Annotated in this window: 40 protein-coding genes, 4 tRNA genes and 3 pseudogenes (1 of these 47 only partly in view); 12 read left to right on the top strand and 35 right to left on the bottom strand. The window is 66.8% G+C overall.

Annotated features, from left to right (window positions below; translation table 11 throughout):
- From ACFQWG_RS13795 to ACFQWG_RS13775, 5 genes and pseudogenes are all read right to left on the bottom strand, one after another.
- Positions 1–257: pseudogene (locus ACFQWG_RS13795) on the bottom strand (50S ribosomal protein L1); the annotation flags it as partial.
- A gap of 70 nt (positions 258–327) precedes the next feature.
- Positions 328–759 carry a 50S ribosomal protein L11 gene (gene rplK, locus ACFQWG_RS13790; RefSeq protein ID WP_291499305.1) on the bottom strand — a complete coding sequence of 144 codons (432 nt, stop codon included), beginning with the start codon at positions 757–759 and terminating at the stop codon, positions 328–330.
- Positions 760–900: 141 nt separating this feature from the next.
- Positions 901–1770 (bottom strand): transcription termination/antitermination protein NusG, encoded by an 870-nt coding sequence (nusG, locus tag ACFQWG_RS13785; protein WP_380971086.1) that lies wholly within the window; start codon positions 1768–1770, stop codon positions 901–903.
- 97 nt (positions 1771–1867) lie between these two features.
- Complete coding sequence (gene secE / locus ACFQWG_RS13780) at positions 1868–2218, bottom strand: preprotein translocase subunit SecE (RefSeq protein WP_380971084.1); 351 nt, start codon at positions 2216–2218, stop codon at positions 1868–1870.
- Between the two features lie 38 nt (positions 2219–2256).
- Positions 2257–2332, bottom strand: a tRNA-Trp gene (locus ACFQWG_RS13775).
- 170 nt (positions 2333–2502) lie between these two features.
- Here ACFQWG_RS13775 and ACFQWG_RS13770 point away from each other — a divergent pair.
- A complete protein-coding gene (locus ACFQWG_RS13770; RefSeq protein ID WP_380971083.1) occupies positions 2503–3717 on the top strand; it encodes a pyridoxal phosphate-dependent aminotransferase in 1215 nt (404 codons plus the stop codon).
- Positions 3718–3785: 68 nt separating this feature from the next.
- On the opposite strand, the gene ACFQWG_RS13765 is transcribed toward ACFQWG_RS13770, so the two are convergent.
- From ACFQWG_RS13765 to ACFQWG_RS13735, 7 genes are all read right to left on the bottom strand, one after another.
- Complete coding sequence (locus tag ACFQWG_RS13765) at positions 3786–5195, bottom strand: nuclear transport factor 2 family protein (protein WP_380971081.1); 1410 nt, start codon at positions 5193–5195, stop codon at positions 3786–3788.
- A 19-nt stretch (positions 5196–5214) separates the two neighbouring features.
- Positions 5215–6546 carry an MFS transporter gene (locus ACFQWG_RS13760; protein WP_380971079.1) on the bottom strand — a complete coding sequence of 444 codons (1332 nt, stop codon included), beginning with the start codon at positions 6544–6546 and terminating at the stop codon, positions 5215–5217.
- A gap of 17 nt (positions 6547–6563) precedes the next feature.
- Complete coding sequence (locus tag ACFQWG_RS13755; protein ID WP_380971077.1) at positions 6564–7337, bottom strand: SDR family NAD(P)-dependent oxidoreductase; 774 nt, start codon at positions 7335–7337, stop codon at positions 6564–6566.
- An 80-nt stretch (positions 7338–7417) separates the two neighbouring features.
- Positions 7418–8365, bottom strand: a complete 948-nt coding sequence (locus ACFQWG_RS13750) for a sugar kinase (protein WP_380976139.1) — start codon at positions 8363–8365, stop codon at positions 7418–7420.
- Between the two features lie 53 nt (positions 8366–8418).
- The gene (locus tag ACFQWG_RS13745) at positions 8419–9399 is read right to left on the bottom strand and encodes a C-terminal binding protein (protein ID WP_380971075.1); all 981 of its coding nucleotides are present in this window, start codon (positions 9397–9399) and stop codon (positions 8419–8421) included.
- Positions 9400–9451: 52 nt separating this feature from the next.
- A complete protein-coding gene (gene eda / locus ACFQWG_RS13740) occupies positions 9452–10153 on the bottom strand; it encodes a bifunctional 4-hydroxy-2-oxoglutarate aldolase/2-dehydro-3-deoxy-phosphogluconate aldolase (RefSeq protein WP_380971073.1) in 702 nt (233 codons plus the stop codon).
- Positions 10150–10947: an IclR family transcriptional regulator gene (locus ACFQWG_RS13735; protein WP_380971071.1), complete on the bottom strand. Its 798-nt coding sequence runs from the start codon at positions 10945–10947 to the stop codon at positions 10150–10152. Before ACFQWG_RS13735 ends, eda begins: the two co-directional genes overlap by 4 nt.
- A 303-nt stretch (positions 10948–11250) precedes the next feature.
- On the opposite strand from ACFQWG_RS13735, the gene ACFQWG_RS13730 reads away from it, so the two are divergent.
- The 4 genes from ACFQWG_RS13730 to ACFQWG_RS13715 are packed head-to-tail and all read left to right on the top strand — an operon-like array spanning position 11251 to position 14903.
- A complete protein-coding gene (locus tag ACFQWG_RS13730; RefSeq protein WP_380971070.1) occupies positions 11251–12036 on the top strand; it encodes an alpha/beta hydrolase in 786 nt (261 codons plus the stop codon).
- Entirely contained in the window at positions 12036–13268 is a 1233-nt protein-coding gene (locus ACFQWG_RS13725; RefSeq protein ID WP_380971068.1) for an adenosine deaminase, read from the top strand. Before ACFQWG_RS13730 ends, ACFQWG_RS13725 begins: the two co-directional genes overlap by 1 nt.
- Positions 13255–14097: an esterase/lipase family protein gene (locus ACFQWG_RS13720; protein ID WP_380971067.1), complete on the top strand. Its 843-nt coding sequence runs from the start codon at positions 13255–13257 to the stop codon at positions 14095–14097. Before ACFQWG_RS13725 ends, ACFQWG_RS13720 begins: the two co-directional genes overlap by 14 nt.
- Positions 14094–14903: a Rossmann-like domain-containing protein gene (locus ACFQWG_RS13715; protein ID WP_380971065.1), complete on the top strand. Its 810-nt coding sequence runs from the start codon at positions 14094–14096 to the stop codon at positions 14901–14903. Before ACFQWG_RS13720 ends, ACFQWG_RS13715 begins: the two co-directional genes overlap by 4 nt.
- On the opposite strand, the gene ACFQWG_RS13710 is transcribed toward ACFQWG_RS13715, so the two are convergent.
- From ACFQWG_RS13710 to rpmG, 3 genes are all read right to left on the bottom strand, one after another.
- Positions 14881–16029 (bottom strand): UDP-N-acetylmuramate dehydrogenase, encoded by a 1149-nt coding sequence (locus ACFQWG_RS13710; RefSeq protein ID WP_380971063.1) that lies wholly within the window; start codon positions 16027–16029, stop codon positions 14881–14883. The genes ACFQWG_RS13715 and ACFQWG_RS13710 overlap by 23 nt on opposite strands.
- A gap of 133 nt (positions 16030–16162) precedes the next feature.
- The gene (locus ACFQWG_RS13705) at positions 16163–17701 is read right to left on the bottom strand and encodes an MFS transporter (protein WP_380971061.1); all 1539 of its coding nucleotides are present in this window, start codon (positions 17699–17701) and stop codon (positions 16163–16165) included.
- A gap of 41 nt (positions 17702–17742) precedes the next feature.
- Positions 17743–17913 (bottom strand): 50S ribosomal protein L33, encoded by a 171-nt coding sequence (gene rpmG / locus ACFQWG_RS13700; RefSeq protein WP_366109415.1) that lies wholly within the window; start codon positions 17911–17913, stop codon positions 17743–17745.
- 383 nt (positions 17914–18296) lie between these two features.
- Between rpmG and ACFQWG_RS13695 the strand changes: the two genes are divergently transcribed.
- Positions 18297–18992, top strand: coding sequence for a deoxynucleoside kinase (locus tag ACFQWG_RS13695; RefSeq protein ID WP_380971059.1), 696 nt, complete (start codon positions 18297–18299; stop codon positions 18990–18992).
- Between the two features lie 38 nt (positions 18993–19030).
- Here ACFQWG_RS13695 and ACFQWG_RS13690 read toward each other — a convergent pair whose 3' ends face one another.
- The 4 genes from ACFQWG_RS13690 to ACFQWG_RS13675 are packed head-to-tail and all read right to left on the bottom strand — an operon-like array spanning position 19031 to position 22701.
- Positions 19031–20260: an ADP-dependent glucokinase/phosphofructokinase gene (locus tag ACFQWG_RS13690; protein WP_380971057.1), complete on the bottom strand. Its 1230-nt coding sequence runs from the start codon at positions 20258–20260 to the stop codon at positions 19031–19033.
- Positions 20261–20284: 24 nt separating this feature from the next.
- Positions 20285–21145 (bottom strand): ketose-bisphosphate aldolase, encoded by an 861-nt coding sequence (locus tag ACFQWG_RS13685; protein ID WP_380971055.1) that lies wholly within the window; start codon positions 21143–21145, stop codon positions 20285–20287.
- Between the two features lie 33 nt (positions 21146–21178).
- On the bottom strand, positions 21179–21988 hold the full coding sequence (locus ACFQWG_RS13680; RefSeq protein WP_380971053.1) for a carbohydrate ABC transporter permease: 810 nt from the start codon (positions 21986–21988) through the stop codon (positions 21179–21181).
- A 35-nt stretch (positions 21989–22023) separates the two neighbouring features.
- A complete protein-coding gene (locus ACFQWG_RS13675; RefSeq protein ID WP_380976133.1) occupies positions 22024–22701 on the bottom strand; it encodes a carbohydrate ABC transporter permease in 678 nt (225 codons plus the stop codon).
- 140 nt (positions 22702–22841) lie between these two features.
- On the opposite strand from ACFQWG_RS13675, the gene ACFQWG_RS13670 reads away from it, so the two are divergent.
- The gene (locus tag ACFQWG_RS13670) at positions 22842–24491 is read left to right on the top strand and encodes an IS1634 family transposase (RefSeq protein ID WP_380976131.1); all 1650 of its coding nucleotides are present in this window, start codon (positions 22842–22844) and stop codon (positions 24489–24491) included.
- Here the strand turns inward: ACFQWG_RS13670 and ACFQWG_RS13665 are convergent.
- Both ACFQWG_RS13665 and ACFQWG_RS13660 read right to left on the bottom strand, forming a co-directional pair.
- Positions 24481–24627, bottom strand: coding sequence for a hypothetical protein (locus ACFQWG_RS13665; protein ID WP_380976129.1), 147 nt, complete (start codon positions 24625–24627; stop codon positions 24481–24483). The two genes, ACFQWG_RS13670 and ACFQWG_RS13665, sit on opposite strands and share 11 nt — an antisense overlap.
- A 203-nt stretch (positions 24628–24830) precedes the next feature.
- Positions 24831–26147, bottom strand: a complete 1317-nt coding sequence (locus tag ACFQWG_RS13660; protein WP_380976127.1) for an ABC transporter substrate-binding protein — start codon at positions 26145–26147, stop codon at positions 24831–24833.
- 141 nt (positions 26148–26288) lie between these two features.
- Between ACFQWG_RS13660 and ACFQWG_RS13655 the strand changes: the two genes are divergently transcribed.
- Positions 26289–27104: a DeoR/GlpR family DNA-binding transcription regulator gene (locus tag ACFQWG_RS13655; protein WP_380971048.1), complete on the top strand. Its 816-nt coding sequence runs from the start codon at positions 26289–26291 to the stop codon at positions 27102–27104.
- 66 nt (positions 27105–27170) lie between these two features.
- Positions 27171–28385 carry an AGE family epimerase/isomerase gene (locus tag ACFQWG_RS13650; RefSeq protein ID WP_380971046.1) on the top strand — a complete coding sequence of 405 codons (1215 nt, stop codon included), beginning with the start codon at positions 27171–27173 and terminating at the stop codon, positions 28383–28385.
- Between the two features lie 68 nt (positions 28386–28453).
- On the opposite strand, the gene ACFQWG_RS13645 is transcribed toward ACFQWG_RS13650, so the two are convergent.
- The 7 genes and pseudogenes from ACFQWG_RS13645 to ACFQWG_RS13615 all read right to left on the bottom strand — a co-directional run bounded on the left by ACFQWG_RS13645 (position 28454) and on the right by ACFQWG_RS13615 (position 34703).
- On the bottom strand, positions 28454–29146 hold the full coding sequence (locus ACFQWG_RS13645) for a hypothetical protein (RefSeq protein WP_380971044.1): 693 nt from the start codon (positions 29144–29146) through the stop codon (positions 28454–28456).
- Between the two features lie 174 nt (positions 29147–29320).
- Positions 29321–29713: pseudogene (locus ACFQWG_RS13640) on the bottom strand (NAD(P)H-dependent oxidoreductase); the annotation flags it as partial.
- 157 nt (positions 29714–29870) lie between these two features.
- The gene (locus ACFQWG_RS13635; protein WP_380971042.1) at positions 29871–30827 is read right to left on the bottom strand and encodes a DMT family transporter; all 957 of its coding nucleotides are present in this window, start codon (positions 30825–30827) and stop codon (positions 29871–29873) included.
- Positions 30824–31390 carry a TetR/AcrR family transcriptional regulator gene (locus ACFQWG_RS13630; protein WP_380971040.1) on the bottom strand — a complete coding sequence of 189 codons (567 nt, stop codon included), beginning with the start codon at positions 31388–31390 and terminating at the stop codon, positions 30824–30826. Before ACFQWG_RS13630 ends, ACFQWG_RS13635 begins: the two co-directional genes overlap by 4 nt.
- 207 nt (positions 31391–31597) lie before the next feature.
- Positions 31598–33523: a heavy metal translocating P-type ATPase gene (locus ACFQWG_RS13625; protein WP_380976138.1), complete on the bottom strand. Its 1926-nt coding sequence runs from the start codon at positions 33521–33523 to the stop codon at positions 31598–31600.
- Positions 33524–33540: 17 nt separating this feature from the next.
- A complete protein-coding gene (cmtR, locus tag ACFQWG_RS13620; protein ID WP_380971038.1) occupies positions 33541–33909 on the bottom strand; it encodes a Cd(II)/Pb(II)-sensing metalloregulatory transcriptional regulator CmtR in 369 nt (122 codons plus the stop codon).
- A 344-nt stretch (positions 33910–34253) separates the two neighbouring features.
- A complete protein-coding gene (locus ACFQWG_RS13615) occupies positions 34254–34703 on the bottom strand; it encodes a hypothetical protein (protein WP_380971036.1) in 450 nt (149 codons plus the stop codon).
- 140 nt (positions 34704–34843) lie between these two features.
- Between ACFQWG_RS13615 and ACFQWG_RS13610 the strand changes: the two genes are divergently transcribed.
- Entirely contained in the window at positions 34844–36454 is a 1611-nt protein-coding gene (locus ACFQWG_RS13610; protein WP_380971034.1) for an InlB B-repeat-containing protein, read from the top strand.
- 415 nt (positions 36455–36869) lie between these two features.
- On the opposite strand, the gene ACFQWG_RS13605 is transcribed toward ACFQWG_RS13610, so the two are convergent.
- Positions 36870–38126, bottom strand: a complete 1257-nt coding sequence (locus ACFQWG_RS13605; protein ID WP_380971033.1) for an IS256 family transposase — start codon at positions 38124–38126, stop codon at positions 36870–36872.
- A complete protein-coding gene (locus ACFQWG_RS13600; protein WP_380976137.1) occupies positions 38123–38353 on the bottom strand; it encodes a helix-turn-helix domain-containing protein in 231 nt (76 codons plus the stop codon). Before ACFQWG_RS13600 ends, ACFQWG_RS13605 begins: the two co-directional genes overlap by 4 nt.
- Positions 38354–38448: 95 nt before the next feature.
- Here ACFQWG_RS13600 and ACFQWG_RS13595 point away from each other — a divergent pair.
- Positions 38449–38670 (top strand): annotated as a pseudogene (locus ACFQWG_RS13595) (hypothetical protein); the annotation flags it as partial.
- A 104-nt stretch (positions 38671–38774) separates the two neighbouring features.
- Here ACFQWG_RS13595 and ACFQWG_RS13590 read toward each other — a convergent pair.
- From ACFQWG_RS13590 to ACFQWG_RS13580, 3 genes are all read right to left on the bottom strand, one after another.
- Positions 38775–38851, bottom strand: a tRNA-Met gene (locus tag ACFQWG_RS13590).
- A 36-nt stretch (positions 38852–38887) separates the two neighbouring features.
- A tRNA-Thr gene (locus tag ACFQWG_RS13585) sits at positions 38888–38960 on the bottom strand.
- Between the two features lie 95 nt (positions 38961–39055).
- A tRNA-Tyr gene (locus ACFQWG_RS13580) sits at positions 39056–39137 on the bottom strand.
- 98 nt (positions 39138–39235) lie between these two features.
- Here ACFQWG_RS13580 and ACFQWG_RS13575 point away from each other — a divergent pair.
- Positions 39236–39745 carry a YajQ family cyclic di-GMP-binding protein gene (locus tag ACFQWG_RS13575; protein ID WP_380971031.1) on the top strand — a complete coding sequence of 170 codons (510 nt, stop codon included), beginning with the start codon at positions 39236–39238 and terminating at the stop codon, positions 39743–39745.
- Positions 39746–39802: 57 nt separating this feature from the next.
- Here ACFQWG_RS13575 and htpX read toward each other — a convergent pair whose 3' ends face one another.
- The gene (gene htpX, locus ACFQWG_RS13570) at positions 39803–40675 is read right to left on the bottom strand and encodes a zinc metalloprotease HtpX (RefSeq protein WP_380971029.1); all 873 of its coding nucleotides are present in this window, start codon (positions 40673–40675) and stop codon (positions 39803–39805) included.
- A 154-nt stretch (positions 40676–40829) separates the two neighbouring features.
- Positions 40830–41054, bottom strand: partial view of an FAD-dependent oxidoreductase gene (locus tag ACFQWG_RS13565; RefSeq protein WP_380971027.1) — the 3' portion only. The gene runs 1299 nt beyond the window's last position; only the last 225 of its 1524 coding nucleotides appear in the window; its start codon lies beyond the right edge, outside the window — the gene reads right to left on this strand; it ends in the stop codon at positions 40830–40832.

Raw genomic sequence — 41054 nt, 5'->3', positions numbered from 1 at the left:
TGCTGCGCGCGCTCGCCAACGGCGAAGACCAAGACCCGGGAGGTCTTGCCGGTGCCGTGCGGCAGCGTGACGGTGCCGCGGATCATCTGATCCGCCTTGCGGGGGTCGACTCCGAGCCGGAACACGACCTCCACGGTCGAGTCGAACTTGGTGACCGTGGTCTCCTTGGCCAGGCGCATCGCCTCCAGGGGCGCGTACAGCTCGCCCTCGTGGATCTTCTCGGCGGCTGCCCGGTAGCTCTTCGAGCGCTTCGTCATTCTGCTGTTCTCCTTGCAGTCGTGGTCAACGGGCGGCGCCCCGCCCTGCCACGGATTCGTGTGTGGTGGTTCAGGCCTGGACCGTGATGCCCATCGAACGGGCGGTGCCCGCGATGATCTTCTCGGCGGCGTCGAGGTCGTTGGCGTTGAGGTCGACCATCTTGGACTGGGCGATCTCGCGGACCTGGTCGCGCGTGATGGTGGCGACCTTGACCGTGTTCGGCGTCGAGGAGCCCTTGGGCACGCCCGCGGCCTTCTTGATCATCTCCGCGGCGGGAGGCGTCTTGAGGACGAATGTGAACGAGCGGTCCTCGTAGACGGTGATCTCGACGGGGATGATCGAGCCGCGCTGGGACTCGGTCGCCGCGTTGTACGCCTTCGTGAACTCCATGATGTTCACGCCGTGCTGGCCCAGCGCAGGCCCGACGGGCGGGGCGGGGTTCGCGGCGCCGGCCGGGATCTGAAGCTTGATCAGGCCGGTGACCTTCTTCTTCGGTGCCATGTGTTCGGGTCTTTCGTCAGAGATGGGTGATGCAGTACGCCCGAAGGCGCACGAACACCGATGATATCGCGGCGCGGCCCCCGTCCCAAGCCCAGTCGCGAACATCACGCGGAGCGGGGGCGGGATCGGCCGCGGACGCGCTCAGCCCTCGATGCGCTCGACCTGGTCGAAACCGAGTTCGAGCGGGGTCTCGCGCTCGAAGATCGTGACCAGGACCTTGAGCTTCTTCTGCTCGGGCATGATCTCCGAGATCGTCGCGTTCATGGTCTCGAACGGGCCGTCGGTGACCATGACGACCTCGCCGACGTTGAAGTCGACCTTGACCTCCTGGACGGGCGCCGGTCCCGTCTTCTGCTGCTGGGAGGCCTCCTCCATGACGTTCGGGGTGAGCAGCATGACGACCTCGTCCTCGGACAGGGGCACGGGGTTGTGCTGGTCGCCGACGAAGCCCGTGACGGCCGGGGTCTCCTTGACGACCCTGTAGGACTGGTCGTTGAACTCCATGCAGACGATGACGTAACCGGGGATGCGCACCCGGCGCACGCGCTTCTTGGCGGTGCCGCGGTACTCCATGACGTACTCGTCGGGGACCTCGACGCGGAAGATGTAGTCCTCCGCGTTCTGGCTCTCGATGCGCTGCTCCAGATTGGCCTTCACCTTGCGCTCATGGCCGGAGTAGGTGTGGATGACGTACCAGTCTCCCGGGAGCAGGCGCAGGTCCTGGCGCAGCTTCTCGATGGGATCGGGCTCCCCCTCCTCCGGCGCCTGCGCGTCCTGGGCGCCATCGGCCGCGCCCTCGTCGGCGGCCTGCTCAGCGGTCCGCCCGGCGTCGCCCTCGGGCGAGGCCGTCTTCTCGGGCTCCGCGGCCGGGGCGGGCGCGGCGGCGGCCGGGTCGTCGGCGGTGTTCAGCGCCTCGGCGTCGACCTGCTCCTCCGTGAGGGAGGCGTCCAGGGGCTCGGCGCCCGCGCGGTCGAGGCCATCGAAGTCGTCGGTCCAGAATTCGTTGCTCACGGGTCTCCTCCAGGGTTGCCGACCCCCCGGTCGGCGCCAGGGCCGATCCGTAGAAGAAACCCGCCTCCAGCCAGCAGCTGTGAGGCGGGTCGACGGGTCAGCCGAATATCACTGCGTTCAGTTTACCGAACAGAAGGTCGAGAAGCCCCGTGTACGCCATGATGACCGCCACAAAAACGATGACGACCGTGAAATAGGTCCACGTCTCGTTCCTCGAGGGGTAGCGGACCTTTTTCATCTCGGAGACGACCTGGGAGATGAAGATCCGGATCCGCGCGAACACGCCGGGGCGCCGCCCGCCCGCGCCCTCGTCCTGCGCCTGGCCGCGCGAGCGCGTGGAGGAGCTCTTCGTCCGATCCGCGCGAGCAGCCTTCGCCTCGCCGCCCTCCGGCAGCGAGGGGAGCTCCGGGTCGGCGTCGTGCCCGCCCAGTGCGCGGCTGTCGCTCATGTCACCCCTCCAGAATCGGGATCGTTGCCGATGGAACCTGGCAGGGCAGGCGGGACTCGAACCCACAACCTACGGTTTTGGAGACCGTTGCGCTACCAATTGCGCCACTGCCCTACTGCGGGCCGACATGCGACCCGCCCGCATGAGTCTAGGGAAACCGGCCCCCACTGTCCAACCCGCGGGCGAGGCCCGCGCTGTCCAGGATCCGGTCCGGATGGGCCCCGCGCTGCCCGGATAGCGGGCGGACTCGCCTCTCCAGTCTGTGCACGTGGAAGCATGTCGGCGTGACCACGACTCCACGCTCCCGCGTCTCCGCCCGTCTCGCCGCCATCACCCCGTCCGCGACCCTGGCCGTGGACGCCAAGGCGAAGGCACTGAAGGCCCAGGGCCGCCCCGTCATCGGCTTCGGCGCCGGCGAGCCGGACTTCCCGACCCCCGGCTACATCGTCGAGGCCGCGATCGCGGCGGCGAAGGATCCGGCGATGCACCATTACACGCCGGCGGCCGGCCTTCCGGCGCTGCGCGCGGCCATCGCCGCGAAGACGGCGCGCGACTCCGGCTACGAGGTCGACCCTGCCTCGGTCCTGGTGACCAACGGCGGCAAGCAGGCCGTCTTCCAGGCCTTCGCCGCGCTGCTGGATCCCGGCGACGAGGTGCTGCTGCCCACTCCCTACTGGACGACCTATCCCGAGGCCATCGCCCTGGCTGGAGGTGCGACGGTTCCCGTGTTCGCCGGCGCCGACCAGGAGTACAAGGTCACCGTCGACCAGCTCGAGGCGGCCCGCACCCCGAGGACCAAGGTGCTGCTCCATTGCTCTCCGTCGAATCCCACGGGCGCGGTCTACACCCCCGAGGAGACGGCGCTGATCGGCCGGTGGGCGCTTGAGCACGGGATCTGGGTTGTCACCGACGAGATCTACGAGCACCTACTCTACGACGGGGCGCTGCCCGCCCACCTGGTGGCACTCGTCCCGGAGCTGGCCGATCAGACCGTCGTCCTCAACGGCGTCGCGAAGACCTACGCGATGACGGGTTGGCGCGTGGGATGGATGATCGGGCCGAAGGATGTGATCCGGGCGGCGACCTCCTTCCAGTCCCACCTCACCTCCAACGTGAACAACATGGCGCAGCGCGCCGCGATCGCCGCCGTGTCTGGCCCGTTGGACGCCGTCGAGGCCATGCGCGAGGCCTTCGACCGGCGGCGCCGCACGATCGTGTCGATGCTCTCGGAGATCGACGGGTTCGAGGTGCCGACGCCGAAGGGGGCGTTCTACGCCTATCCCCGGGTCGAGGGCGTGCTGGGCCGCACGATCCGCGGTGTCACACCCTCCACCTCTGCGGAGCTGGCCGACCTGATCCTCACGGAGGTCGAGGTGGCCGTCGTGCCCGGCGAGGCCTTCGGCCCCTCGGGCTACCTGCGCCTGTCCTACGCGCTGGCCGACGAGGATCTGGCCGAGGGCGTCGGGCGCATCCAGGAGCTGATCGCCGAGGCGAAGTAGGGCGACGGCCCCTCGGTCAGCGCTGGACGCGGGCACCCGTCGCCACGGCTGATTGCTCTCCCACCCGATCAGTCAGCCGCTCCGCGTCTTGACAGCGAGGCGAGACCGACTCGGCACGCCACAGGGGTCCACGCCGCCCCCACCAACCGCAAGGCTACTGAGGCGCATCCTGTGATCCGCCTCAGAGATCTCACCTCTCCGGCGGGCCCTTCTCCCGTCAAAGCCCAGAATTGGACATAGATGCGCGGAGGCGACGTCGACGCGGTCTGTTGGGAACAGCGTGGCGGCTGCGATGAGCCGGGCCATATGAGGCAGTTCGCGATCCCCATCGGCGCGGTGGATGGGAGGAAGGAGCCCAACTCCGCTCTGATCACCCCGATCAGTGCCTGCCGGTCGATCCCATGATGCGCGTCGCCCCCCGGCATCGCCATCATCCGGTCTTCGACGCCAGAGCGGTGGACGCCCTCGACCAGTTCCCGGACCCTGGTCCGCGTCACGCGCATCGCTGTTCGGTCCTCCTCGGAGGAGGCCGTCGGGGCTGTCAGGCGGATGGACTCGTTCTCCGCTCGCTCGACGAGCCTCCAGCAGGCGTCCTCCTGGCGGGCGAAGCGATCCTCCCTGACCCCGCCGACGAGGACATCGAGCGGCCTCTCTCCGACGGGCTCACAGACGAGCCGCAACTCATAGGCCGACCTCGCACGCGCGTTTCCGGCGTCCACCTGGAGGTCGAGCGGGGACGACGACGCCTGACAGGAGACGACACCGAGTTCTCGGAATCTCTCGTTTACTGATCGGGCGAGTTCAGTGCCGCACATCTCGGCGAGCCTGTCCCACCAGAAAAGTGAGAGGCAATGGTCGATCTCGTAGAGGCACTCGACGATCTCGTCGCAGGCGCCTCCGGATCCCCTCATGTCGGCTGACTCCGACCAGGGTCCCGGCCCGGCCTCGTCGGACACTCCGTCGACCATGACTCTCCCGCGACGCAGACGAGTGAGTTCACTGATGTCAAAGCTACGGAAGACCGGCTCCCTGATCTGGAGGAAGACCCTCCGCCGCACAAGCCTCCAGAGCCCATTCTCCCAACGGAGATCGTCGACGTAGAGACCTTCCGAACCGGTCTGGACAAGTTCGCCGTCCAGTGCCGGATCCTCCGATTCCTCCGCGACGAACCGTCCCGAGAACTGTGTGAGGGCCCGAACGCCGTCGGCGGTATGACCTGCCACCCATGTGTCAGAGAGCGAGTGCTGGGCGAGGAGCCGTCCCCTTGCGCGGGTTCTGGCAATCTCGAAATACTCCTCACGATTGAGGACATCCCCGGGCATAGCGGATTCATCGAATACGGCGTCAGGAACGACGAGGTCGTCAACGCTGCCGCGGCACCGGGTGTCGAACCCGAGCTTGAGGAGCGCAAGCGTGCGAGCGACCTCGGATGCCACTCCCGCACCGCGTCGGATCTCCCTCTCTTCATCAGAGAGCATCCGAACCGCGCTCGTGGGCTCACGCATCGGGAGAGGTCCCCACCGCGACCGGGTCCGGCACGACGCTGCCGTCGAAGGACTCCTGGGACCCCACCCACCGCACAACGGCCACCGTAAAGCCGATGGCGACAGCGACGAAACAGGTCATGATCCAGAACATGGGGAGGTAGGAGCCGTAGACGGTGTGGAGGTAACCGGATCCGAAGGTGCCGGCGAAAGAAGCCACGATCGAGTAGACGTTCATCAACGAGAAATGGAGAGCGAACTGCGAGTCACCGAACATTGCTCGGACGAAGAACGTCATTGTGACCACTATCACACCATGGGACATTCCCACCAGGCAGTATCCGATGGCGAGCAGGACGATGTTGTTGACCAACTGCGCACAGACCATGAAAGTGATCGCCACGACGTACATCCCGTTGACGATCGGGATCAGCCTCTTGACTCCCAGATTGTCCAGAAGAGGTCCCGATCCCAGGCGCCCCAGCCCATTGCCGATGCTGGCAAGCCCAGAGACGACGGCCGCAAAGACGGAGACCCCGGCCGGAAGGTTGGCGACCGTGACACCGTGGACCACCGCGAGGATCTCTTCCGAGAGGGTTTTGCCCACCCCCAACGAGCCCAGCGAGACCGTGCCGAGAAGGCACATCCAGACGAAGAAGAGGAGGAACCCCTTGCTCCTGAGCATCTGCCCCGTCGGGACATCGATGAATGCATGGGAACTGTCAGCCGTACCTCGGGCCCTGACCGTGGCCTTGAAGCCAGCGATCTCATCGGAGCGGGGAGCTCGAATGAGCAGCGTGCATAGGACGAGGAGACCCGGGATAAGGACCGCGAACAAATGGAAGACATTGCGCCAGCCGAAGGAGGACTCGAGCAGGGCCGTGATGATGGGCTCAAGGAGGAATCCCCCCAGGCCGTATCCCATGAGCAGGATCCCGGACGCCATTCCCGAGCGGTCGGGAAACCACTGGAGAACGGTTGGAAGGATGATGTTATAGGCGACGCCTATTCCGATCCCGCAGATCAACCCGTATCCCAGATACATCTGTGTGAGCGAATGGACTCCGCTGGTGCACAAGAATCCCACACAAAGGACGACGGCACTCATGATCGCGATCTGGCGGAAACTGTGGCGCCGCAGCAGCCAACCGGAAACCATGTTGCCAATGGTGAAGGCCAGCATCGAGACGGCGAAGACAACAAGCGTCTGCGTGCGCTCCCAGTGGAACTCCGCCTCAAGAGGTTTGATGAACACCGACCATGAGAAGAGAATTCCCATGGAGAGCAGCATGAGGGTGCCGACGAGGAGGATCCACGCCCGTCGCGTTCTAGGTTGCATGATCATGTACTCCGTTCTCGTCTTCAGCGTTCCAGGTATCCGCCGTCAACGGGAATGACCGCCCCGCTGAGGTAATCGGCGGCATGGGAGCACAGGAACACGGTCACCCCTTTGAGATCATCTGCGGTTCCCCAGCGATGGGCGGGGATCCTGGCTGTGATCTCGACGTAGCGGGGATTGTCCTCGCCCATGAGGTTCTTGTTCATCTCGGTTGCCATGTACCCCGGGGCCAATGCATTGACATTGATCCCCTTCGAGGCCCACTCATTGGCGAACGCCTTTGTGAGTTGCGCGATAGCCCCCTTGGATGCCGAGTAGGCGGGAACTGTGAAGCCGCCGAAGAACGAGAGCATCGAGGCCATGTTGACGATCTTCCCATGCCCCTGCGGGATGAAGATGCGTGCAGCCATCTTGCAGAGTTCGAACGGTGCAGTGGCGTTGACGTTCATCACGAACTCGTAGTCCTCCAGGGGGAAGTCCTCCGATGGATGACGCCTCTGCGCTCCAGCCGTGTTGACGAGAATGTCGAGTCCGCCGAGGATCTCGACGGCTCGTTCGAAGGCCTCCGCACGTTGGACGGGGTCGGCAAGATCGACGGTGACACCGTCGGCGGCAAGTCCACGGGCGCGCCAGCCCGCGACGGCGGCGTCGATCTTCTCCTCCGTGCGGGCCATGATCACCACGTGGACGCCGGCCTCAAGAAGGCCTTCGGCCTGGCCGTAGCCGAGGCCTCGATCTCCGCCGGTGACGATCGCCCGGCTTCCGTCGATATCGAATGGTGATGCGATAGCTGTCATGATGGTGACTCCTCCTTGAGATACCTGCATGTGTTATCCGTGACAATTGCTGGGCGAGGGACCCGGCGCCTTCGGGGTCCTCACTCCTCCTCGGAATGAAGTCCCTCGGGATCTGGGCCCGTACCTCGGGCCATGAACGCTTCCAGCCGCCGGCGGTCGGGCAGCCCCTCGTTATCGCCCCGGCTTCCGACCTGGATCGCGCCGATGGCATTCCCACGGGAGACGGCCTCAGCCAAGGAGAGGCCATCCCGCATCCCTGAGATGACTCCGACGGCGAACCCGTCTCCGGCGCCGACGGTGTCGATGAATCGTTCGAGGGGGAATCCCTCGAGTTCGCGTACGGAGCCCTTCTCGGCGAGAACGGCGCCCTTCCGGCCGGCCTTCAGCGCCACTGCCCGTACGCCGCGCCCGAGGTACCAGTCGGCGACTCCGCGCACGTCGTCGGCACCTGTGAGTTCCTTCCCCTCGGAGAGGCCCGGGAGGACGACGTCGGCACGAAGAGCGAGACGGTTGACCTCTGCGATCATGGTGGCGCAGTCGCTCCACAATTGCGGACGCAGGTTCGGATCGAAGGTGACGACCAGCCCGTGGTCGCGCGCCTGATCGATCAGCGCGTGGCACATCTGGAGCGTCTGAGGGCCCAGCGCTGGCGTGATCCCCGTGACGTGGAGGAAGCCGAACCGATCCCACTCGAGTTGCGGGATGTCCTCTGGCCGCATGGACGAGGCCGCTGAGCCCCGGCGGTAGTAGTCGATCTCAGGATCGCCGGCCATGTTGCGCGCCTTGAACATGAGACCGGTCGAGAGCCCTGCGCTCCAGGTGATCCCGGTGGTGTCGATGCCCTCTCGGACTAGTCCCTTTTCGATCCGGTGGCCGATGGAGTCGTCACCCAGTTTCGTGACATACGTGACGGGAACTCCGAGCCGCGCCAGACCCAGGGCAACGTTGTACTCGGCTCCGGCGACCGCCATCGAGAAATGCTCGACCTCCGACAGGTCCCCCGTCTTATCGGCCATCAGAAGCCCCATGGCTTCGCCGGCGAGGAGGACACCTCTGGTCTCCGGACCACCCGCGCCCCGCTTCATCGAGCATCTCCCCGGCGGGCGAGGATCGCCCCGTTGACGACATTGCGGGGCTCACCGCCGCTGAGGTAGTCGACGATGTGTTCCGCCGCCTTCCTCTTGAGGTCGACATAGGCGGCGTCGGAGTACCACGAGGCATGCGGGGTAAGGACGACGTTGTCGAGAGTGGTGAGCGGATGGTCTGCGGGAAGCGGCTCGGACTCGAAGACGTCAAGCCCGGCTCCGTGGATGAGGCCGCCAGACAAGGCGCCCACCAGCGCATCGGTGTCGACGACCGCCCCACGGCACGTGTTGACGATGATGGCCGTGTCTTTCATTGATCGCAGGAAACCCCAATCCACCATATGGCGCGTTTCCCGGGTCAGGGGCACGTGGAGCGAGATGACGTCGGACCGCGCGATCACGTCGTCTCGATCAGTGACCTCGACTCCGTCATCGAGGTCAGTGCCCGCTGGGATGAACGGATCACAACCGATGACATGGAATCCGACTCCCGCCGCCTTCCTCGCCGTCGTCCGCCCGATAGCTCCGAGACCGATGATCCCGAAAGTAGACCGGGAGATGCGGGGGACGGGTTTGATGGTCTCGAGGTCGGTCAGACCCACACGCAGTCGCCTGTCAAGTTGGGTGACTCCGCGCAGAACGGACATCGTCAGCGCGATCGCCTGGTCTGCGACCTCTTCTGTCCCATAGTCGGGAACGTTCATGACGACGACACCATGCGAGGTCGCGGCATCGAGATCGACGGTGTCAACGCCGACGCCGTACCGCACGACGCCCTTGACTGTCGGAAGCGCATCAAGCACCCGCGACGTGACGGGTGCGTACTGGACGATCAGCCCATCCGCTCCCGCGCACATCGCGATCACGTCATCCTCCGTGTGCGCCTGCCGGAGGACGAGATCACCGCCCGCAGCGCGGACGACCTTCTCCTCGATATCGATCGAGTCGTGGTCGCAGTCGGCAATGGCGATCCTCATGTGTCTCTGTTCCTTTCCGAGAGAGCGATGGAGCGGGCTCCGGTGCGCCGAGTCAGCGGTGGCGAAGGTCCGATTGGCGGCGCACTGCGCCAGCGGCGTCCAGCCCCGCTGGCTTCTGCGCGCCATTGCCGCAGACGCTCGACGCGATGACCAGCGCCTCGCGCGAGAGGCGGGTGATCTCATTCCACTTCCCGTTGCGGATCGCGCTGGCTGGGACCATCCAGGATCCGCCACAGGCCGGTACGCACGGCAACGAGAGATAATCGGCAAGGTTTGCCGTGCCAACTCCCCCAGTCGGTACGAAGCCCAGACCGGGGAAAGGCGCCGAGAGGGCCGCGAGCGCCGAGGCGCCCCCCAGCACCTCAGCGGGAAAGAACTTGACCGTGCGAACCCCGAGGTCGAGCGCTGCCATGATCCAGGAGCCGTCTGTGCACGCCGGCAGCACGGGGATGCCACGGGTCGTGCAATGTCGGACGATGTCCGCGCTGAACCCGGGCGAGACGACGTAGCGCGCACCGGCCGCGACGGCATTGTCGACCTGCCGGACGTTGATGACGGTACCGGCGCCCACGACAAGTCCCGGGATCCGGGACATCGCGCGGATGGCGTCCTCGGCTGCGGGGGTCCGGAAGGTGACCTCCGCAGTGCTGATCCCGCCCTCGAGAAGCGCCTCTCCGACATGCCGTCCGTCCTCGGCGGAGTCGACCACGACCACCGGGATGACGGGATTGCCAGCGAGCAGGTCCTCGATCATTCGTCCTCACCGCCTGTTTGTTCGTCTTCGGATGTCGTCGGCATCGTGACAATCTCGGGTAGATCCGCCTCACCGACCCTCCTGGTGATGCACTCAGCGAGCCGCTCCATCCGGTCGGGCCCCATTCGTTCGACAGGCGCGCTCACCGAGATCGCAACGAGAGGATGGCCTCCGACCTGGAGAGGGACTGCGACGCAGGCGATCCCGCTCTCGTTTTCTTCGACTTCGCTGGCATACCCGCGCGTACGAACCGCCTCGAGTTCGCCCAGCGTCCGCTCATTGAACCCCTCCGGGGGCGTCCCCATCTCGTCGAGCCAAAGACCGACGTCATCGCGCCCGACTTGGCGCGCCCCCAGGAGCGCCCGCCCCAGCGCCGTGCGTACCGCCGGCGCGCGGGAACCGATGCGGGACCAGACCCTCAGAGCGAGTTCAGGCTCGACTTTGTCGAGATAGAGGATGGAGTGGTGTGACAAGCGGCCGAGGTGGACGAGCTCGTTGGTCTCTGCCGAAATTCTCTCGAGAACCGGGTGCAGGACGGTGCTCACTCGCTCATCGGAGGTCCACCATCTCAGGATCGGACGGGTCCCGGGACCGAGGAGATAGTTTCCATCAGGATTTTGTTCAACCCATCCGCGAAAACGTAAAGCTGCGAGCGTGTGATGAAGTGTCGCCTTGTTCATATGGAGATCTACCGCGAGTTCCTTGAGCGACATCCCCGTTGAGGCCGACTGCGCCAGTCTCTCCACCGTCACAAGCGCCCGGTCAACACTGGCGACAGGTGAGACGTCCGTCACGCACAGATCCACCTCGGTCCCGCTGCCCGCCGTTGCCGCACGCTTCATCGCATGACCTACTGTTTCTCCTATAGAAACGCTCATCTGAGCTGTCGAAATGATGATAAGCCCGACTCGCACACCCATTCGCAACCTGACTGTTTCGCCCTCGAAAACGATCGATTCCCGCACGTGAACGGCTGTTTGTCGATCATCGCCAGACCCGGATAGTGTCTTATCTCACAGTTCTTAAAGCCTCGTCCAGCGACCAGCCGGTCTCCCCATGCCAGTCGATGGCCCGTCGACCCCTGCCACAATGGCATCATGGAACTCCAGCAGCACCGGGCGTCGACCGGCACTCCCCGCGGGACCGTCCTGATCACCCACGGGTATGCCGAGCACTCCGGACGCTACCAGCGTCTCGTGGAGACGCTGAACGCCGCCGACTACGACGTCGTCGCCTTCGACCTGCCGGGGCACGGCACCACGCCCGGACCCCGCGCCCGCGTTGACGTCGGCCGCCTCATCGCCGGCCATCCGACGATCCGCCGCCGCGCCCTCGAAGAGGCCCGGACACCGGATCTGTTCCTCTACGGGCACTCGATGGGCGGAGCGATCACCGCCGCCTCCACTCTGCTGGACCCCTCTCATCTGCGCGGCACCGTCCTGACGGGCCCCGCGCTGCGGCCCAGCCCCCACGTCCCCGTCACCCTGGCCCGCGCGCTGCTCCCGCTCGCACGCCTGGCCCCGTGGGCCCCCTCCGCCCGCCTCGACTCCCGGCTGATCTCGCGCTCGCCCTCCGTGGTGCGGGCCTACCTCGACGATCCCCTGGTCACGACCGGGCCCGTTCCCCTGCTCACCGGCATCACCATGACCGTCCAGGGCGACCAGGTCATCCGCAACGCCGCCTCGCTTCGAACCCCCACACTCATCATCCACGGCGGCGCCGACGCTCTGGCCGGGCTCGACGGTTCGCGCGAGTTCGTCGAGGCCACGCGCGACGTGGAGATCCAGCTGCGCGTCGTCGACGGCGCCTACCACGAGGTCCTCAACGAGCCCGAGGGGCCGGCGCTCATGCAGGACATCATCATGTGGCTGGACCGGCACTGATGGCAGACTCCACCGATGCCGGGCGCGGTGCGCCCGGCCGCCCTCGTCGATCCGGGACCGCGTTCCCGCGCCGCGGCGCCGAGGAGGACCTGCCCGTCCAGCCCTCGCTGACGATCCCCCCGCCCACCCCGCCGGGGCGGCGTGACCTCGCGAGCCTGCCCAAGGCGCACCTGCACCTGCATTTCACCGGCGCCATGCGGCCTCAGACGATGGTCGAATTGGCTCTGGAACAGGGCGTCCGCCTTCCCCCTCACCTGCTGGACCTCGACCCCCTCCGGGTGCCCGCCGACGCCCGCGGGTGGTTCCGCTTCCAACGCAGCTACGACGCGGCCCGCGCCCTCGTGCGCTCCGAGCCCGTGATGCGCCGCATCGTGCGCGAGGCCGCCGAGGACGAGGCCGTGGAGGGCTCGGTGCATCTCGAGATGCAGGTCGACCCCACCTCCTACGCGCCCTGGGTCGGGGGGATCACCCCGGCGCTGGAGATCATCCTCGACGAGGCCGCGAGCGCCTCCGCGGACACCGGCGTGCACATCGGGATCATCGTGGCGGCCTCGCGCATCCGCCATCCCCTGGACGCGCGCACGTTGGCCCGCCTGGCCTCGCGCTACGCCGGGCGTGAGGCTGGCCGGGTCGTCGGCTTCGGGCTGTCCAACGACGAGCGGGTGGGAACCACGTCGGAGTTCTCCACCGCGTTCCACATCGCCCACGACGCGGGGCTCGCCGCCGTCCCCCACGGGGGCGAGCTGCTGGGACCGGAGTCCGTGCGCGAGGTCGTCGCGGCACTCGCTCCCCAGCGCCTGGGCCACGGGGTTCGCGCCACGGAGGACCCGGACCTGCTGGACCGCCTGATCGACGAGGGCATCGCCTTCGAGGTCTGCCCCACGTCCAACGTCCACCTGGGCGTCTACACCGACCTCGCGCACGTCCCGCTGCCCACGTTCATCCGCCACGGGGCGACGGTGGCGCTGGGGGCGGACGATCCGCTGCTGTTCCACTCCCGTCTGCTCGCCCAGTACGCCGCCGCCCGGGAGGTCGACGGACTGCCGGATGCCGCGCTGGCGGACCTGGCCCGCCAGTCCATCGACGCCTCTCTGGCGGCGGACGGGCTCAAGGCCTCGTGGCGCCGGCGAATCGACGCGTGGCTGGAGGCGCCGCCCCAGCACGCCGCGCCGTCCGCGCTCCCGTCCGAGACGCCCGACGAGCAGGCGGGCCGCCCGGATGTCCCGCGCTGACGAGGGCGTCCCCGCCCCGCCGGGACCGCAACCCACCGGGACCGGCGCGCCGCCGCGGCCCGGCGCGCTGGACCGCGTCCTCATCGCGTTCACCGACTGGTCGAGGGCGGCGGCCGCCCATCTGTGGGTGACGCGATGGCGCACGCGCGGGATGAGCCCCGAGGACGTCCGCGCCCCCGCGCCGGCCGACGGCGCAGGGGCCCCCGTCCTCATCGGGCTGCCCGGCATCCATGAGGAATGGCGTTCGATGGCGGTGTGGGCGCGGGCGTTGCGCGAGGACGGGTGGGACGTGCGCCTGTTGCCCGAGCTGGGCCGGATGGTCGACCCGGTCGTAGAGCTGTCGGAGGCGGTCGCCGGTGTGCTCTCGCGCGGGGATCTGCGCGGCGTCGTCCTGGTCGCCCACTCCAAGGGAGGGCTGGTGGGCAAGGCCGTGCTCTGCGGCCCCGAGGGGTGGCGCGTGCGCGGGATGGTGGCCGTGGCTGCCCCTTTCTCCGGGTCCCCGGCGGCGCGGCTGGTCCCCCTGGTCCCAGGCTTCCGGGAACTCGCCCCCGGCTCCCCCACGATCCGGGCCCTCGCCCGCCGCACGCGGGCCGACGCCCGGATCATCCAGGTGGAGGCCGCCTGGGACCAGAGCGTTCCCGCCGGCCCTCTGCCCGGAGCGCTGGAGCGCGTCGTCCTCCCCCTGGCCGGCCATGAGTCGATGCTGGAGGATCCCCGCGCTGCCCGCGTGATCTGCGTCCTGGCCCGCCGTCTCCTCGCTCGGCGGCCCGGGGCGAGCCCCGGCGCCCACGTCGGCCTCGCGAGCCGGACGGCGATAATGGGCCGGTGAACGCGAACCCCTGGCAGTTGTACGACGACCTCATCGACCTGGTGCCCGCCGATCTTCGGGTGAGCGCCTGGGCGCTGGGGGAGGTGGCCCTGGTGCGCGACGACGCCGGCGGGTGCGGGATCGCCTCGCGGCAGCGCAGCGGCCCCTCCGTCGGGGATCCCATGCCTCGCACGGGCGAGCGCCTGCGCGATGTCGCGGCGCTGGTGAAGTCCTGGGACTTCGCGACCGCCAGCCTGGGGTCCGCGGCCCTGAACTGCGCGCTCAACACCTCGGCGCGCGTGACGGCCCTCTCCGGTTCCGGAACCAGCACGGGTGACCGCGATGTCTTCGCCCGCGACGCCCCGCGCCTGCGCGGACGGCGTGTCGCGATGGTCGGGCATTTCTCGCACGGGATCCGCGCGCTGGAGGGCCTGTGCGATCTCACCGTCCTGGAGCGCGATCCGCGCGGCGATGACCTGCCGGATCCCGCCTGCGAGTACGTCCTGCCGGCCTGCGACGCCGTGTACATCACCGGGATGACCCTCGCCAACAAGACGCTGCCGAGGTTGGCGGCCCTCTCCGCTCAGGCGCGCACCGTCCTCACCGGCCCGTCCTCGCCCTTCGCCCCGGAGGTCCTTCCCGGATGGGGCATCGACCAGATCGCGGGAAGCTGGGTCACCGACGCGGGACTGGCGGCCGACCTGGTCGCCCACGGCGCCACCCTGCCCCGGACGCGCCCGGCGACCCGCCGGTTCTCCGCGGCGCTCGCCGGGACGGTCGCGGTCCCCCGCGCGCCGGAGGCGCTCAGAGGTCGATCCCGACGGTGACCGGCTCCGGCGCCAGGTCCACGCCGAAGGCCTCGCGCACGCCCGCGCGCACCGCGCGGGCCAGCGCCTCGATGTCCGCCGAGGTCGCTCGCCCGCGGTTCGTCAGGGCGAGCACGTGCTTGGTCGACAGCGACGCCCTCGGCCCGGCCTCGTCGCCGGACCCCGGGAGCGCAAAGCCCCGGCCGAACCCGGCATGGTCGATGAGCCAGGCGGCGGAGGTCTTGACCAGCCCCGCCCCCGCCGCGAAGCGCGGGGCGTGGGGGGGCAGCAGCGCGTCTGCGACACCAGCGGGCAGGATCGGGTTGGTGAAGAACGAGCCGGCGCTCCACGTGTCGTGGTCGGAGGGGTCCAGGACCATGCCCTTCGAGCGGCGCAGCGCCAGGACGGCCTCGCGCACGGCGCTCGCCGGAGCGCGGTCCCCGATCCCGACCCCGAGGCGATGCGCGAGCTCCGCGTAGCGCACGGGGGCGGACATCCCGGACTCCGACAGCGCGAAGGTCGCCTCCAGCACGACCCATCGCCCCGTCGGGCCCCATGCGCGTCCCCCCGCCGGCCCGGAGCCCGGCTCGAGGATCGATCGCTTGATCGCCGAGGTCCGGTACCCCAGTCCCAGGTCCTGCGCGGACAGCACGGCGACCTGCTCCAGCGCCCGGTCCCATGTCCGCACCGACACCAGCGTCGCCGCGACGTCCCGCCCGTAAGCGCCGATGTTCTGGACGGGGGCGGCCCCGACGGTCCCCGGGATCCCGGACAGCGCCTCCAGGCCCGACAGCCCCCGGTCCAGTGTCCAGGCGACCAGGTCGTCCCACGGGGTCCCGGCGACCGCCGTCACGTCGACCGTGGCGCCTCCGCGCGGATCGGCAGCCGTCCGGGCTTCCGCGCGGACGCCGCGGCGCCCGTCGCGCACGACCACCCCGTCGAAGGGGCTGTCGGAGGCGAACAGGTTCGAGCCCGCACCCAGCACGAGGACGGGGCGGCGATCATGGTCCGCGGCGCGCACGGCGCCCACCAGCGCCCATTCGGCTCCCGCCTCCGCCCACACCGACACGGGCCCGCCCACGCGCAGCGTCGTCGCCTCGCGCAGCCAGGGCAGCCGCGGGGTCATGGGGTCGCTCGGGTATGTCATCGCTGTGCCTTCCATCGCTCCGTCGTCCGCCGACGAGGGCGTCCCTGGCAATCCGGATCCGAAGCCGGCAGGCCGAACGGACGCCCCTGATCAGTGTCCCACCTCCGGGGCCAGGCCCCAGGACGGGCCGACGTCATGCCCCCACAGCGGGCGCGACGGTCTCAGCGGTCTCCCGAGCCTCGACGGCCGGCGCGCCGGATTGGGCGACCGGTGTGTCAGCCTGGTCCGCGCCGGGAACGCGACGCACATTGGGCGCGAGGGCGATCGCCAGCGCGACGGGCGCGACCAGGACGATCATGGCGCGGTGGTAGCCCACCGTCTCGGCCATCAGCCCCAGGACCGGCGGTCCGATCAGGAAGGCGCCGTAGTTGATCGTCGACAGCACGGACACCCGCGCGGCTGTCATCTCCGGCTCCTTCGACAGCGCCGAGGCGCCGGTGGGGAACACAAGCGCGGCGCCCGCCGCCCACAGCACGACGCCCGCCAGCGCTAGCCAGGTCGCGGGCGCGAAGGACACCAGCGCCAGCCCGGCGCAGGCGGACAGCATGAGGACCTGGAGCAGGCGGTCGGCGCGGAAACGCCGGTGCAGTCCCGTCGACGCCAACCGCACCGTCGCCATGACGGCCAGGAACAGGGAGAGCACGGCCGAGGCCTGGGCGGCGGGCAGGCGATACCCGTCGATCATCGACAGGGCGAGCCAGTCGTTGGCCGCGCCCTCGAGCAGCCCCCCGGAGAGCACCATGAGGGCCACGAGCACCGTGCTCCTCTCACGCCATGCCCGCCAGGTCCGCCCCCCGGCCCGTTCCCGGTCCCCTGCCGCGGTGGCGTCCGCCTCACCGTCTCTCGGCCCGCCGACGGCCGAGAAGGAGGCGACCTCGTCCTCGGAGAGGTAGAAGTGGGAGGACACGAACGTGACGATGAGGACCAGAAGGCCCGTGACCAGCAGATGCGCTGTCACGGAGACTCCGATGCCCGCCAGGGCCGCCCCCGCGAGGGCGCCCGCGACCATGCCGGCGGAGAACATCGCATGGAGCTTGTCCAGGATGACGCGACGGCGCGCGGCCTCCACGAGCCCGCCTTCGATGTTGCCGGTGGCCGACCACAGCGACGAGCCGCAGCACACCGCGATCAGACACAGGGACAGCGTCATCCGCGATCCGACATGCGCGGCCAGGGCGACGCCAACGATGCCCGCCGTCCACATGCCGACGCCGACGCGCGTCGTGGCCCGGGCGCCGATGCGTCCGACCAGCGGCCCCGAGGAGGGCAGCGCGACCAGCGAGCCGAGCGAGCCGACGAGCAGCATCTGCGCGAGGTCCGTGGGGGCGAGGTGCAGCGCGTCGCGCAGGGCGGGCAGGCGCGACACCCACGACGAACTGGAGACGCCGAGGATGAAGAAGACCATGAGGCATGCCCAGGTGGCACGCACGGTGCGGGTGCTGGAGATGGCAGGGGACACAGCAGGCTCCGGGGGACACGGCAAGGAGGGATCCAGGGGATGGGGACGGCCCTTCGGCGGGTGCCGGGGGCGTCCGCTGCGGCGGGACCGTCCGATCCGATCATCGGAACCGGCCTTGCCACTGCGAGTGAGTGATGGGAGGAGATGGGTCGAGGACAGCCGGGACGCAGACGGGCGGGAGGCGCCCCAGAGGAGAACCCCCGGTGAGTCCACAGGGACTGACCGGGGGCGACGGAGTTGCGGGGAGGCGGGACTCAGCGGGTCTCGCGGTGCAGAGTCGACGTCCGGCAGCGCGGGCAGTACTTGTTCAGTTCGAGGCGGTCCGGCGTGTTCCGCCGGTTCTTCTTCGTGATGTAGTTGCGCTCCTTGCACACTGAGCATGCCAGCGTGATCTTCGGGCGCACATCCTGCGACTTGCTTGCCACGGTCCGTACCTCGCTTGATGATTCGTTCGCCGCCCGGCCACCCCGGTCGCCCGGACGATTCCACCTGGTAGCGGGGCGGATCGGAACCCGCGACCTCACGATTACAGGTTTCTTCGCCTCGGGCTCTCACGCGGCCGGGACGCTTGTCGGCGTTTGTCGCAACGATCCTAACCTACGTCAGCGCCGGCCTCCTCATCCATGTGGCCGCTCGCACAGTGCGAAGGGGCACATTCTGCTCTCCGGCGGCCCGCAGATGGGAGCTGAGGGGAGTCCGCAGGCCGGGCCGATGGCGGCCCGACGACATAGCCTTCTGTGTGGCAGCGGGGCGCGCCCGCTCCTGCGCCTTCTCATCCGCGCATGCACCCAGGGAGGCAACGACGGTCGTGATCACACTCGCAGGGCCCATCGGCAGCGGAAAGACGACCCTCACCCGCATCCTCGCCGAGGATCTGCACACCCGGGCCTTCTACGAACCGGTCGAGGGCAATCCGATCCTCGACGACTTCTACCGCGGCAACGAGGTCGCCGCTCGCCAGCGTGCCGCCGGGGTCGCGGACGCGCACAACCCCTACGCCTTCCTGCTGCAGGTCTACTTCCTCAACCGACGATTCAGCGCCATCAAACGGGCGATGGAGGACGACAACAACGTGTTGGACCGCAGCATCTACGAGGACCGCATCTTCATGCGGATGAACTACGACCAGGGCAATGTCACCCGCGTCGAGTGGGAGACGTATGACTCGCTGTTCGAGAACATGATGGAGGAGCTCGCGTTCGCCGCCCACAAGAAGGCACCGGACCTCATGGTCCTCATCGAGATCAGCTACCCGACGATGATCGAGCACATCCGCCGGCGCGGACGCCCCTACGAGCAGATCGAAGAGGATCCGAGCCTCGTCGGCTACTATCACTCCCTCCTGGACTACTACGCGCAGTGGAAGCGCGACTATCTGCGGCAGGGCATCAGCGACCTCATCGCCATCGACGCCGACAAGTACGACTTCACCGACGACGCCCACGACCGGCAGGCGGTCCTCGACCAGGTCCGCGCGCGCCTGCGCGCTCTCGGCAAGATCTAGCGACAGCGATCGCAGGCACGCCGCTCATGCTTGGCCGGTCAGGCTCCCTGAGCATTGGCGGCGGAAGAAACGAGGGGCGATCCCCTCGTCACCAGCGCCTTCATGAATCCGCCCATGAACGAGTCGCCAAGTCCGATCGTCGTTGGCAGAGTCGTGCGGACTTCGCGGCTGGGCGCGATCAAGATGCCTGCCCGGCAAACCGCGGAGTCGCGAGCCAGGGTCTTCCCGAGGGGATCGAGAGGCTCCGAGGCGACTCTCCTCAGATCTGTCTCGGTTATCGCGTCACCGCGCAGGAATCGCGCCCCCGCCATCACACAGCCTTCCTCGGCGGCTAATCTCATGCGGGCGGCGTCAGCTCCCATGACGGCCACGTAGTGGGAGGTGTGGACCACGATCGTCGAGGCGCGAAGGAGTCCGCGAAGCTCCCCCATCATCGAGACCAGGGACTCGGCACGCTCCAGATCGACATTGCGTCCGATATAGTCCTGAGCCTCGTCCTCGTTCAGGGAGTGAACAGCCACGATATCTGGAATAAGTTCCAGGACGACTGATCGCAATGGCGGATTATGGAACCCAGCATCCTCGTAGACCACCGGCACCCCCTGAGCCATGCCCGCCATCATGCCCTTCAGTTCGAGCAGACGGCCGCGCAGCAACGTCGAGGACTTCATGGTGTTGAGACCGGAGATGAGGAATGCGTCGGCCTCCGAGAGAACCCCCGGAAGATCCGGGCTGAGCCTCATCAGCTCGTTCGGTTCGTCATTGACGAGGATGACCCGATTGGGGCGGGTCGAACGGACTTCGACACCATCGGACAGCCTCACATGTGTCCCTTTCGGATACTGCACGATGAGATGCGGATCCACGGTGTCACGGTCGGCGCTCGAGACGATCGACACTTCGGGGGGCAAAAGCTGTCTCACCTCATCCGACGTCGAGACGAGGTGGACGGTCGATCGGAATCCGATCTTCGCGAGGCAGATTGCGCTTCGGACGCATGTTCCCCCCAAAGTCACCTCATAGGTGAAGTGGGCCTCGAACGCCCGCAATGCCCTCTTGTCGGTGACGTGTCGCTCTCCACCTGCACTGCGCGCGACGAACCGCAGCAGTGCGACGAGCACATCTCGCTGGGTCGCGAGCGGGCCTTCGCGCTCGAGCTCGGCCGATCCGATATCGGCAGTATCCACCAGTTCTTGGACGACTCCCTGATCCCACCTGAGCTCGTGGTCGACGGTGCCGCCGAGCCCGAGCACGAGATGCCCGCTCATCTCATTCCTGTCCGTTCACCACGATCAGTACAGAGCCGCCTTGCCTGCGGAGCCGAAGAGATCGATCTTCTGCCCAGCGCACTCACGTAGCGCTTCCTGGCAACTGGGCTCGATCATGTTTGGCTCTCTCAGGTCCCGGTCCTGGAGAACCTCCCGCATACGGCGGAAGTAGACGGCCTTGATGTCGGAGGAGATGTTGATCTTGTTGATGCCCGTTCGCGCGGCGATCCCGACCTCCTCATCTGGATTGTTCGACCCTCCATGGAGCACCAGAGGGATCCCCACCCGGGCCTTGATGTCCTTGAGCAAGTCCAGCCTCAGCTCCGGCCGAAGTTCCCTCGGGTACAGCCCGTGCCGTGTCCCGATGGCCACGGCCAGCGAGTCCACTCCCGTCTCCTCGATGAAGCGGGTCGCATCCTCCGGATTGGTATAGACGATGTCGTCGGTTCCGTCTTCGGCGAACCCGTCCGTCTTCCCGATCGTCCCGAGCTCGCCCTCGACCGAGAGGCCGACGGCATGTGCGGCCTCAACCACACGACGCGTTTCCAAGACGTTCACCTCCCACGCGTCGCGCGACCTGTCGATCATCACCGAAGTGAAGCCCGCCTGGATAGCTAGCAGAACCTGCTCGTAGGTCGCTCCGTGGTCCAGATGGATGGCCGTCGGGACCGACGATCGATTCGCTTTCTGGATGATCGCGGGAAGCATATCGACACCGATATGGCGAAGCTCGTCCGGGTGGATTGCCACGATATGCGGAGACCTCTTCTCTTCACAGATCTCGAACACAGCGTTCAGCATCGAGAAGCTCGAGATGTTAAACGCCGGGACCGCGAATCCGTTCTCGTTTGCAACATTCAGGATCTCTGAACCTGTTGTGAGCATCGGGAGCGCCTTTCTCTAGTGGAATCGTCAAGATCAACTCTTGACGGATCCAGCGGTCATACCTCCAATGAAATGCCGCTGGAAGAAAATAAACAAAATGACGACGGGAATCGAACCAAGAACAGACATCGCCATCATCTGGCTCCAATCATAGGAATGCTGCCCCATCAGCAGTTGAATTCCGATCGGAACCGTCCTCATATTGTTCGTCTTGGTCAACGTCAGAGCGAATAGATACTCGTTCCACGCGATCATGAAGGTGTACAACGCCACTGACACGATCCCCGGAATAGAAACCGGCACGAGGATCCGCCACAATGCTCCGAACGAACTCGCGCCGTCCATGTTCGCAGCCTCGTCGAGTTCTCTTGGAAGCGTGTTGAAGTATCCCGTGAGCATGATGATCGCGTAGGGGAGTGTCAGCACCATGTACGTCAGAATGAGGCCGGGATATGTGTTGTAGAGCTTGAGTTTCACCATCAGCCCGAAAAACGGGATCAGGAGCGTGATCGGAGGGACCGCCTGCATGGAGATGATGACCACGTTGATGACGCGCTTTCCCGGAAACTCGTACCGACTAAAGGCAAAAGCGGCGAGAACAGCCACGAGGACAGTCAAGAGCGTCACCGAACCCGCAACGAGATAACTGTTGAGGAAGAATCGGATCTTCTCCGGGTCATGGAGGATCTCCGCATACGCTTCGAACGTCGGCGAGGAGAACAACTCAGGTGGATCCGCGAATATCCTCGAGTTCGGTTTGAAGGAGGACAGGACCATCCAGAGTATGGGAAGCACGGCAAAACAGGCACCCAGGAGGAGACCGATGCTGACGCCAATCCTCACACGGACGTCATGCCGTCTTCTTGAAGCACCCATAATCAATTACTCGCCTCCTGAGTTCGGACATATCCGATGGCCAGGATCATCGACAGCGCCAATGTGACCACCGCGGACGCCGACGCACCAGAGAAGTCGTACTGAGAGAACGCCAGCTTGTATGTGAACGTCGAGAGCATCTCCGTCCGATTGAGAGGACCACCCCCCGTCGTCATCCATATGAGAGCGAATTGCTGAGATGTCCAGATAAGGTCCAGCATCGCCATCGAGACGATGATCGGCTTCAATTGAGGGATCGTGATATGCCAGAACTTGCGTGCGCCACCTGCTCCGTCCACCTCCGCCGCCTCATAGAGGTCCATGGGAATCCCCTGCAGACCGGCGAGCAAACTGATCATGAAGAACGGGTAACCTGCCCAGATGTTGATGAATGTGACAGCTGGAAGCGCCATGGACGGATTCGACAGCCACTCGATCTGACCGCTGGCCAGCCCCAAGCTGTCCAGAACGAAATTGACGACTCCATTGGGATCAAGCAGCAGCCTCCACAGGATGGCGATGATGGCCACCGTGAGCAGCCACGGAAGCACGAAGAGCGTTCTGAAAACCGTTCGCGTCATCCGAGATACGTGGCCGGAGTTCAAGAGCATCGAGAACACGAGGCCCAGGATCAGATGTGCGACGACGCTCACGATGGTGAAGATCGCCGTGTTCTTCACCGCCGTCCAGAATTTTGCGCTTCCTAGAACCTGAGTTTGGTCACTTCGTCGCGCTTCGGGATCGCGTAGGTCGCTGACCTGTGCCGATGGGTTCGCTGGATGCCGATTTGAGGCACTAATTGGTGCTCTACGGTGGGGGTGTGGCGTGGATTCGGCGGGTGCGGACGGCTTCGGGGGCGACGGCCGTGCAGATTGCCGAGTCCGTCAATGGTCGTCGGCGGATCGTGGCGCATGTCGGGTCGGCGCATACCGAGGCCGAGCTCGGGTTGCTCGTCTGGCGGGCGCGGCAGCTGCTGGAGGACCCCGGTCAGGGCGAGTTCGACCTGGGCCTGGAGCCTGTGGAGCCCAGGACGAGGCTGCTCGGCGCGCCGCGGGTGGCGGCGCTGTTCGATGAGCCGGGCTCTCCGGCACGTGAACGTGGGCCGGCCGCCCCGCCGCGGGTGGTGGGGACCTCCTCGCGGGTCCTGTATGACGCGCTGAGCGCGGTGTTCACGGACCTGGGGTTCGACGCCCTGGGTGATGCGGTGTTCCGGGATCTGGTGATCGCGCGGATCGTGGAGGCGACCTCGATCCTGGACACCGGCCGTGTGCTGAGCGATCTGGGCGCCCGGCCGGCGAGTGAGAAGACGATGCGCCGTACCCTGGCCCGGGCGGCAGCCGGTGAAGGTCCCGGCGCCTACCGGGACAAGGTCGCCGAGCTGTCCTTCGCCCACGCCGCGACCAGTGGTGAGGTCTCGCTGTGCCTCTACGACGTGACGACCTTGTACTTTGAGGCCGAGAAGGAGGACGACCTGCGCAAGGTCGGCTACTCCAAGGAACGCCGCGTGGACCCCCAGATCGTCGTCGGTCTGCTCGTCGACCGCCACGGGTTCCCCCTCGAGATCGGCTGCTACGAGGGCAACCAGGCCGAGACGGCCACGATCATCCCGATGATCAGACAGTTCCAGAGCCGCCACGACATTGAGGACATGGTCGTCGTGGCTGACGCCGGCATGCTCTCGGCGTCCAACCTGGCCGCGTTGGATGAGGCCAACCTGCACTTCATCGTCGGCTCCAGAGTGACCAAGGCGCCGCTGGACCTGGCCTCGCACTTTCGCTGGCACGGGGACGCATTCACCGACGGGCAGGTCATCGACACCATCACACCCCGCACCGGCCGGCGCAGCGAGAACGACGAAGCACTCCGTGCCGAGCCAGTCTGGGACCCCGGGCAGCATCCCGGGTCGTGGCGCGCGGTCTGGGCCTACTCCACCAAACGCGCGGCGCGCGACGGCAAGACGCTGACGTTGCAGGAAAACCGCGCCCGAGCGGTCATCGCCGGTCAGAAAGCCGCACGGACCCCGAGATTCGTCAAGACCACCGGTGAGGCGCGCAGCCTGGACGAGGCCGCCCTGGCCCGCGCCAGGCGCCTGGTCGGGCTCAAGGGCTACGTCACCAACATCCCCGCCCAACTGATGGCGGCCAGTGAGGTCATCGGGTCCTACCACGAGCTGTGGCACGTCGAGCAATCCTTCCGGATGTCCAAGACCGACCTAGCCGCCAGGCCCATGTTCGTGCGCACCCGCGACGCGATCGAGGCCCACCTAACCATCGTGTTCACAGCCCTGGCCGTCTCGCGCGAGGTCCAGCGACGCTGCGGCCTCGCAATCCGCAACGTCATCCGCCAGCTGCGGCCCCTGCGCTCAGCGACTATCACCGCCAACGGCGCCACCCAGATCGTCCACCCCACATCGACCCCGACCGACAAGCGATCATCGATGCCCTCACAACGGGGAAACCTCAGGCACTAAGCGAATGACCGAACTCAGGTAGAATCTCGAAGTAGTTCTCGAGTCCCACGAAAGTCGAGTGGTTGCTGGTGATCACGGAATCCATCAGAGAATAGGAGATCACCATGGCGATCGGCACAACGAGAAGCACCGTCATGACCAGGATCGTGGGACTGAGATAGGCATATGGCACAAGCCTTCTCAACATGGACTTTCTCCGCCCCGGCTCACGGAGTCCAGTCGGGACTCCGGGCGCCGGTGTTCGGTTGGTGCTCATGAAAGATCTCTCTTCTTCGCGGGGGGCAGACCGCCTCCGGGACTGCCCGCCCCCCGCGCGTCGTCGCTTCGGCTGTCCCCGCCTCAGAACTCGCCCTCCCAGGCCTGTTGGACGTTGCTGAGCATTGTGTCGACATCGACATCACCATTGAGATAGCCCTGGAATTGCTCGTCGAATTCACGCATGAGAGTCTCCGAGACAGGAAGTCCCACGAACTCATTCGCCGGAGTTGAGCTGTTCCAGATCTCGAACGCTTCCTTGTAGATCTGGTTCTCGTCAACGAATTCGGGTTTCGCCTCCGTGTTCCCCGGGAACGCCATGGCGTCATTGCTGAGCTCGGAGTTCACATCCTTGGAGAGAAGGAATTCCACAAGCTTCCAGGCCTCCTCAGGATGCTCGGTGTTGGCCGAGATCCCGATCCCCCACGAGGCATATGGCATGCCTCTAGTTCCCGTGTAGCCATCTTCGGCTGGAACCGCGGAGATCTTGAAGTTCAGATCCGGATTCGCCTCCTGGATCGTGGTGATATGGGCAAGGGAGTCGATCATCATGCCGACCCGGCCGTTGGTGAAATTCTCGACCTTGTCCTGTTCCTTCATCGTGAATGCGCCCTCGGCGATGTCGCCGGCGTCCCACATCCCCTTGATGAACTCGACAGCGCTCTTGACATCGCCGTTGTCGACGTCGGGCTTCCCGTCGGATGTCAGCATCGAACCGCCCGAGGCCCACACCCAGGACATCACATCGTTCTGAACTCCATTGGGCGACTCCTGCGACAGTGGAAGGATCCAACCGCTCGCATTGTTCCCTGTGGCAGCGATCTTCGAAGCCGCATCGGCGAACTCGCTGCGTGTTGTCGGAACGGCCTCAACTCCGGCGGACTCCATCAGGTCGGTGTTCGTGAACATCGGATACACGAAGTTGACCAGGGGAATCATGTAGGCCTTGTCGTCGATCTTCACCTGGCTGGCGAGTTGCGAATCATCGTACGAATGGTCCAACATGACCTGGGAGAGATCCTGAATCGCTCCTTGTTTGGCAAAGTCTGAGACCCATGCGCCGTCGAGGCCGACCACGTCTGACATGGTGCCGGCAGCCGCTCCCGCCACCAGTTGCTCTTTGGTATCGGCGTAGGGGCCAGACAGCAGCTTGACCTTGATGCCCGGGTTCTGTTCCTCGAACTGGTCCATCAGTCCCCTGAGGGCTCCGTCCGGGAGTTCCGGTTCCCACCATTGCGCCAACTCGATCGTGACATCACCTGACGCGGTCCCCGACGTGCCGCTCTCTGCGCCTCCGCCGCACCCGGCGAGCGCCAGTGCCGCAACCATCGCGGTGGCAACCGGGGCCATTCCCCTTGTCTTGTCTCGCATCGTTCCTCCATCTCCATCGATGTGCAGCATTTTGCGTTCTTTTGCTCTCTATCGCTGCCATCGAAGAATCTAGCGACCCACTCCTCGCAAAAACAGCATCTTCAAGTAACAATCTAGTAACAATCAGGGTCTTGCCGCACGATCAGTCATGGCTCTACTACGATGAGGGCTGTGAGCGAGACAGCACAACGACTCCCTGCGGGCCGCAAGGCCGAGGTTGCCTCGGCGGTCTCAGAACTAGGCCAGGTGACAGTAACCGAGCTTGCCGATCGCTTCGCCGTGTCCGTGGACACGATCCGTAGAGACCTGGACCAATTGGATGCGGAAGGTCTGGTCATCCGCACCCGTGGTGGTGCGATGTCACTCTCTGCCGTCCCATGGCACGACACCGGGTTGGACGACCGATCGAGGCTCCGGCCGACGGAAAAGGACGCCATCGGCCAGCTGGCGGGCACTCTCGTTCCCGATGGCGCCGTGCTCTTCATCAACGCGGGGACGACAACGCTGGCGGCCGTCCGTCACCTCTCCCGGCGCCGCGAGCTCATCATCGCGACCAACAACCTGAGAATTCCCCTTGAGATCTCGCCCGACTGCTGCCGAGATCTCTACGTGCTCGGCGGCCAGGTTCGGCTCTCCGGAGCCGTTGCAATCGGCCCCGTCACCTTCACCAATCCGCTGACGGGCACCGAGGTGGACATCCGTGTCGACCTCGCACTGCTCGGCGTCGGCGCCGTCGACGCCGAGAACGGCTTCTCGACGTCGAACCTCAGCGAAGCCTCAATGATCGCCGAAATGGCGGCAAGAGCCAAGAAGGTCGCCGTTCTCGCAGATTCGACGAAGTTCGGGAAGAGCCTGTTCGCTGCCATCGGAGGACTGTCCATGGCGGACTACCTCATCACGAACGCCGCGCCGGACCGGCTGCTCGCCGAGGCCCTCAAAGCGCACAACGTCGAGGTCCTGTACCCCTCTGACGGGGATGGCAGCTGACGACTCTCTTGTCCACACACTCGACGCCGACCGCACGCGAGCGGCCCGGCGACAGAGGAGAACCCGATGAACGACCCAGTCCTGCAGTCCGACTTTGACGCCGAGACCGATGCCCTCCTGAGGTTCGGAGCGCGCTCGCAGGCCCAACACGGATTCGGATGGCTCACCGACGACGGCTCGATCGATCCCGGTCGCGGTGTCCAGCTGTGGGTCACCGGACGGATGACCCATTGCTTCGCCCTCGGACGACTTCTGGGGGAGGACTGGTGCGGACCTGTCGCCGAGCACGGCGTGCGCTGTCTCCTGGACGGCCCTCTGGCCAACGCCCCGGGCAACGGCTGGTCCACCGTGGTCGGCATTGACGGCACGGACAGACGTCTTCCCCAGCAGGCCTACGACCATTCGTTTGTCATCCTCGCAGCCTCTTCCGGACTGGCCGCTGGAATCGACGGTTCTGCGGACCTTCTTGACCGCGCACTGCGCAGCTTCGACTTGCTGTGGTGGGACGAGACCGCAGGAATGGTCCTCGACTCACGGGACCCCGTGACGGGTGTCGTCGACCCCTATCGCGGGGCAAACGCCAACATGCACACGGTTGAGGCGCTTCTCGCGGCGTGGGCGGCAACCGGTGATCGCGTTCATCTGTCCCGCGCGCTTCGGATCACCAGCCGCATCCTGAAATTCTTCATGTCGCACGACTTCAGGTTGCCCGAGCACTTCAACGCCTCATGGGAGCCGCAGCTTTCCTACAATTCCGATGCCCTCGCTGACGCGTTTCGCCCGTTCGGCTCCACCATCGGGCATTGGCTCGAATGGTCACGGCTCATCCTCGAGGTCAGGAACGAATGCCGTTCGCAGGGCGTCGTCTATCCCCCTGCCTTCGACAACGCCCCGAAGCACATGTATCGAAAGTCACTGGCGGAAGGGTGGGGACCGGACGGGCATCCCGGTTTCGTCTACACCGTCGATTTCAAGGGGAGGCCCCTCGTCCGTCAACGCATGTACTGGGTCCTGTGTGAAGCCATCGGAGCAGCCGCGACCTTGTCGCACGTGAACCATGACGAGTCCTATGCCCTCGACATCCGCGACTACTGGTCATATGCCAGAACCTGCCTGATCGAGAGACCCGGTCAGTGGCATGAGGAACTCGACGAGAACAACACCCCTTCCGACCGCACCTGGTCGGGCAAGCCCGACATCTACCACGCCCTGCAGGCGATGCTCATCTGCAAGCTCCCCGTCGGGCCGTCGTTCGCCGCTGCTCTGGCAGGCCAGCGATGACCCCGCACACCCCGTCGCCCCGTTCCTCCGGCTCGCAGAAGGTCGGTGCGCGGGCGGCGGGCCCGCATTCAGTCCAGCAGCCATTCCCCGGTGAGGAGGAAGCCGGCGAGGTCGACCGTCAGCACCAGGCCCGCGAGGGCGATGACGGCCGTCAGAAGCCCTGACAGACGCGCGCCGTACCGGCTCTGGATCCGGTCGAACCATGCCGTCAGCCGTTGCGCGCCGCCTGCCAGGAAAGCGCCGGTGAAGACGAACAATGGCGCCTGGCTGACCAGGATCCAGAGCACCTGGGCGCCGACGACGGTCGGAATGGAGCCGTTGTGACCGGACAGGGCGATCAGGGCCAGGTATGACGGATCGGTGAGGGCGCTGAGGGAGAACAAGATGCCCGCGCCCAGCAGGCTGCGGCCCGCCCAGCGCTCGGCCCGAGGGCTGTTCTCCGGTTTCCCCGGCGCGGCCGTACTGCGTCGGCGCCAGCGTCTGGCGGCCCAGAACCACAGCAGGCCGACCGCGACGGCCTCCACGATCACCCAGATCTTGTTGGAGACGCCACCGAGGAGACCGGCGGCATCCGTGACGAGCGCGCCCAGGAACAGTGAGGAGACGGTGCCCACGAGCACGGTCCCGACAAAGACCGTCCCGGCGAAGAGCGCGAGCGAACGGCGTGTGGCGCCTATTCGAAGCGCGGTCACCGCCAGCACGACCCCCAGAACGTCGACGCCGGCGACGCCCAGGCCGGCTGCGATGAGGATCAGGTCCATACAAGCATGCTGCCAGACATCCGTGGGGGCCGCCGGCCGCGCCTGCGGTCACCGGGCGTGGCCGGCGAGACCGGGGGCGAGCGCGGCGAGGAGGCCGCCCGCCGCGAGCCTGGCCTGGGAGCGCAAGCCGGCGACATGCGCATCATGGTCGGCGACGCCCTCGTCGAGATGTTGTCAAGGATCTCCACGCGACTGTCGCTCACACCGCACAGGCCGGCGATGCCGACGTTGAGGTGGCGCTCCATGAGCGGTGTCGTAGCCGCGCTTGGCGAAGGCCTCCGGCGCCTCCCCCGCCAGACCGATCCACCGCACCGCCTCCAGACCAGATCGTCGTCCTCCGCCATAGAACAGGCCGTTGTTCCACACGCGGTCGATGAAACCCTTCGTGATCACCGGAAACGAGTACGACCACGCCGGGAACACGAAGACGACGGCGTCGCAGCCCCGCATCCGCTCGGCCTGGCCCATGACCTCATCCGAGTAGCGTTTGTCGAGGTCGCCCCCGTCCGGCTCGTCCGGTTCACGGAGCACCGGGTCGAATCCCGACCCGCGCAGGTCGAGGACGTCGACGTCGGCACCTCACTGGCCAAGCGTCTCAACCACGTCTCCTGCGATGGCCGCGGCCAGAGACTGGGCGCGCGGGTGGGCCCGGATCACCTCAATGCGCGGCACGACGGTCATCGCAGTTCTCTGTCGGGCCTGCCGGGACTCGGCCTCGACCGGCTCATGCGACATCAGGGGGCGGGAGCCCGCGCGACGGGGGTGTCTCGGCGGCGCGGTCGGCCGGATGCGAGGTGCCGGCAGGCAGGACGGTGAGGACGAGCAGGGCGCCCGCGATGACCGCCAACCCTATTCCGGCAAGGGAGGTGAGGCGTTCGCCGACCACGGCGACCGCCAGAATCGCGGCGATGGCCGGCTCCAGCAGCGTCACGGTCGTCGCCGTGCTCGCCGGCACGCGGGCCAGACCGATCCCGAAGAGGAGGTACCCGCAGAACATGGGGATCAGCGCCATGTAGCCGGCGACGAGGAATGCCCGCGGCGACTCCACGAGGGGCGCGCCGGTGAGGAGGAGGACGGGAACCAGCAGCGCGCCTCCCCCGCCGAAGACCGCTCCCATCGCCGCCGCCCGGTCGACGCCGCTCCTCATGAGCCGGCTGGCCGCCCACGAGTAGGCGGCGTAGGTCGCGCCGGCGACCAGCCCCAGGCCGATGCCGGCCAGGATCCCGATCGCCGAGGACTCCGGCCCACTCATCCGGGAGGCGCACAGCAGGACGCTGCCAGCGACGCCCAGCGCCGCCGCGAGCATCCACGACCGGCTCAACGGCCGGCGCTCCGCGAACCGTTCGAGCAGGCCGGAGACGAGCGGCGCGGAGGCCAGCGAGACCACCGTTCCCACGGCGACCCCCGCGGCGCGCATCGAGCTGTAGAAGGCCAGCGGGTACACGCCGACCGACACCGCTCCCCACGCCACCACACGACCCTGGGCGCGCAGCGATGGCCAGGCCGCCCGAAGAGCCGGAGCCGCGGCCGCCGCCTGGAGCAGGCCGCCGGCGCCCAGCGCGGCCGCGCCGATCGCCAACGGGCCCGCCGCCGGCGCGAAGGTCGCCGCCGTGCCCGTGGTCCCCCACAGCACCGAGGTGACGGCGATCGCGGCGATGCCGACCAGCCGCGTCCGGCTCACGACCCAGCCAAGAGCGTCTCGGCGATCGACCGCGCGTGCAGGAGCCGCTCGGAGCGCCCTTCGAGGCCGGCACGGCTGACGGCGCCCTCCAGGACGAACGCCAGGTGCTCCGCCAGCCCGGCGGACTCGTCCGTCGAGGCCATCTCCTTCAGATGCCCCCGGAGAATCGACTCGACCTGCTCCTTGTGCCGGCGTACCGCTTCACGGCCCGGAGAGCCTGCAGGCAGTTCAGCGGCCGCGTTGAGCAGCCCGCATCCCCGGAATCCGTGCTCGTACACCGCCTCTGCGTGATCGATGTAGGCATCGAACACGGCCAGGACGCCCTGCTCGGCCGTGGTCGCGTGCGTCAACCGCGCCCGGTACAGCTCCAGCCATTCCTCGTGACGCGCCTCGATGTAGGCCCGTACCAGTTCGTCCTTCGAGGCGAAGTTGTTGTACAGGCTCATCTTCGCGACCCCGGCCTCCGCGATGATCGCATCGATCCCGGTCGCTGTCACTCCGTTCGCATAGAACAGCCGAGCCGCCGCCCCCAGCAGGCGCTCCCGCGCTGACCCGGCTCTCATCGCCATCCCTGTCCTCCCCGCTCACCCGCCAACGCGGCCACGCTACCATTAGGTAGATCAGTCTACCTATTCGGACGGAGAAACCGTTGCCCCCGATCCGGCGCAAATTCGTCGCGCCGCCCGGCGAGGATCCGGATGGGCTGGCGCACGCTCGATGAGGACGTCGATGGTCCACGTCTGCCGTCGGCCAAGACCCCGGTCACGTCCTCATCGAGAGCCGGCCCGACCATCGACGTCCTCGTCAGCGACCCGGTTGCCCCGGATCCGCGCGGCGCGCAGGCCGTTGAGGATGACGACCACCTCGGCGCCCTCGTGGATCAGGACGACCTGGGCCAGGCCGAGCACGCCGGTGATGGCCAAGGGCAGCAGACACGCGATGATGAGGATCGCGAGGACGAGGTTCTCGTTCATGATCTGGCGGCCCCGTCGGGTGTGGGCGAAGGCCTGGGGGAGCAGCCGCAGGTCGCGGCCTGTGAAAGCCACGTCCGCCGACTCGATCGCCGCGTCGGATCCGGTCGCTCCCATGGCGATTCCGAGGTCTGCGGCAGCAAGCGCCGGGGCGTCGTTGATGCCATCCCCGATCATCGCAGTCGGCGTCGACCGGCTCATCTGCCGGATCGCCTCTGCCTTGTCCTGCGGGCGCAGTTCCGCCCTCACGTCCTCGATCCCGGCCTCGAGGCCGAGGGCGCGCGCCGTCCGCGCGTTGTCGCCCGTCAGCATCGTGACGCCGATCCCCGTGCGCTCCAGGGTGGCCACCGCCTCCGCCGACTCCGGCCGGAGCTCGTCGCGGATGCCGATCACGCCGACGCTGACGCCGTTGCGGCGCACGATCACGACGGTCGCGCCCTCGGCCTCGAGGCTCTCGACGCGATCGGCCAGGCGCCCGGCGTCGAGGCGGCGTGGGCTCCCGATGGCGACCCGTGCGCCCCCGACGAGTCCGCCGATCCCCTGGCCGGCCGTCTCCACGATGTCCTCGGCACGCGCCGCGCCGGGGGCTGCCGCGCAGATCGCCGCGGCCAGCGGATGGACGCTCCCCCGTTCCACGGCCGCCGCCCAGGAGAGAAGCTGGTCCTCGGAGATCCCGTCGACCGTCTCGACATGGGTGACGGCCGGCCGGTTGCGCGTCAGCGTCCCCGTCTTGTCGAGGGCGACGTGTCGGATCTCCCCGAAACGCTCGAAGGCGGCGCCCGACTTGATGACCACGCCGAACCTGCTGGCCGCCCCGATCGCCGACACGACGGTGACGGGCACGGCGATCGCCAGCGCGCAGGGCGATGCCGCGACGAGGACGACCAGCGCCCGCGTGACCCACACCTGAGGATCGCCCAACACGGATCCGAGCGCACCGACGAGGACGGCGAGGACCATCACCCCGGGGACCAGGGGCCGAGCGATGCGATCAGCCAGACGCGCACGCTGCCCCTTCTCCGTCTGGGCCTGCTCGACCAGGCGGACGATCGTCGTCAGGGAATTGTCGGCCCCGGCTGCGGTGGCCTCGATCTCGAGAGCGCCCGTCGTCGCGATCGCACCGGCTGAGATAGCCTCGCCCGGCCCGGCCTCGACCGGGATCGACTCGCCGGTGATCGCCGAGGTGTCGAGGCTGCTGTGCCCGGCGCGAATGATCCCGTCTGTGGCCACCCGTTCACCGGCACGGACGATGAGGACATCGCCGACCTGCAGATCCGCTGCCGGGACGTCGAGGGTCGTTCCCCCGCGCTGGACGGTCGCGGTCTGCGGGACCAGCCTCAGCAGCGCACGCAGACCGGAACGCGCCCGATCCATGGCCTTGTCCTCAAGGGCCTCGGAGATCGAATACAGGAACGCGAGCGCGGCAGCCTCCTCGATCTGGCCGAGCAGGACCGCCCCGATCGCGCTGATCGTCATCAGCAGCCCGATCCCGAGCTTGCCGCGCGTCAGCAGATCGCGGACGGCCTCGGGGGCGAAGGTCGCCCCGCCGGCGATGAGCCCGATCCAGAAGACGACCGACGCCGCCGTCCGGGCCCCCGCCCATCCGCACACGAGCCCCGCCGAGAAGGCCGCCGCGGAGACGATCGGGAGAACGACCTCGGGATCGCGCCACCACGGGCCGTCCCCGGCCTCGTCACTGTCCAGATCGGCGACAGCCCCGGGCATGAGGTCTGCCCCCGCCCTCACGACTCCAGCCCCTCGACTGCCCGATCGGCCGGGCACGCCGGAGAGCACCCATCGTCCACGCAGGGCGCGTCGACGTCGACGGCGAGCGTGACCTCGACCAGCTCTCCCAGCGCGCGGACCAGATGGGCGTCGGCGATTTCGTAACGGGTCCTCCGCCCTTCCGGCTCGACCACGACGAGGCCGCAGCCCCGTAGGCAGGCCAGGTGGTTGGACACGTTCGACCTGGTCAACCCGAGGTCGCACGCGAGGATGGCGGGATAGGACGGCCCGTCCAGCAACGTCAGCAGGATCCTCGACCGGGTCGGGTCCGCCATCGCGCGGCCCAGTCTGTTCATCGCGTCGAGGCGAGAGGCAATGGTCAGCATAGGCTGAATCATACAGCGGCAGCTGACCAATGGGTATCGCGTTCCCATCCGCTTCTGGGCGACCACCGGACGCGCGGGAGCGCCGACAGCACAGAATACCGATGCGGGAAGACCCGGACGTCCTCCCTCTCCAGCCTGTGACCTGCACACATGAGAATGCAGGCAACGTCCGCCGACCAGGCCTCCCGGACATTCTGTGCTGCCTCGAGCCGAGATCGCCTGTGAGCGCTCACTCGGAACGCCGCCCACCGGACAGAGGCGCGATGCGGAGGTCGCGTGGGCCATGCGGAGATCCCCACACGGGATGCGAAATAGGCGCATCCACTCCGATGGAGCGCGTCCGCCTACCCGCTCTGTGACGTCGTGACATCCTCGTTGTCGGCGACGACCGTCAGCGTGAAACTGATCTTCGCGTTGTCGGGCCCCGTCAGGGTCGCGGCCGTCGTCCCCTCCCTCTTCGCGTCGAAGGCAGGATTCACAGAATAACTGCCCTTCGAGCCGCCGGCGGAGAAGCCTGCGATACCGGGATCCCCGACCGCACCCGTCCAGAGGTCCAGTTCGGAATCGTCGACCTGGAGGACCAGGGGGATGTCCCGAGAGATCTTGATCGTCCTGCCCTGCAGGCTGGCCGGGTCAAAGAAGATCGGGGCCGGCAGCGACGCAGGCGAGGAGGACTCCGCGGAGGATTCAGGGCTTTGAGCCGAGCCCGCCGACTCCGCCCCTGAGGAGCATGCCGCGGCCACGAGGAACACCGAGGCGAGCGTCCCCGCAAGGACAACGGCGGAACGCCTCATGGCGGATCCTCCTTGACGCGACAACTACTACCAACAATGAACATCATACTCTCTTGCCAACACAAAGGTGACGTACGAGACTTCTGACTCGCCGTCGAGCCAAGTCCAGATTGCGCAGACACAAGAGCCTCTTCCCGAGGATGGCCAACGGGACAGCGACTCGAACATGCCCTGGAGGCATTCCCCCCGGGGTCGGCATACAGGGAGGGTCCGGTCCTTCTGGGACCGGACCCTCGGCTGGTAGCGGGGGCGGGGATCGAACCCGCGACCTCACGATCACCACGTCAACGAAGGCCCGGCCCAGCACGCCGACAGACACCTACGCCCGCGGCACCGAGACCTTCACCACGACCGTCACCAACACCGGCAACGTCGACCTCACCGACATCACGATCGAGGGAAGCCTCGACAACCACACCCGCGACAGCCTCCAAGTCCCCCACTTCACCTGCCCCGCCCACACTCTCGCGCCCGGCGCCTCGATGGAGTGCACGTCCACCATCGAGATCACCGACGACCTCATGTCCACAGACACCCTCAGCCTCGCAGAGACAACGACGGCCACGGGCGCGATCCTCGGTGGCAAAACCAAACAGGTCACCGACTCCGACATCGCGATCGTCAAGCCCCGCTACACGCTGACCTATGACGCGAACACCGCGGGCGGAACCGTCTCAGGCAATCCGATCACCCGAGCCCGAGGCCAAAACTGGAACATCCTCTCCACCGCGCGAGCCGCAGGGAAGACCTTCCTCGGATGGTTCACCACCCCGACAGGCGGCACCCAGGTCACCTCCTCCACCAAGGCGATGAGCGACCTCACCGTCTACGCCCACTGGCAGGCCAAACAGTTCACCGTCGCCTTCCTCCCCAACGCCCAAGGCGGCACCGTCACCGGCGAGATGGGCTCCACCGCCTTCCAGGTCGGCTGCGCCACCTGCCGACTCCCCGCCAACACCTACCAGAAGACCACCGGGGCGAAAGCGTTCATTGACGAGGACGGCGGCGAGACAACGGAACTGAACAGCGTGTTCCTCGGGTGGAGCACCGACCCCGACGCCCGCGCCGCCACCATCGCCGACCACGCCCAAGCCGGCGCCCTCTCCACCCGAAACCGCGTCGAGCTGTACGCCATCTGGGACGACGCCCCCCAATTCCTGTACAAGGAGTACCCGAACCGCTACTTCACCCTCGACCAAGCACGCGCCGGCGACATCACCGAAGAGGAACTGCTCTCCACCGTCCGCGCCTTCGACCGCGAAACGACCCCCCTCCAACGCAAGACACAGGCGGACGTCGCCGCGACCGGCTCCGACATCGGCATCACGCTCTTCGACTACGACCCGGACGACTACACCTCCATGACCGCAGACGGATCCGTCACCCTCACCTACAAGCTCAAAGACGAGGCTCGCAGCGTCGCCTTCCTGCGGATCCGTGTCACCGTGAGCACCGGCAACCCAGAGGCCCCCGAGGTGAACTACGTGCGCGGGATCTCCAGCCAGTACCTCGACAAGCCCCCCGCCGAAGGCGGCCTCGCAAACGACAGCGGCTGGCGCACCGACCCCACACTCCGCGCCGCCCTCAACACAGCCCTCACCGACACCGACGCCACCTGCTACCAACTCGACCCCGACGCGCTGGCCGGAATCCGCGCCCACATCGAGAGCCACGGCTTCGGAAACTCCGAAGATCAAGGCGGATTGGCAGAGGTAGTGGGCCGTTGGTTCGAATCGGCAACATGCAAGTAGAGCGCCGACGGCAGAGAAATACCCTGCATCGCCATTGATGCAGGATATTCCTCGTACTGGAGGTGGAAGATCAAGCGGAGACAACGATCATGGATTCCCCCTCCGTTCAGGATCGCATCGCGGAACCGGCTCCTGTCTCCCAGAATGTCGAGATGCCTTGCTGAAGAACCAGCGAACGATCGCGAGCACGATGACGACAGTGACCACGAGACCGACGATGGCAACCACCATCCATAGGACTTGAAATTCCCACCCCCCGGTTACGATAGACACCCCATCCATTGAATTCAGCGCCACGATGACTCACCTCGATCTTCGCTCAATCTCAGCCCAAGTCGTTCCCAAATCTCAAAAACGCGATCCAATCCTAGGGTCTGGGTGTGTCAGATTAACGGTGGATCTGGCCTGGCGCATTTCAGTTGATTCGGCCTTCGAAGGTGATCGCGAAGGCGTTGAGTGCGGGCTTCCACCTCGTCACCCAGCGTGCCCGACCCCGGCCGGTGGGGTCAAGCGACCTCGTCACGAGATACAGACACTTCACCGCGGCGGCGTCGTTCGGGAAGTGTCCGCGTGCCCTGACCGCGCGGCGGTAGCGGGCGTTGAGGGACTCGATCGCGTTGGTGCTGCAGATGATGCGGCGGATCTCGACGTCGTAGTCCAGGAACGGGATGAACTCGCTCCAGGCGTTCTCCCAGAGCTTGCGGATCGCGGGATACATCGTGCACCACTTCTCCGCGAACTCCTCGAATCGAGCTCTCGCGGCAGCCTCGGTCGGCGCGGTGTAGACCGGGCGCAGGTCGCGGGCGATCTGGTCCCAGTACTTGCGCGACGCGAAGCGGAACGTGTTGCGGATCAGGTGGATGATGCACGTCTGCACGACCGCGAGCTCCCACGTCGTGGTGATCGACTCCGGCAGTCCCTTCAGACCGTCGCAGACCACGATGCACACGTCCTCGACGCCGCGGTTCTTGATCTCGGTGAGCACGCCCAGCCAGAACTTCGCGCCCTCGCCGCCGTCGCCGGCCCAGATCCCGAGGATGTCCCGTTCCCCGGCCGTGGTGACGCCGACGGCGACGTAGAACGGCTTGTTGCGGACCTGCCCGTCCCGGACCTTCACCACGATCGCGTCGATGAACACCACCGGGTAGACCCGGTCCAGCGGCCGGTTCTGCCACTCGGTCATCTCCTCGATCACCTTGTCGGTGATCTTCGAGATCGTGTCCTTGCTGACGCTCGCGCCGTAGACGTCGTCGAAGTGCGCCGCGACCTCACCAGTCGTCAGCCCGCGCGCGGTCAGCGACAGGACAATCTCGTCGATCCCGTCCAACCGCCGCTGCCGCTTGCGCACGATCTTCGGCTGGAACGACCCGTCACGATCTCTCGGCACGTCGATCTCGACGGCACCGACCTCGGTGAGCACCGTCTTCGAGCGGGTCCCGTTGCGCGCGTTCTCACCGATCGAGGACGCGTGCTTGTCGTAACCGAGGTGCTCGGTCATCTCAGCTTCCAGCGCGGTCTCCAGCACCGTCTTCGTGAGCCCGCCGAGCAGGCCTCCCGGCCCGACGAGGCTGACTCCCTGCTCCTTGGCCTGCGCGAGCAGCTGCTCGGCGATCTGTTGCTGATCGATGATCTCTCCTGTCACAGGATCGATCATCTCGATGGTCTGGCTCATAGCCCTTCCTTTCGGTCAGGCCAGTCCCAGATCCACCGTTCTCCTGACAGTCCCATCTCGACCGGACGCAACAGGGCCTCGATGTCCGCCTCATAGAATCGCATCTGCCCCGATGGGAGCAGGATGTGGCGCAACCGGCCGCTCTTCGCCCAACGACGGATCGTGTCACGGGAGACCCCCACGATCTCCGCGGCGCGACCTGTACCGATCACTTCACATAGTTGCATTTCTTGCGACCGCATGGCTTAGATCATGCCTGCGCACCTAGGTGCTGTCAAGTACGCCAGTTGCAGTATTTGCTACAGTGCCCTATCCTGGCAACATGACAGCACCCGCGGTCGGTACTCGCGACGATCTTCTGACGGCTGACAGAGCCATCGGCATCACGGTCAACCAGCACCTCTTCGTGCGCAGCATCCAGGCCCAAGAGCTTGCTCACGCCCTGGAGGTCACCAAGTCATCGGTCAGCCGCAAGCTGCGCGGAACCGTTGGCTGGTCTGCAACAGAGCTGCTCGCAACGGCCGCGTTTCTCGGGCTCCAAGTCCAGGATCTGATGCCCTCCCCCGACGGCCGGGGCGGGTGGATTCCCGCCGCTTACGTGCCGGCGTACAGGGAGGGTCCGGTCCCTTCCGGGACCGGACCCTCGGCTGGTAGCGGGGGCGGGGATCGAACCCGCGACCTCACGATTATGAGTCGTGCGCTCTGACCGGCTGAGCTACCCCGCCGCTTGGGCCGTGGGCCGCCAGGCGCCCCACAACCGGAGCCCCGAAAGGGAATCGAACCCTTGACCTTCTCCTTACCATGGAGACGCTCTGCCGACTGAGCTATCGGGGCAACGCGGAAAACCCTATCCCAGCGCCGATCACGTGGGCAATCGACGACGCTGAGAAGGACCTCACACGTTCGGCCGCAGGAAACCTGCGGCCTTGTGGCGGGGGAGGGATTCGAACCCCCGAAGCATTCCGCGGCTGATTTACAGTCAGCTCCCTTTGGCCACTCGGGTACCCCGCCATGCGCCGCCAGGGCGGTGCCGTGAAAGAATACCAGCGATCAGGACCGGGGCGCCAATCGCGGCACCACGGCCGCGACGCACAGAGAGGAGCATCGTCATGGCCGACTCGTCGTTCGACGTCGTCTCGAAGATCGACCGTCAGGAGGTGGACAACGCCGTCAACCAGGCCGCGAAGGAGATCTCCCAGCGCTACGATTTCCGCGGTGTCGACGCCGCCGTCCGCCTCTCGGGAGACGAGATCGAGATGCAGGCCAACACCCCCGAACGGGTGAGGGCCGTCCTGGACGTCCTGGAGTCGAAGCTCATCCGCCGCGGAGTCTCACTGAGAGCGCTGGACCTCGAGGGCAGGGAACCCAAGGCCTCCGGAAAGATCTTCATCCTCGCAGTCCCCCTGCGCGAGGGCATCAGCCAGGACAACGCCAAGAGGATCACGAAGCTCGTCCGCGACCGCGGCCCCAAGGGCGTCAAAGCGCAGATCCAGGGCGACGAGGTCCGCGTCTCCTCAAAGTCCCGCGACGATCTGCAGGCCGTCATCGCTCTGCTCAAGGGCCCCGAGGCGGAGTCAGCCCACATCGACGCCGCCCTGCAGTTCGTCAACTACCGCTGAGGCCGTCCTCGTCCCGCACCGATCCGGCACCGGCGAGGGCGTCCCCGCCTCAGGAGCTCAGTAACCCGCCATCTTCTCCAGGCGGGCGATGCGCTCCTCCATGGGGGGATGCGTGGAGAACAGCCGTTGCACGCCACGCCCGCGGAACGGGTTGGCGATCATCATCGCCGCGACGTTCTCCGTGGCCGGCGTCGGCTCCATCGGCACCCGCGTGGTCATCTGCTCGATCTTGCGCAGGGCGCTGGCCAGGGCCAACGGATCCTGGGCGAGCTGTGCCCCGTTCTCGTCCGCGTCGAATTCCCGCGTCCGCGAGATCGACAACTGGATGAGGGTCGCAGCGATCGGGGCGAGGATCGCGGTGGCCAGCGCCGCCAGGGCGTTCATACCGCCGCCCTCGCGATTGCGCCCGCCGCCGAAGAACATGAGGAACTGCGCGATCGAACTGATCAGACCGCCGATCGCGGACGCCACCGACGAGGTGAGGATGTCGCGGTTGTAGACGTGCATGAGCTCGTGTCCCAGGACGGCTCGCAGCTCCCTCTCCCCCAGGATCGCGAGAATCCCCTCCGTGCAGCACACAGCCGCGTGGTCGGGGTCCCGCCCGGTGGCGAACGCATTGGGCGAATGCGTGGGCGCCACCCAGATCGTCGGCATCGGCTGGCCCGCCCGCTGGGAGAGCTCGGTGACGATCGCGTACAGGACCGGCTGTTCGGTGGGTCCCACCTGACGGGCGCGCATTTGGCGCAGTGCCAGTGTGGCCGAGTTCCAGTAGGAGTACGCCGTCGACGCGAGGCCCATGACCGCGAAGACGCCGATCCAGACGGCGTTGCCGGTGCCCTGCGCGATCAGCCACCCGATGACCAGGAGGACGGCCCACAGCGCCAGAAACAGCCCCGCCGTCTTCAGCCCGTTGTGGTACCGGTGGCCCATCGCATTCCCTCCCCGCGCGTCTGCGTGTCCACGCTACCGGCGGTGCCGGTCCCCGGCACGGCGAGACGGACGTTCCCAGCGTTTTGGCAGGTTGCGTTCCGGTCTCGGTCCGGCGCGCGGGGACGCCCTCGACGCCGCGAGGCGGGCGGCCGGTTCACCGGTTGTTGCGGACGCCCTCCGGGCCGGAGTAGTCCTCCCCGAAGCGATCGACGGCCGTGGGCACTCCCATCTCGCCGGGATGGCCGATGAGGTCGGCGGTGGCCGAGTGGTCGTCGGGCACCTCGTCGCGCGAGATCCGCGTCATCGCCTCGCGCGAGACCACCTTGACCCTCTCGCGGATGCCGCGCCCGCCGGGCAGCTCCCCGAAGTCGGAGCCGAG

The sequence above is a fragment of the Schaalia naturae genome, from assembly GCF_042665795.1.
GTDB lineage: Bacteria > Actinomycetota > Actinomycetes > Actinomycetales > Actinomycetaceae > Pauljensenia > Pauljensenia naturae.
Note: the sequence above shows the minus strand (reverse complement) of the source record. Positions and strands in the feature narration are given on the sequence as shown.

Coding starts and splice junctions, on each gene's coding strand:
- eda (WP_380971073.1), bottom strand. CDS start 10,153: ATGATCGAGGACCTGCTCGCTGGCAATCCCGTCATCCCGGTGGTCGTG.
- ACFQWG_RS13685 (WP_380971055.1), bottom strand. CDS start 21,145: ATGCTCACAACAGGTTCAGAGATCCTGAATGTTGCAAACGAGAACGGA.
- ACFQWG_RS13630 (WP_380971040.1), bottom strand. CDS start 31,390: ATGAGAGCCGGGTCAGCGCGGGAGCGCCTGCTGGGGGCGGCGGCTCGG.
- cmtR (WP_380971038.1), bottom strand. CDS start 33,909: ATGCTGACCATTGCCTCTCGCCTCGACGCGATGAACAGACTGGGCCGC.
- ACFQWG_RS13610 (WP_380971034.1), top strand. CDS start 34,844: ATGGCCAACGGGACAGCGACTCGAACATGCCCTGGAGGCATTCCCCCC.
- ACFQWG_RS13605 (WP_380971033.1), bottom strand. CDS start 38,126: ATGAGCCAGACCATCGAGATGATCGATCCTGTGACAGGAGAGATCATC.
- ACFQWG_RS13745 (WP_380971075.1), bottom strand. CDS start 9,399: ATGAGGATCGCCATTGCCGACTGCGACCACGACTCGATCGATATCGAG.
- ACFQWG_RS13650 (WP_380971046.1), top strand. CDS start 27,171: ATGAACGACCCAGTCCTGCAGTCCGACTTTGACGCCGAGACCGATGCC.
- ACFQWG_RS13750 (WP_380976139.1), bottom strand. CDS start 8,365: ATGGGGCTTCTGATGGCCGATAAGACGGGGGACCTGTCGGAGGTCGAG.
- ACFQWG_RS13765 (WP_380971081.1), bottom strand. CDS start 5,195: ATGCTCTCTGATGAAGAGAGGGAGATCCGACGCGGTGCGGGAGTGGCA.
- secE (WP_380971084.1), bottom strand. CDS start 2,218: ATGAGCGACAGCCGCGCACTGGGCGGGCACGACGCCGACCCGGAGCTC.
- ACFQWG_RS13710 (WP_380971063.1), bottom strand. CDS start 16,029: ATGACATACCCGAGCGACCCCATGACCCCGCGGCTGCCCTGGCTGCGC.
- rplK (WP_291499305.1), bottom strand. CDS start 759: ATGGCACCGAAGAAGAAGGTCACCGGCCTGATCAAGCTTCAGATCCCG.
- ACFQWG_RS13755 (WP_380971077.1), bottom strand. CDS start 7,337: ATGACAGCTATCGCATCACCATTCGATATCGACGGAAGCCGGGCGATC.
- ACFQWG_RS13730 (WP_380971070.1), top strand. CDS start 11,251: ATGGAACTCCAGCAGCACCGGGCGTCGACCGGCACTCCCCGCGGGACC.
- ACFQWG_RS13615 (WP_380971036.1), bottom strand. CDS start 34,703: ATGAGGCGTTCCGCCGTTGTCCTTGCGGGGACGCTCGCCTCGGTGTTC.
- ACFQWG_RS13600 (WP_380976137.1), bottom strand. CDS start 38,353: ATGCAACTATGTGAAGTGATCGGTACAGGTCGCGCCGCGGAGATCGTG.
- ACFQWG_RS13760 (WP_380971079.1), bottom strand. CDS start 6,546: ATGATCATGCAACCTAGAACGCGACGGGCGTGGATCCTCCTCGTCGGC.
- ACFQWG_RS13665 (WP_380976129.1), bottom strand. CDS start 24,627: ATGACGGTGCTTCTCGTTGTGCCGATCGCCATGGTGATCTCCTATTCT.
- htpX (WP_380971029.1), bottom strand. CDS start 40,675: ATGGGCCACCGGTACCACAACGGGCTGAAGACGGCGGGGCTGTTTCTG.
- ACFQWG_RS13625 (WP_380976138.1), bottom strand. CDS start 33,523: ATGCCCGGGGCTGTCGCCGATCTGGACAGTGACGAGGCCGGGGACGGC.
- ACFQWG_RS13645 (WP_380971044.1), bottom strand. CDS start 29,146: ATGGACCTGATCCTCATCGCAGCCGGCCTGGGCGTCGCCGGCGTCGAC.
- ACFQWG_RS13575 (WP_380971031.1), top strand. CDS start 39,236: ATGGCCGACTCGTCGTTCGACGTCGTCTCGAAGATCGACCGTCAGGAG.
- ACFQWG_RS13690 (WP_380971057.1), bottom strand. CDS start 20,260: ATGAGCGGGCATCTCGTGCTCGGGCTCGGCGGCACCGTCGACCACGAG.
- ACFQWG_RS13725 (WP_380971068.1), top strand. CDS start 12,036: ATGGCAGACTCCACCGATGCCGGGCGCGGTGCGCCCGGCCGCCCTCGT.
- ACFQWG_RS13660 (WP_380976127.1), bottom strand. CDS start 26,147: ATGCTGCACATCGATGGAGATGGAGGAACGATGCGAGACAAGACAAGG.
- ACFQWG_RS13720 (WP_380971067.1), top strand. CDS start 13,255: ATGTCCCGCGCTGACGAGGGCGTCCCCGCCCCGCCGGGACCGCAACCC.